Consider the following 54,200-nt stretch of genomic DNA (forward strand, 5'->3'; position numbering starts at 1 on the left):
GCGGGCAGGCGGCGGGCGGCGGTGCGGAACGTTCCGTGGGGCTGGGCGGGGGTGCCCTCGGAGCGGGGGAAGAACTCGTACCAGGAGCCGAACAGGGCCCGTTCCCGCTCCACCAGCAGCGGCAGTGGTTCGCAGGAGGTGACCAGTTCCCGCAGGGGGTGACGGGTCAGGACCTCGTTCACCTCCGGCGCCAACGCCGCCGCCAGCCGGGAGGACGCGGGCCTGGCGGTGTCCCGCAGCGCGTCCACGGCGGCGCGGAGGGTGGCCCGTCCGCTCCCGCCCTCGGGGATGTCGTCGGCGGCGCGTTCGTACAGCCGCGCGCCCTCCTCCAGGACCAGCTCGGTGTCCATACCGGCCGGGATCTTGATGCGGGCATGATGGCGCCAGGTGGTGACCGGGTCGCCCCAGCCCTCAACGGCGTAGGACCAGACGCCCTCGCTCGGTACGGAGACGGTGGCGCCCCAGCGGTCCGTGCCGGGGGCGAGTTCGCGCATCGGGGTCCAGCCGGCCGGGCGGCCGTCCGGGGCCGTCAGCACGACATTGGCGGCGACCGCGTCATGGCCCTCCCGGATGACGACGGCCGAGATCTCGAAGGCCTCGCCCACGACCGCCTTCGCCGGGCGGCGGCCGTGGTGGACGGTCGGCCGTACGTCGATGACCGGTATGCGCCCGATGGTGGGGGCGCCCGGCGTCCGGGGGGTCTTGGGGGGTGGCGTGGCCGGCGCGGGCGGACCCGTGCGCGCCGGGCGTGCGGGGCGTGCGACGGTGCTCTGTGGTGTGGCGCTGGTGGTACTGGTCGTCGGGGGTGGTGACGAATCGTGCGTGGCGGGCATGACCGCTCCTGTCCGCGTCAACGTGGGTGGGCGGATAAGGGTGTGGGGAGATGGGGCCAGCGGGACTACCGGTGGAGCCTTCCCACACAGTGCGGGTGGGCATTCCGGCACTTTGTTAACTACTCACGCGTATGTCTACACACAAGACCGGCCTCGTCCGAAAGGGGCGAGGCCGGTCACTGTAGTCGCTCTCGGTAAAGAGACCTTCACCTCCGGTGTTACGGACTCCTACGACTGGTCGACTTGGAGAAGCCTGTTCGGGGAGCCCGCCTTCCTGTCCTTCACTTTGCCCGAAACCGCTCGCTCAACCAGGGCCCTGCCCACCTCGGCCGGTGACGCCCTCGGACGGTCGGCCAGATACAGGGCCGCAGCGCCCGCCGCGTGCGGGGCGGCCATGGACGTACCGGAGTGGGTGGCCGTGCCGGTGTCGCTCCGGTGGGACGCGGACGGCACGGACACACCGGGGGCGAACAGGTCCAGGCTCGGGCCCCAGTTCGAGAACGCGGCGCGGACGTCCTTCCTGTCGGTGGCGCCGACGGTGATCGCCTGTTTCACACGGGCGGGTGAGGAGAGGCTCGCGGCGAGCCCGTCGTTGCCCGCCGCGACCGTGTAGGTCACCCCGGACGCGATGGAGTTGCGTACGGCGGCGTCGAGCTGGGCGTTGCTCCGGCCGCCGAGGCTCATGTTGGCCACGGCCGGCTTCACGGCGTGCCCGGTGACCCAGTCGATGCCCGCGATGACCTGGGCCGTCGTCCCCGCGCCCGCGTCGTCGAGCACCCGTACGGCCACGATCCGGGCCTTCTTGGCGACGCCGTGGACGGTGCCGGCGACGGTGCCCGCGACATGGGTGCCGTGGCCGTTGCCGTCCTGCGCGGTCCGGTCGTTCTGGACGAAGTCCCAGCCGCTCACGGCCCGGCCGCCGAAGTCCTTGTGCGTGACCCGTACGCCGGTGTCGATCACGTACACGGTGACGCCCTTGCCCGCCGACCGCGGCCAGGTGTAGCTCCTGTCGAGGGGCAGGTCCGGCTGGTCGACGCGGTCCAGGCCCCACGCGGACGGGTTCGGCTGCCGGTGCCCGCTCGGGGCCCGGTCGTAGGTCACCTTGGTGTCCTGGACGACCGAGGCGACACGGGAGTCCGCCGCGAGACGCCTGGCCTCCGTCTCGTCGGCGATCACGGCGTAGCCGTTCAGGGCGGTGCCGTACATATGGCGTATTTCCGCCCCGTACTTCGCCGCTATGCCCTTTCCGGCCGTCGACGGGGCGCGGGTGCCCGCCCTCAGGGTCACGATCCAACTGCCGTCGACGGAACCGGGATCACCGACTCCCTGGACGAGCCCCTCCGGGGCGGCCTGCGCGGGCAGGGTGACGGCCGAGAGCACCGCGGCGGTCAGGACCGCCGTGAGCCCTCCCGCCCAGCGCACACGCCTGATTCTCGCCTCTCCCGGATGACCCATGTGTGAGAACCCCCTCCTCGAACCGGGTACCGCCACGGGGCAGCCTCTCGTGCGGGGTGAAGTGCCACAAGGCCGCACAGAGGGGTGGAACCGGCCATATCGGCTGTGGGGTCCGGGGGTGGTGCGGCCGGGTTGCCGCTGCCTCGGGGTCCGGCTGCGGCGAATTCAGGACTGAACGCCCGGGAATGGACTGCCCGGCGGGGCGGCCGGGGTACGGATGCGCCGTAATCGCATACCGGGGGACGCCCCGTGGTTACCGGGCCCCCGCGCCGCTACCGTCGGGGGTGACGAACGGCGCACAGCGGAGTGCGTCCCCCCGGCCCGTACGTCCTGGCGCGAAGGTGGAACCCTCTGTGAAGGCCATCCGCAGATTCACCGTCCGACCCGTCCTCCCCCAAGTCCTGCACCCGCTCAGCGAACTGGCGCGCAATCTGCGCTGGTCCTGGCACGCGGAGACCCGTGACCTCTTCCAGTCGGTCGACCCCGAGCGCTGGGCCTCCTCCGGCGGCGACCCCGTGCGCCTGCTCGGCTCCGTCCCCACCCGGCGCCTCGCCGAACTCGCCGAGGACCGGCGCTTCCTGCGCCGGCTGACCGCCGCCGCCGACGACCTGCGTGACTACGTCACCGGGGACCGCTGGTACCAGGCGCAGTCGCAGGGCCAGGGGCAGGGCCAGGCGTCCGAACTCCCGGCCGCCATCGCCTACTTCTCGCCCGAGTTCGGCATCACGGCCGCGCTGCCGCAGTACTCCGGCGGCCTCGGCATCCTCGCCGGCGACCATCTGAAGGCGGCCAGCGACCTCGGTGTCCCGCTGATCGGCGTCGGCCTGCTCTACCGGCACGGCTACTTCCGGCAGTCCCTGTCCCGCGACGGCTGGCAGCAGGAGCACTACCCGGTGCTCGACCCGCACGAACTGCCCCTGGTGCCGCTCCAGGAGGCCGACGGCTCGGCGGCCCAGGTCGGCCTGGCACTGCCCGGCGGACGCCGGCTGCACGCCCGGATCTGGCAGGCCCAGGTGGGCCGGGTGCCGCTGCTGCTGCTCGACTCGGACGTCGAGGAGAACGACCCCGGCGAACGCGGCGTGACCGACCGGCTGTACGGCGGTGGCAGCGAACACCGGCTCCTCCAGGAGATGCTGCTCGGCATAGGAGGTGTCCGGGCCGTACGTACGTACTGCCGCCTCACCGGCCACCCCGGCCCCGAGGTCTTCCACACCAACGAGGGCCACGCGGGCTTCCTCGGCCTGGAACGCATCGCCGAACTCCACGACGAGGGACTGGACTTCGACGCCGGTCTGGAGGCGGTCCGCTCCGGCACGGTCTTCACCACCCACACCCCCGTCCCCGCCGGCATCGACCGCTTCGACCGTGAGCTTCTCGCCCGCCACTTCGGCCCCGACGCCGAGCTGCCGCGCATCGACGTCGGCCGCATCCTGGGGCTCGGCATGGAGACGTACACGGGCGGCGACCCGAACGTCTTCAACATGGCGGTGATGGGGCTGCGGCTCGCCCAGCGCGCCAACGGCGTCTCCCTGCTGCACGGGCAGGTCAGCCGGCAGATGTTCTCCGGACTGTGGCCGGGCTTCGACCCGGACGAGGTGCCCATCACCTCCGTCACCAACGGCGTGCACGCCCCCACCTGGGTGGCCCCGGAGGTGTTCCGCCTCGGCGCCCGGCAGATCGGCGCCGAGCGCACCGAGGACGCCATGAGCGTCGGCGGCTCGGAGCGCTGGGACGCCGTCGGCGACATCCCCGACCAGGACATCTGGGAACTGCGCCGCGACCTGCGCGAACAACTGGTCGTCGAGGTGCGCGAGCGCCTGAACGCCTCCTGGCGGCAGCGCGGCGCGGGCACCGCCGAACTCGGCTGGATCGACGGCGTCCTGGACCCGGACGTCCTGACCATCGGCTTCGCCCGCCGCGTCCCCTCCTACAAACGCCTCACCCTGATGCTGCGCGACCAGGACCGCCTGATGGATCTGCTGCTCCACCCGGAGCGGCCGGTGCAGATCGTGATCGCGGGCAAGGCGCACCCGGCGGACGACGGCGGAAAGCGCCTCATCCAGGAACTGGTGCGGTTCGCCGACGACCCGCGCGTGCGCCACCGGATCGTGTTCCTTCCCGACTACGGCATGGCGATGGCGCAGAAGCTGTACCCCGGCTGCGACGTCTGGCTGAACAACCCGCTGCGCCCGCTGGAGGCGTGCGGCACGTCCGGCATGAAGGCCGCGCTGAACGGCTGTCTCAATCTGTCCGTCCTGGACGGCTGGTGGGACGAATGGTTCCGGCCGGACTTCGGCTGGGCGATCCCCACGGCGGACGGCACGGCGACGGACGAGGACCAGGACCGCCGGGACGATGTGGAAGCGGCGGCCCTGTACGAGCTGCTGGAACAGCGGGTCGCCCCCCGCTTCTACGAGCGCGGGCAGGCCGGTCTGCCCGACCGCTGGATCGCGATGGTCCGCGAGACCCTGACGCATCTGGGTCCGAAGGTGCTGGCGGGCCGCATGGTCCGGGAGTACGTCGAGCGTCTGTACGCCCCGGCCGCCCGCGCGCACCGCTCGCTGGTCCCGGACGTGGCCCGCGAGCTGTCCGAGTGGAAGGCACGGGTGCGGGGGGCCTGGCACCGGGTGAGCGTGGACCATGTGGAGACCTCGGCGGCACCCGCCGGTACGGCCGCCGAGCTGGGCGCGACGCTGGGCCTGCGCGTCCGGGTGGGCCTCGGCGATCTGGTCCCGGACGACGTCGAGGTCCAGGCGGTCTCCGGCCGTGTCGACACCGACGACCGCATCACGGACGCGACGTACGTCCCGCTGAAGCCGGTGAGCGGACCCGACGAGGAGGGCCGCTGGGTCTACGAGGGCCCGCTGTCCCTCGACCGCACCGGCTCCTTCGGCTACACGGTCCGCATCCTCCCGTCCCACCGCCTGCTGGCCTCCACCGCCGAACTGGGCCTGGTGACGGTGCCTTCGGAGGAGCTGGGGGAGGGGGCGGGGGTGTTGCTGCGGTAGGGGTGGCTTTGTGGCTGCGCCCCGTACAGGTATGGCCTGTGCGGGGCGTCCGCGTATCTGCGGATCTGGCCAGCCGCTTGACCGGAACGGTGCCCTGACCCCCGTGCGTCCGATCACGACGCGTAACGGCTCGCCGAGCGCTATTGCTGCTACTTGGCCTGTTCTTGTCGTGCAGTCATCTCGCTGTGTGGAGGTGGCGCCTGAAGGTTGCCGAACACGGGACTTATGGATCCTGGTGGCGCTGACTGCGGCCTCACAGGAACCTGCAATGTCGGCAGCAAACCTGAGCACATCAAGAACAACCCCGACGGAGTCTTGCGTGGCAGCGGTGGGACGACCAAGAAGAGCAGTGGCACCGCGAGAACTAGCAGTACCGGACAGACAATGGTCAGCGGTAGCGGTGAGGTCCTCTCATGCGCCTACGGCCGCTGTTGGAGTAGCAATGTCGGGCCCACCGACGCAGAAGAGAGTTTCGGCAATTATGTCGGCAGCCTCCTGAGTAATGGTGACTTCTGGTCTGGCCTTCTTGAAACCGTGGGAGGTTCTCTCTGGGGTGGCGCGGGACTTGCGGTTACGGCATCCGGAGTAGTGGAGTGCGGCACCGGAGTCCTTTGCCCCGTAGGTGCAGGACAGGTAGTGGTGGGCGGCACCATGACCGTCAGCGGCGCTGCGATGGCGACGTCCGGCTCCGACAAACTCGGAAAAGCCTTCCGGGAAGCAGACAGTTCGAGTTCCAGATCCCTGGAAAAAGACGAGGCTGGAGATCTCGGGGCGAACTGGAGGCCCAATGATCCCTCCAGGATCACGGGTAGTAACGGATGTGAAGAATGTGCCGTTGAAATTCAATCCAAGATCGGCGGGGATCGGATGAGGATTACCGACTCTCTTGGTGCCCCCGTTTTGGGGAAATATCGAGGGCGGGACACGAATTGGGCACATCATGATGTGGTTCTTCGGGAGGGTAGAGTGTACGACGCCTGGACTGGCCGTCAAGGCGAACCCCTGGAAGAGTATATGTCTCGATGGCAGTACCGCGAGTACCTGAAAATGTCCCCCAGTCCGTACAAGCCGTGAGGGATGAGATGAAGCTTGAGCTGCTCTTGTCGGATATTCAACGTCGCCCTGATTCTTATGGTATGAAAGGTGGCTACAGGGAATATGTGGCTTTCCTGAATGGGGCTAATTCGGCATTGGATGGAATGCTGCTGACCGGCTTTTCTGCTCATCTGGCAGCTAAGCTGGGTGCTGGTCAAAATCTATACTGGGCGCTACTTGTTGCGCAGGGTGCGCTGGCCCCGCGTGCGATCAACGATCTTGATGAAATTCGACAGTGGGAAGAGGGGGGGGTTATTGATTTACTGTTCAGGGAATTGAGTGAGTTCGTGGGTCAGCGAACCTAGCGGCATCATGAACGAGACATGACCCCCATCGCGGCCGCCACTTCAAGCCCTAGCTGTATTGACCCGCAGGGTTGTTTACACGGCTGATCGGTGGCTGGCCTGCGAGTGCGGTGTGCCAGCGGTGGTGGTTGTAGGTGTGCAGGAAGTCTGCCAGGGCCTGGGTGCGTTCGGTGTTGCTGGTGTAGGGCTGCAGGTAGGCCCATTCGTTGGCCTCTGTGCAGTGCGTTCCTTAAGGGTTGTCCCGTAAATGATCTTTGGCGTGCTGGGTGACCTGCTGGTTTCTGTGTCACCCGGCAAGGACGAGGTTGTGCAGGCGGGCGATGCCGAGCATGGCGTGGTGGACACCGTCGCCCTTCAGGCGGCAGTCGCGCAGGATCTTCCAGCCCTTCATGCGGGCGAAGACGTACTCGACGCGGGCGCGGACTTTGCGGTGGGAAGTGTTGTGTTCCTCCTTCCAGGCGGGGAGTTCGGCCTGGCCTTTCTCGCGGCGGTGCGGGATGACCAGGCCGGTGCCCCGGTAGCCGCCGTCCGCGATGACGGTGGTGCGGCCCACGGCGTCTTTCGCGCCGGAGAGGTCCCATGCCTTGCAGTCGTTCCGGTTGCCGGGCAGCGGCCGGCCGACCGCGACGACGAGCCGGGTGTCGGCTTCGATGACGACCTGGTGGTTGGTGGAGTACCGATAGTTCTTCGACTGCTCGGCGATGGTGTGGTCGCGGGTCGGGACCAGGGTTCCGTCCACGATCAGCACGGTGTCCTTGCGGAACTGCTTGCGCTGCTGGAGCCCGAGCGACGGCCCGAGGTGGTCGATGATGCGCTCCGCGGCGACTTCGACACCCCGAACAGCGGAGCCAGTTGGCGCAAGGTCAGGTTCGTCCGCCAGTAGGCGGCGACCAAAAGCACGCGGTCCTCCAGTGGCAGGCTCCAGGGTCGGCCCTTGCGCACCGGGTCCGCACCCTCACGCCGCAGAGCGGTGACCAGCTTGCCGAACTGGCGCGGACTCAGCCCGGTGAACGGGGCTATCCAGACACCTCACGGCGCCAAGCCGTCAAGTCGGGGCAGCGGGCACGAGCTCACTGTTCGATTTCGAGGGCCCTGCCGGTGGTCATCAGAGAGCGTCCCTGGTGTGGCCTCGTGCGAAGTCCCATGGGGCGGGTGCGTTGGCGGCCGCGTACTCGTCTGCGATGCCGAAGACGCTCCCGCATCCTGGGCATTCCGACTGGCCGAACAGGTGCGTCAGACCCCAGGCGAGCCGTTGCTGGCCATCCCGTACGGCCGACTCGTGCAACATCCTCCCGGTGCCGGTCAGCTCGTGCGGGACGGCTGGCCGGAGCGGGACCTGGTGGACATCCCCCAGATTCCAGTCTCGGATCGAGGAGTAGCAGCCGTAGTCGCCGACCGCGATCGTCACCGGTGCGTCGCAGTGCGGACAAGCGACAGTGACGAAGGAATCGGTGAAGTCGTCCAGGGCCTCGAACCACAAGGTCTGGCCGTCGAACGCCAGCATGGCCCGTAGCCGGCTCAGGTAGATCTTCCCGTCTAGGCCAGACCGCAGCCGGGCGGCGGCCAGGGCGCGAAGCTCGGCCAAGGTCTCCGCACAGCGGGCGACTTCTTCGTCGGCGCCGTGAGGTTGAAGGAGGCCACCCGCTATGGCTCCGGCCAGATCGAGCGCCCAGTCCCCGGCGCCCTCGGTCTTCGCGATGTCCGCCAGCTGCGGCAGTGCGGCGATGCTCGCCGGGGTGATCGTCCCCTGGTGGCACAAGCGCCCCCAAAGCCAGTCAATGGCCTCCTGGTCACGACCGATGGCTCGGTCCAGCAGTCCGGGTATCGCGTGTGCCGGGCCGTAAGCGTCGTGAAGTGTGGACCAGTCGATCATCCGGTGATTCAAGCACGCTGCGGAGCGACCTCCGGGGGCGGTGAGTCGTGAGCGGGATCACCTACGCCACCGCCAATGCTGGGGCCTGCGGCGGGCGGGAATGCGGTGCGTTCATCGAACAGATGACGGTTCTTGAGGCAGTGGTGGAGCTGGCCCAGCATCCGGTTGAACAGATTGCGCTGGCCAGCGGCGTGCCAGTCTCCGTGGTCGTCACGTCGCCGCCGGTAGTGGGCTTTGGCACCGGGCGAGGCAGTGATCGCTGAGAACGCCCAGAGGTAGCCGGCGTGGTTGAGTCGGTCGTTCTTCACCCATCGTCTGGTGATGCTGGACTTCTTGCCGGAGGCCCGGGTGACGGGTGAGGCGCCCGCGTGAGCCTTCAGGCCGCGGGCATCCGCGAAGCGGGAGCGGTCGTCTCCGATTTCGGCCAGCACCCGGGCGGCAAGCTGGATACCGAGGCCGGGAAAGCTGAGAATAATTTCGGAGTCCGGGTGCTGCGGAAACGCCTCCTCGACGGCCCGGGCGAGGTCGGCGGCGGCGGTGCAGGCGGCCGTGAGCCGAGGAGGGCGAGCGTCTGCTTGCCGAGCGCGTCCTCGACAAGCTCGGGCTGACGGGCCCAGTCGGTGCGGAATGCCTCGCGCAGCCGCTCGACGTCCGACTCGATGCCGCGCTTGCGGCCCGCACGCTTGAGAGCCGCCGTAATCTGGGTGCGAGTCAGGCTCGCGGCTTTGGCCGGTGTCGGCGCGAGCTTCATCAGCTCGCGGGCCTCCGGTCGGCACAAGCCGTTGTCCCACTTGGCGAAGGCCTCCAGAGCGGCGGGGTAGTACTCGCGCAGCAGGGAGCGGAACTGGTTGGCGACCTGCTGCCGGTTCCAGACCGCGTCCTGCTGAGCGCGGGCCAGTACGGCGATGGCGCGGGCCAGGTCGCTGTCGTTCGGCAGCGGCCGGTGGGCATGCATATCCGTGCGCAGGATGTTCGCCAGGACCAGGGCGTCGCCGGGGTCGGACTTCTTGCGGGAGACCGCGTGCCGGTCGCGGTAGCGGGCGGCAGCCATCGGGTTGATCGCGAACACCTTCCGCTTGCCTGCCCGCAGCACCGCGACCAGCAGACCGCGGGAGGTCTCGATCGCGACCGGAATCGGGGTCTCCTCCGTGTCGTCGTACTCGGCCAGCAGGTCCATCAGGCTCCTGTAGCCGGCCGCGTCGTCGGTGATGTGTGTCGCTTCGCAAGTAGCTGGCCGGTGTCGTCGACGTCGTGTGTCCTCTCGGCCCAGTCGATGCCGCAGTAGATCAACCTTTCCTCCCCAGAGGTGCGGTGTTTGCGCTGGTTGCGAGCGCATGCGGGCCACGCAGCGACCTAATTCCAGGACTCGACCATCCGGTCGGTCCGCCACCTCACTAGTCGTTCGTGGCACCAGCGCACCCCACGGGCCCCGGTCTTCTCGGGAGCTCTGACGGCTCTGGAGTATCAGGAGGTCACCGTGCGGCGGGCTCGCACCACCAACACCAACGAGTGATCAAACGGACAGTGTTGACGGTGGTGGCGACCTCGAAGACACCGAGCGCCGCCGCTCTGGATAAAGGGATCGAGTGCCCGGACGGCTCCAGGCGTACGGTCGGTGCCCGCGAGGCTGCCACCACCTGCACTGTGGAAGGCCGGGATGACAGGGCATCGGCCCCCGGCGCTCGAACGGACTGGTGGCAACCCCCGGCTCCCACAGCCCGTCACCACGGGAATTAGGAGGGCTCCGACGCCGTGATCACACCAGACCAGCACGCCTCACCCGCTATCACGCACCAACTCGTAAGTCAGGGACGCAAACTTGAATGCAGAGAAGTCCGAAAATTGCGATGCCTCGCGATTCGGCTTCACAGGCCGTACAGCGTCTGCAGATCCACCAACAGCACATCGTCGCGCCGCTTCGCAACCTCTGTCACATCTGCGTGGAACCCGTACAGCGAGAACAGCGCCAGAGTCACCCCGCTCGTGTCGTGGCCCTGCTCGGACAGCAGGTCCCGGATGCGTTCCAGCCGCTGTAGGTCACCCATCCCGCGCCGGGCCATCGTCGCCTTGGCCTCGCCCAGGAGTGCGATGCGGGCGCGCGGCGAGTGTGGGCGTTCGCCCAGGGCCAGGGCGATGACGTCGATCTCGTGTTTGGTGCGGGCCGCAGGGTCGGGGACCTCTGTCGTGCCGACGGGGCCGGGGAGGCCTCCCGGGAGAACGGTGTGGGCGTAGCGGCGGGTCCAGGTGCGGGCGAGGTCTTCGAAGTGGGGGCCCAAGATCTTGGAGTTGAAGGTGGGGAGGGACGTCTGCCAGATCTCTGCGGCATTGCCCTCATCCACGGCCGCCGCCTGGGGAAGCGTGATGAGTTGGTTGAAGCGGATCAGGGGGTCCGTGAGGGTGATGACGGGGTGGCGGGCTCGGAGAAGGTCCTGTTGGCGGTGGATGTAGCCCGTTGACTCCAGGACGTCCAGTGGGTGCGTCACGGCGTTGCGCTGGCGGCCGAGGGCGGCTCCGATCTTGCTCGGTGTGCTCGCGCCCTGTGCGATGGCGGAGAGGATGTCGTAGTACAGGGTGTGCTGGGTGATGCGGGGGTCTTCCCGCAGGAGGTACTCGGTCTCTGTGGGGGAGTAGACCGCCCGGCCCGGATCGAGCAGGGTCCGCGTCACCCATTCGTCGAAGCCGGAGTTGGGATCCGGGCGCCCGGCGAGGGCACGGTATCCGGCGGCGCCGCCCAGGACCGCGTGTACGCGGAGAGCGACGAGGGGATCGTCGATCTGCCAGTACTGCTTGCTCATGCGGAAGTCGAAGGCGCCGAGGCGTAGATCGATGACAGCGCGGCCGCGCAGGGGCTTCGTACCCGACAGCAGCTCGTGCATGACGCTCATGGCGGACCCGCACAGGATGATCCGCGCGCCGACACCCTCGTGCCACTGGTGCTCGTCATAGAGGTACTGAATCAGGCCCGGGAGTTCGGGGGAGTGCTGAAGGAGATACGGGAGTTCGTCGATGATCACGAGGGGGGTCGCAGAGCTGCGGGCCGCGACGTCCAGAGCGTTGGTCAGAACCTCTCGCCAGTCGGGCAGGTTCAGCGTGCCCGGGCGCAGGCCGGCATGTGCGGCGATCGCCTCACTGAATCGCCGTAGAGCAGGGAGGCGGCCCTCCTCCCTGACCGCGGTGACGTACAGGCCGCCGTATTTCTCGCACAGGGCTCGTAGGAGGAACGACTTGCCGTGGCGCCGACGCCCGGACACGATCCCCAGCCGCATCTCGGGTGACGGGTCGCTGAGGAAATCGGTGAGCAGTGCCCATTCCCGATCGCGGTCGACCAGCCTGCCGGGCTTGGCCGGAAGGGCTGGGTGCTGAGCGTCGCGTTCTCCCACGAGGAGACTCCTGCCTGTAGACGCGAGGATCCTGTCTAAGTCTAGTTAGACAGGATCCGTTGCAGTCTGCTGCAGCGTTGCTTCACCCCTTCGGGTCCTCCACCAGCCTGCGCAGCACCACCCCGCACCGCCGCGCGTACGCGTGCTGCAACCCCCGCGTCGCCGCCCCGCCCGCCCGTGCGTACCACTTGGCGCCGCGGCTGAAGGCCGAGACCGTCAGCCAGACGGTGCCGTCCCCCGTGCGGTCGACGATGAACGCCTCCTCGCCGGATTCCGGGTGGCCCGGCAGCGTGCCGTAGGCCCAGCCCTTGCGGCGGGGCTCGTCCAGTGTGTAGACGACGCGGCAGGGGGCCTTGATGACGCCGCCGAGGGTGACCGTCACGTCGACGCCGGGGGCCGCCTCGGGGGCGGAGGTGTGGATGCCGACGCCCAGCGCGCGGTGCATCTCCCAGGTGCGGACGGCGTGCGCGGCCCGCTCGAACACGTCCGTGCCCTCGCCTATGCGGGAGCGGACGTGGAGGGGGTTGAAGTCGGGCGGGCAGTGGCCCTCGCGGGTCGCGCCGACCGCTTCGTAGGTGAAGGGGCCCTCGGGGAGCGGGCCGTTGGTTGGGGGCATGGCGCAAAGACTAGGGCGGTACCCGGCGTCGCCTTCTCGCCGGGTACCGCCCCAGTCACCTATCCCTGCACCACCACGTCAGGTCAGGCGTTGACGTTGACCGCCGCCCAGGCCGCGTTCACCGCCGCGTACTCGGCGCTGGAGGCGCCGTAGAGGGAGGACGCCGCGTTCAGGGTCGCCGTGCGGGCGCCCTTGTAGTTGGTCGTCGAGGTCATGTACGTGCTCAGCGCCTTGTACCAGATCTGGATGGCCTTGGCGCGGCCGATGCCGGTGATCGTGGCACCGTTGGAGGTGGGCGAGTTGTACGAGACGCCGTTGATGGTCTTGGCGCCGCTGCCCTCGCTCAGCAGGTAGAAGAAGTGGTTCGCGGGGCCCGACGAGTAGTGGACGTCCAGGCTGCCGAGGGACGAGGACCAGTAGTTGGCCGAGGCGCCGTCCTTGCTCGGCTGGTCCATGTAGCGCAGCGGGGTGCCGTCGCCGTTGATGTCGATCTTCTCGCCGATGAGGTAGTCACCGGGGTCGCTGGCGTTGGCCGCGTAGAACTCGACCGCCGTGCCGAAGATGTCGGAGGTGGCCTCGTTCAGGCCGCCGGACTCGCCCGAGTAGTTCAGGCGGGCCGTGTTGGCGGTCAGGCCGTGGCTCATCTCGTGCCCGGCCACGTCCAGCGACGTGAGCGGCTTGGTGTTGCTCGTGCCGTCGCCGTACGTCATGCAGAAGCAGCTGTCGTCCCAGAAGGCGTTGACGTACGCGTTGCCGTAGTGGACACGGGAGTACGCGGCGACGCCGTTGTTCTTGATGCCGTTGCGGCCGAGGACGTTCTTGTAGAAGTCCCAGGTGACCTGGGCGCCGTAGTGGGCGTCCACGGCGGCGTTCTGGTCGGTCGAGGAGCTGGAGATGCTGCCGGTTCCCCAGGCGTCGTCGGCGTCGGTGAAGAGCGTGCCGGTCGACGACGAGGTGGCGCGGGCCTTGTTGTACGTCTTGTGGCCGCCGCGGCCGGCGTCCGTCAGGTTGTACGTCGAGCCCGACAGGGTCGTGCCGAGGGTGACCGAGCCGTTGTACTTGCTCTTGCCGGAGCCGGTCTGGACGGCCTCCCATTCGTACAGCTTCTTGCCGGTCTCCGCGTCGGTGACCACGTGGAGCTGCTGCGGGGTGCCGTCGTGCTGGAAGCCGCCGACGACCGTCTCGTAGGCGAGCGCGGGCTTGCCGCTCGCCGCCCAGACGACCTTGCGCGGGGCCTTGTCGGCCTCGGTCTTGGTGGAGCCCTCGGCCTTGGCGGCCTTCAGCGCCTGCTTCTCGGCGGTGGCCTTGGTGACGTCCGCGGTGAGGTCGGCGACCTTGACGGTGGCCTTGGTCGCTCTGGTGACGCTCTTGATCGCGCCGGCCTTGGACTCGTGGACGACCAGGTCGCCGCCGAGGACCGGGAGGCCGCCGAAGGTGCGCTCGTAGCGCGTGTGGACCGTGCCGTCGGCGTCCTTGACGACGTCACGGACGACCAGTTCCTCCTTGGCGCCGAGACCTATCTCGTCGGCGGTCTCGGTGGTGGCCGCGTCCGCCTTCTTGATCAGGGCCGTGCGCGCGGCGGGGGTGAGCGCGACCTGGGCACCGGCCGGCTTGGCCTTGTCCGCGACGGGCGCGGGCTGGGCGGTGGCGCCGGTGGTCAGGGCGGTGGTCAGCAGCGCACCGGCGGCGACGGCGGTCGCGATGGCCAGCGTGGTCCGCTGATGACGCGCGTAGAACGGAGTCACTCATGCTCCTTGGTGGGGGAGGCCGGACGACCTGGGGAGTCGTCCGGGTATCTGGGTTACGAGTGCGGCGGGTGGGTGAAGCGTGACACCACGGACGCGTACATGTCAGGAGGGCTAGGTGATGTTGGCCGAAAATCAACAGTCTGGAAATATTGCGGCCATGTAAAACCGCTCCGACCACGGCAAAGGCACGGCCAAGGCGCGGCAAAGCGGCCCTCGGAGAACGGCAAAGAAGGCGCCGCCCCCGGGGAGTTGGAACCCGTGGGGCGGCGCCCTCTCACGTCAGGCTCACAGCGGGCCCCCGTATACGAAGGGCAGTGCCGTGTCCTACGGGAACGTCAGCTTCCAGCTGTTGATGTAGCCGGTGTCCCGGGCCGCGTTGTCCTGGACCCGCAACTGCCACACACCGTTGGCGACTTCGGACGACGCGTTCACGGTGTAGGTGGTGTTGATGTTGTCCGTGCTGCCGCCGGTGCCGTACGCCTTCAGCGTGTAGGCCGTGCCGTCGGGGGCGACCAGCTGGACCTGGAGGTCACCGATGTAGGTGTGGACGATGTCCACGGCGACCGCGAGGTTCGAGGGCGCGTTGCCGGTCCGGCCGGAGACGGTGATCGGCGAGGTGACCGCCGCGCCGTTGTCCGGAATCGATACGTCGGTCGTGCTCTCGAACGACGTACCGCCGCCCCCGCCACCGCCGGGACGCGAGCCCACGTTGATGCCGGCCCACGCGTTCTGCACCGCCGTGTACTCGGCGGACGTGGTGCCGTACAGCTCGCCGGCGACCGCGAGCGTGCCGGTGCGGGCCGCCGCGTAGTTGGTCGTCGACGTGAACTTCGTGGTCAGCGCCTTGAACCAGATCTGCTCCGCCTTGGCGCGGCCGATGCCCGTCACGGGGAGACCGTCCGAGGTGGGCGAGTCGTAGTTGACGCCGTTGATGGTCTTGGCGCCGCTGCCCTCGGAGAGGAGGTAGAAGAAGTGGTTCGCGGGGCCCGACGAGTAGTGCACGTCGATCGAGCCGATGCCCGAGTACCAGGCGTCCTTGGACGAGCCGTCCTTGCTCGGCTTGTCCATGTAACGCAACGGCGTGCCGTTGCCGTTGATGTTGATCTCCTCGCCGATGAGGTAGTCACCGACGTCGGAGGAGTTCGCCGCGTAGAACTCCACCGTGGAGCCGAAGATGTCCGAGGTGGCCTCGTTCAGACCGCCGGACTCGCCGGAGTAGTTCAGCCCGGCCGTGTTGGACGTGAGGCCGTGGGTCATCTCGTGCGCGGCCACGTCGATCGACGTCAGCGGGTTGGCGTTGCCCGAGCCGTCGCCGTACGTCATGCAGAAGCAGGCGTCCTGCCAGAACGCGTTGACGTAGTTGTTGCCGTAGTGCACACGCGAGTAGGCGCCGACGCCGTCACCGCGGATGCCGCTGCGGCCGTGCACGTTCTTGTAGTAGTCCCAGGTCAGTGCCGCGCCGTAGTGGGCGTCGGCGCCGGCCGACTCCAGGTTCGACGGAGCGCCGTTGCCCCAGACGTCGTCGGGGCCGGAGAACAGGGTCCCGGTGCCGGAGGTGCCGCGGTTGAGGTTGTACGTCTTGTGGCCGCCGCGCGCGCCGTCGGTGAGGTTGAACGTCGAACCCGACTGCGTGGTGCCGAGGGTGACCGAGCCGCTGTACACCGTGTTGCCGGTGCCGGTCTCGACCGCCTCCCACTCGTACAGCTTCGCGCCGCTGGTGGCGTCGGTGACGACGTGCAGCTCCTGCGGGGTGCCGTCGTGCTGGAAGCCGCCGACGACCGTCTCGTAGGCGAGGACGGGCTTGCCGCTCGCGGCCCAGACGACCTTGCGGGGCGCGCGGTTGACCTCGGGGCTCTTGGCCTTCTCCGCCTTCGCGGCACCGAGTGCCTGCTTCTCGGCCCTGGCCTTGGTCACGGTGGGCGTCAGCGACGACACCGCGATCTTCGCCTTGGTGGCCTTGACGATGCCCTGGGTGGCGCCCGCCTTCGAGGTCTTGACCACGAGGTCGCCGCCGAGGACCGGGAGGCCGCCGTACGTCCGCTCGTACCGCGTGTGCACGGTGCCGTCGCGGTCCTTGACCACGTCACGGACGACGAGCTTCTCCTTGGCGCCGAGGTTCAGCTTCTCGGCCGTGGCCGCCTTCGTCGCGTTGGCCTCGCGTATCAGCTCGGCCCGCTGGGCGGGGGTGAGCTTCATGGAGAGCGCGCCCGGGTTGGCCTTGCCCGCCGCCGACGGTGCCTTCTCCGGGGCGGCGGAGGCGGCGCCCGACTGGACGGCCGCGGCCAGCAGAGCGGTGACGGCGACGAGCGCGCCGGCGGCCGCGCGCCGACGGGCGCTGTGGCCGAAAGTGTTACCGGTGTGGGAGGTGCGTCTGTGGGACTGGCGTCTCAACACTGACTCCTTCTGCATGGCCGCGGCCGGCGCGGCCAGGGGAGACCGGGCGGCTGGTGGCCGCCCGGGCAGAACAAGGTGAGAACTGGTGAACGCTTAAACCACATGCGTGGGGGGTGCCGCGCGGCACGGCGGACCTGCTTGTGAGGTTGCTGTGTCGCGGTTGTGGGCAGAGTGGCAGGAGACCGAGGGTCCTGTCAGGAGCGCGTCAAGAAGTTGGCCGGAAATCGTCCGTTGCCCGGTTGGTCATGTTCGCTATACGAACTGTTCGCCATGCGTCATCCGAGACGCTCCAGCGCCTCGGTGGCCGTGAACTCTTTCAGCCGCTCGGCGAGGGGCGCGTGTGCGTCGCAGAACCAGACCGCGTTCTCCGGGTGCCCGACCCAGCCCTCGTCGTACGCGGGGGCGGCCCGGGTCGCGCGGAAGTACACCAGGGTGAACTGCGCGAACGGAGCGGTGCCGTGCGGGTCGGGAGGGCAGACGGCACACATCGGCGGCATCACGGGACGGGAACTCCAAGTCGTCATAGGGGTGTTCGGCATTCTCGTACGGGTCCCGCGGCCTGTCAGGACTCCCCCTCCCCGTGCCAGCGCCGCCACAGCGCCGCGTACGCGCCCTTCGCCGCCACCAGCTCCTCGTGCGTGCCGAGTTCGGTGAGCCGACCGTTCTCCATGACGGCCACGCGGTCCGCGTCGTGGGCGGTGTGGAGACGGTGGGCGATGGCGATGACGGTGCGGCCGTGCAGGACGGCGGCGAGCGCGCGTTCGGTGTGGCGGGCCGCGGTGGGGTCCAGGAGGGCGGTGGCCTCGTCGAGGATGAGCGTGTGGGGGTCGGCGAGGACCACGCGGGCGAGCGCCAGCTGCTGCGCCTGGGGGCCGTCCGTACGACGGCCGCCCTCGCCGAGGCGGGTACCGAGGCCGTCGGGGAGCGCGCGCACCCAGACGTCCGCTCCCACGGCCGACAGCGCGGCCCACAACTGCGCGTCCGTGGCTGCCGGTTCGGCGATCAGGAGGTTGTCGCGGACCGTGCCCAGGAAGACATGGTGCTCCTGGGTGACCAGGACGACCTGGCGGCGCAGGCGTTCGGGACCGAGGTCCACGACGGGCACCCCGCCGACCGTCACCGTGCCCTTGGTCGGCGCGTCGATGCCCGCCAGCAGGCGGCTCAGGGTCGTCTTGCCGGCGCCGGACGGGCCGACCACCGCGAGCCGTTCGCCGGGGCGGACCGTCAGGTCGACGCCCCGCAGCACCTCACCGCCCCGGTCGTAGGCGTAGCGCACGCCCGTCACGTCGATGCGGTCGTCCGCCGGTTCCGGGGTGTCCGCGCGAGCGGCGCGCGGGGCACCGGCCAGCCCCTCCACCCGGGCGAACGAGGCCCCGCTGCTCTGCAGCAGCTCCACCCGCATCAGGATCTCGTCGAGCGGACCGCTCAGCTGCTGCAGGTACAGGGCCGCCGACACCACGGCGCCCAGACTGACCGAACCCCGCGCGAGCAGCACCCCGCCGAGGAGAAGGACGAGCACCTGCGGCACGAAGTACGAGACCTCCACACCGGGGAAGAAGACCGTGCGCAGAAACAGCGTGTGGAACCGGCGCCGCCGGGACACCTCCAGCGCGTCCCGGCTCGCGGTGATCCGGCGGCGCTCCAGCCGCAGCGCCTCGACCGTACGGGCCCCGGACGCGGTCGACGCGACGATCTCCGCGACCTCGGACTGGGCCGCGCCCTCCGCGAGATACCCCGTGCGCGCCCGGCGCAGATACCAGCGCAGCACCACCGCGATCCCGCCCAGCCCGGACAACGCGCACAGTCCGAGCAGCGGATCCAGCGCGAACACCGCGCCGATCAGGAACAACGCCTGCACCGAGCTGATCAGCAGCTCGGGCCCCACGTCCCGCAACGTCCTGCCGACCGCGTCCACGTCCGCCGTGCCGCGCGCCGTCAGATCACCGGTCCCCGCCCGCTCCACGACCGACGCCGGCAGCGCCAGCGTCCGGTCCACGAACTCCTCGCGCACCCGCGCCAGCGTCCGTTCCCCGAACCGGTGCCCCACGTACCGGGCCCAGCGGGCCAGCAGCAACTGCAGGCCCGCGCACAGCAGGATCGCCGCCGCCAGCCGGTCCACCGCCGCGACACCGCCCCCGCCGCGCACCTCGTCGATGATCCGGCCCACCAGCCACGGCCCGGCCAGCCCCAGCGCGGCCGCCGCCCCGTTCAGCCCCAGCACGGCGAGGAACGCCCGACCGTCCGCCCGCACCAGCCGTACGGTGGCCCGCCGCACGGCGGCCCGGTCGGCGATCGGCAGCCGGCCCGAGGTGGGGGACGCTGTTTCCGTGGTCACCGTACGACCTCCTCGACAGCGCTCTCGTCGGCGTCCCCTTCTTCTCCCGCGTCCCGCGCCACCAGCGCCCGGTATCCCGGCTCGCCCGCGAGGAGTTCGCGGTGGGTGCCGCGGGCGGCGACCTTGCCGTCGACCAGGTGCAGGACGGTGTCCGCGTGGTCGAGGACGAGGGGCGAGGTGGTGGTGACCAGGGTCGTACGGCCCGCACGGGCGCCCCGCAGCCGCTGGGCGACCCGCGCCTCGGTGTGGGCGTCGAGCGCCGACGTCGGCTCGACGGCCAGCAGGATCTCGGGATCGGCCACCAACGCCCGCGCCAGCCGCACCCGCTGGCGCTGACCGCCGGAGAGGTTGCGGCCCCGCGCGTCGACCGCGGCGTCCAGACCGTCCGCCAGACCCTGCACGATGTCCTCGGCCACGGCCGCGCGCAGCGCCCGCGCCGCCGTCGCGTCGTCGAGGTCGCCGTGCCCGCCGAGCAGCTCGCGCAGCCGGCCCGCGAACAGGTCCGCCTCGTGGTCGGCCACCAGGATCCGCGCGCGGACCTGCGCCAGCGGGATCGCGTCGAGCGGCGTGCCGCCCCAGGTCACCGCCGTTGGCCCGTACCGGCCGAGCCGGTCCACCACGGCCGCCGCGTCGGCCGGGCGGTCGGCGGCCAGCGCGACGAGCCGCCCCGGCGGCACCCGTACCCCCGACACGGGGTCGTGCAGCGCCGAGGGCTCGGCGGGCGCGTCCGTGGTGCCGTGGTCCGGCAGCGGCTCCAGGGCCAGGAACCGGATGACGCGCCGCGCGGCCACCACCCCGCGGCTCACCTCGTACCCCCAGGAGACGAAGTACGACACCGGCCGCACCAGCACGGTCACATACCCGTAGACCGCCACCAACTCGCCGACCGTGATGGCTCCCTGGGCGGCGAGCCGGGCCGCGAGCCAGGTCACCACCGCGAGGAAGACGGTCGGCAGCCCCACCCCGAGCGCCTGCATCCAGCTGGTCACCGCGCCCACCCGGTAGCCCTGCGCCCGCAGCCGCTGCGAGTCCCGGTGGAACGCGTCGGCGACCAGCCCCTTGCCGCCGAGCCCGCCCAGGACGCGCAGCCCGCCCGCGAGGTCCGCGATCCGCGCGGTCAGCACGCCCTGCCGCTCCCGGTACTCCGTCTCGGTGCCCTGCAGCCGCCGCATCATCGGGCCCACGATCACGGCGATCAGCGGCATCCCCAGCAGCACCACCCCGGCGATCGGCAGGGAGACCGACACCAGCAGCCCCGCGACCACCAGATACGCGGCGAAGGCACCGGCCCCCGGCCCGATGACCGTCAGCGAGGAGGAGATCGTCTGGACGTCTCCCACGCCGATCGTCACGACCTCCCCGGCGCCGACCCGGCGCGGCAGCGCCGCACCCAGCCGGACCGCGTGCGCCATCACGACCTTCACCGTGCGGAAGTGGGCGTCCATCCGGACCCGGGTCATCGTGCGGTGGCGCATGATGCTCAGCCAGGCGTTGAAGGCGCCCACGCCGAACAGCGCGGCCGTCCAGCCCGCCAGGGCCGCATGATCACCGGGCTCCAGCCCCTCGTCGATCGCGCGGGAGAGCAGATACGGCGTGGCCGCGAGCAGCACCATCCACACGCAGGAGATGAGCGAGCCGAGTGCGGACCGGCCGGCCTGCTGCCGGACCAGCCACCACAGATACCGGGCGCCGCTTCGGCAGTCGGGCGTGCCGGGGTCCTCGTACGCGTTGATCATCGGCCCCCGATTCCGTGTGTGGGTCTGCTGGCTGGGTGAGCTGTCCCGGCTCCGCTACGCGAGGCTGTCGCGCCACGCCCGGTGCAGGTCCGCGAACCTGCCCGTACCCGCGATCAGGTCCGCCGGGGTGCCGTCCTCCACGATCCGGCCGTGCTCCATCACCAGGACGCGGTCGGCGATCTCGACCGTGGACAGACGGTGGGCGATCACCACGGCCGTACGGCCGCGCAGGACCGTGGACATGGCCCGCTGGACCGCCCGCTCGCCCGGGACGTCGAGCGAGCTGGTCGCCTCGTCCAGGATGAGGACGGCCGGATCGGCCAGCAACGCCCGTGCGAACGCCACGAGTTGGCGCTGGCCGGCGGAGATGCGGCCACCGCGCTTGCGTACGTCGGTGTCGTAGCCGTCGGGCAGGGCGGCGATGAAGTCATGGGCGCCGATGGCCTTGGCCGCCCGCTCGATGTCCTCGCGGCCGGCGTCGGGGCGGCCGAGGGAGATGTTCTCGGCGACCGTGCCGGAGAACAGGAACGACTCCTGCGTCACCATGATCACCCCGCGCCGCAGCTCGGGCACCGAGAGGTCACGCAGGTCGACGCCGTCGAGGAGGACCCGCCCGGACGAGGGGTCGTAGAACCGGGCGACCAGCTTGGCGAGGGTCGACTTGCCGGCGCCGGTGGACCCGACCACCGCCACCGTGCTGCCCGCCGCGAGCGTGAGGTCGAAGCGGGGCAGGATCTCGCCGCCGGTGCGGTAGGCGAACCGCACGTCGTCGAACACGACCTCGCGGCCCGGCAGTTCGCGGGCCGCGGCCGGCAGCTCCTTCGGCTCGGCGGGCTCGGGCACCGACGGGGCCTGGGCCAGCAGACCGGCGATCTTCTCCAGCGAGGCCGCCGCCGACTGGTACGAGTTGAGGAACATGCCGAGCCGGTCGATCGGGTCGTACAGCCGCCGCAGATACAGCACGGCCGCCGCCAGCACACCCAGCGCCAGCGTCTGCGAGGCCACCCGGTAGGCGCCCCACAGCACGATCGCCGCGACCGTGATGTTGGCGACGACACGGGAGCAGACCACATAGCGGGCCATCTCCAGGATCGCGTCGCCGTTCCTGCGCTCGTGGATCCCGTTCAGGGCGGCGAACTCCGAGTCGTTCGCCGCCTCGCGGCGGAACGCCCGCACCGGCCGGATGCCGTTCATCGTCTCGGCGAATTTCACGATCACCGCGGCGATCGCGGTGGACCGGGCCGTGTACACGCTCGCCGCGCGCCGCCGGTACATCCGCACGAACCCGTACAGCGGCACGAACGACGCCAGCGCCGCCGCGCCCAGCCCCAGGTCCAGCCAGAGCAGCATCGCCGAGATGTAGACGAAGGCGAGGATCACGCCGATGAGTTCCTGCAGGCCCTCGTCGAGCAGTTCGCGCAGCGACTCCACGTCCGTGGTGGAGCGGGAGATGAGCCGGCCCGAGGTGTACCGCTCGTGAAAGTCGATGCTCAGGGCCTGCGCGTGGCGGAAGATCCGGCCGCGCAGATCCAGCAGTACGTCCTGGTTGACCCGCGCGGACGCCCCGATGAACGCGAACTGCAACCCGCCGGCCGCCAGCGCGCACGCCAGATACCCGGCCGCCACCGCGATCAGCGGCCCGTGCCGGCCGTCCCTGAGCGCCGGTACGGCACTGTCGATGGCGTATGCCACCAGCAGCGGGCCCGCCTGCACCGCCGCCTGCTGGAGCAGGAGCAGCACGCTCGCCATGACCACGCGCGTCCGCATCGGCGCGAGCAGGGAGCGCAGCAGGGCGAGGGTGGCGCCCGGGGGAGTGGGCAGGTCGTCGTGGTCGAACGGGTCGTCGGCGGACGCCTCGCGGGGGCCGGCGAGCCGGTCGCCGCCGGACGGCTTCCCCAGGGGCTTCTCCAGGGAGGTGGCCTTGACGGCGGTGCCCTCCGGCTCCTGCGTGCCCTCCGGCTCCTCGTTCGGCTCCTTGTCCGGCGCGGTGGTCATGGGCGCCGTCATCGCTCGTCCCCCTCGGTTCCGGACATCAGATGGGCGTACTCCGCGTTCGTGCGCAGCAGTTCCTGATGGGTGCCCACGGCGGCGACCCGGCCGCCGGAGAGCAGGGCCACGCGGTCGGCGAGCAGCACCGTCGAGGGGCGGTGCGCCACGATCAGCGCGGTCGTCTCCGCGAGTACGCGGCGCAGCGCGGCCTCCACAGCGGCCTCCGTGTGCACGTCGAGCGCCGACAGCGGGTCGTCCAGCACGAGGAAGCGAGGGCGGCCGACCACCGCCCGCGCCAGCGCGAGGCGCTGCCGCTGGCCGCCCGAGAGGCTGAGGCCCTGCTCGCCGACCTGGGTGGCGGTGCCCTGGGGGAGCGCGTGCGCGAACTCCGCCTGGGCGATGGCCAGGGCGCGGTCCAGCTCGGCCTCGCCCGCGTCCGGCGGGGCGCCCATCAGGACGTTCTCACCGACGGTCGCCGAGAAGAGGGTGGGCTCCTCGAAGGCGACGGCCACCTTCGCGCGCAGTTCCTCCCGCGGCATCCCGGTGATGTCCTCGCCGTCCAGCGTGATGCGACCGGAGGTGACCTCGTGGAGGCGCGGGACGAGCGCGGTGAGCGTGGTCTTGCCGGAGCCGGTGGCGCCGACCAGGGCCATCGACTCGCCGGGGCGGATGTGGAGGTCGACCCGGTCGAGGGTCGGGGCGGTGCCGGGCGCGGCGTCGGGATACCGGAAGGTGACGTGGTGGAACCGCAGCCCGCGGTCCAAGGACCCGGCGGACCCGCCCGCGGTGGTGTCGGGGCCGGGGGCGGCCGAGGTGAACGCCGTACCAGTGGTGGCTGCGGCGCCCGCGACGGCAGCCGTCCTGGTGGTGGCTGCGGGGCCCGCCTCGGCGGGCGTTGCCGCGACGGCAGCCGTCCCGGCACCCACAGCCGCGCCAACGACGGCAGCCGTCCCCGCGGTGACAGCGATGTCGGCCTCCGCGGAAGCCGGCATCGCGGCCTTGGCCTCGGCTTCGGTCTCGGTCTCGGCCGACGACTCCGGCTCCTCGTCCATCACCTCGAAATACCGCTCCGTCGCCGTCGCCGCCTCCTGGCTCATCGCCAGCAGGAAGCCGATCGAGTCGACGGGCCAGCGCAGCGCGAGGGCGGTCGACAGGAACGCCACCAGCGTGCCCGCCGACAGGACGCCGTCCGCGACCTGGACGACACCGAGGACGAGGGCCGCGCCGATCGCCAGCTCGGGGAGCGTGATGATGACGCCCCAGATCACCGACAGCAGGCGGGCCTTGCGCAGCTCGGTGCCGCGCAGGGTCCGGGACAGCTCCCGGAAGGCCAGGGCCTGGCTGCGATGGCGCCCGAACCCCTTGATGATGCGGATCCCGAGGACGCTCTCCTCGACGACCGTGGTCAGGTCGCCCACCTGGTCCTGGGCGAGGCGCGCGACCTTGGCGTACTTCCGCTCGAAGACCACGCAGGTGACCATCACGGGAATCGCCGGACCCAGGATGACCAGCCCGAGCGTCCAGTCCTGGACCAGCATGATGATGACGCCGACCACGATGGTCACCGCGTTGACCAGCAGGAACGTCAGCGGGAAGGCGAGGAACATCCGCAGCAGCATCAGATCCGTCGTGCCGCGCGAGAGCAGCTGCCCGGAGGCCCAGCGGTCGTGGAACGCGACCGGCAGACGCTGCAGATGACGGTAGAGATCCGCGCGCATCGACGCCTCGACCCCGGCCAGGGGCCGCGCCACCAGCCAGCGCCGCAACCCGAACAGCAGCGCCTCGGCCAGACCGAGCAGCAGCAGGTACAGGGCCCCGAGCCACACACCCGCCGGGTCCCGGTCCGCGACCGGCCCGTCGACCATCCACTTCAGCACCAGCGGGATGAACAGGCCCACGCAGGAGGCGACTATCGCGACGAGCGCGGCCACGGACAGCCGCGCCCGCACGGGCCGCACATACGGCCACAACCGCAGCAGCGTGCGTACGGCGGACCGCCCCTCGGCCTTCTCGGGCGCCCCGGCCCGCTCGGGGTCCTCGCGCTCGGTGGCCGTCTCGGGTTCCAGGGTCCGGTCGGGTTCCTCGGGGGTTGCACGTGTCGTGGCCATCAGCAGCGAGCCTACGGACCGCCACTGACAACGCCCACCGAGTTTTGGCCGGACCGCCCTCGGCCGTGAGTCCTACGACCCCTCGCCGCCACGGACGCGTACGGGGAGACCGGCGAGGTCGTACCGGCACATCGACCGATCGGCTGATGCCCGTTCGAGCGGGATGGCCGATGCGCGCACCCGCGCGCGGCCGGGATTCTCGACACATGCCACACACGTCGTCCACATCCGTCATCGAGGTCACCGGCCTGACCAAGGCCTACGGCGGCCGCAACGTCGTCGACGGTGTCTCCTTCAGCGTCGCGGAGGGCGAGATCTTCGGGATCCTCGGCCCCAACGGCGCCGGCAAGACCACCACCGTCGAATGCGTCGAGGGCCTCCGGGTGCCCGACGCGGGCCGGGTCCGGATCGCCGGCCTCGACCCCGTCGCCGAGCACGAGGCCACCCGCCGGGTGCTCGGCGCGCAGCTCCAGGAGAGCGAGCTGCAGGCCAAGCTCACCGTCCGTGAGGCGCTGGAGCTGTACGCCTCCTTCTACCCCGACCCGGCCAACTGGCGGCCCCTGGCCGAACGCCTCGGCCTGACCGCCCGGCTCACCACCCGGTTCGCCAAGCTCTCCGGCGGGCAGAAACAGCGGCTGTTCATCGCGCTCGCACTCATCGGCAACCCCCGGATCGTCGTCCTGGACGAGCTGACCACCGGCCTGGACCCGCGCGCCCGCCGGGACACCTGGGAGCTGATCGAGGACATCCGCGCGGGCGGGATGACGGTCCTCCTCGTCACCCACTTCATGGAGGAGGCGCAGCGGCTGTGCGACCGGATCGCGGTGATCGACCAGGGGCGGATCGCCGCCCTGGACACCCCGGCCGGTCTCGTCCGGCGCTCGGCGGGCGCCACGGTCATCAGCTTCACGCCCTCCGCCCCGCTGGACGACCGTGACCTGAACACGCTCCCCGGGCTCGCGGCGATCGAGCACAGGGACGGCCGGCTCACCCTCTCCGGCACCGACGAGACCGTGAACGCCGTGCTCACCCTCCTCGCCCGCACGCACATCACCGCCCACCAACTTCGCGTCGCCGACGCCACGTTGGACGACGCGTTCCTCGACCTGACGAAGACCGCCGCGAAGACCGCCGCGAAGACCGGCCCGAAGGTCGGCACGAAGCCCGGCACGCGTACCGGCGCGAAGGCCGACACGGGCGCCGGCGCCAAGGAGGCAGCCGTATGAGCACCACCCTCGTCAACACCGCCGTACTGGGGAGCGAGGCCCGCCTTATCCGCCGGGAACCCGGCAGTCTCTTCTGGATGCTGGGGTTCCCCACCCTCCTGCTGGTGATCCTCGGCTCGATCCCGTCCCTCCGCGAGGCCGACCCGGACTTCGGCGGACTGCGCCCGGTCGACGGCTACGTCCCCGTGACCGTGCTGCTCGGCCTGATCGTCGGCGGTCTGCAGGCCATGCCGCAGACCCTCACCGGCTACCGCGAACGCGGTGTGCTGCGCCGGATGTCCACGACCCCGGTCCGGCCCGCCGCCCTGCTGTCCGCCCAGATGGTCCTCTACGGGGGCGGAGCCCTGCTCTCGGCGCTGCTCGTCCTCACGGTCGGCCGTCTCGCCTTCGACGTACGGCTGCCCGAGCAGCCCTTCGGCTACGCGCTCGCCCTGCTCCTGGCCGTCCTCGCGGCCCTCGCGCTGGGCGCCGTGATCTCCGCGCTGTCCCGCACCGCAAGGATCTCGGCGGCGATCGGCTCCGCCGTGTTCTTCCCGGCGATGTTCTGCGCGGGCGTGTGGATGCCGGTGCAGACCATGCCCGACGTACTGGCCCGGTGCGTCGGCTACACCCCGTTCGGCGCCGCCGCGCAGGCCCTGAACGAGGCGGCGGCGGGCGACTGGCCCGGCTGGGACCACCTGGGCGTCCTCGCCCTGTGGACGACGCTGCTCACGTTCGCCGCCTCGCGCTGGTTCCGGTGGGAGTAGGCGCGCAGCCGTGCAGACTGGGGAGATGACCGCCGAGGACCAGCTCATCGAACGGCGATGGGACCAGTTCCACACCTGGGGGCCCTACGGGCTGCTCGGTGTCAGCACCGTCCTCGCCCTCGCCACCAGCGAGTTGATCGTCGATGCCACCGAGTGGTACGTCGCCGGGGCCCTGATCGCCGCCGCCGTCCTGCTGCAGGTGTGGTGGCATCTCACCCGCCCCCGCCGGACCGACCGCCGCTGCCGGACCCCGTCCCGGGCCGGGACGGTCTACTACGTCGTCCGCTGGGTCTTCGCCTTCGCCCTGACCTGGATCAACCCCTTCTTCGCCTTCTACGCCGCCACCGGCTACATGGACGCCGACGAGCTGATCCCGGGCAGGTGGCGCCGGCTCGGGCTGTTCGCCAGCGCGGTCACCGTGGCGGGCGCGCAGTCCAGTGGGCTGCCACCGAGGGGTGTGGCCCACTGGATCGTCTTCGCCGCCCTGCTGGCCGCCAACTCCGGCCTGCAGCTGGTGGTCGCCCATCTCACCGAACAGGAGGAACAGCGGGCCCGCGAGCGCACCGCGACCATCGCCGAACTCGAACGCACCAACACCGCCCTGCACCAGGCACTCGACGAGAACGCCGCCCTGCACGCCCAGCTCCTCGTCCAGGCACGGGAGGCCGGGGTCGCCGACGAACGCCGTCGGCTGGCCGCCGAGATCCACGACACCATCGCCCAGGGCCTTACCGGCATCATCGCCCAGCTCCAGGTCGTCGCGAACGCCCCCGACCCGGACACCGCCCGCACCCACCTCGCCCGCGCCGGCGACCTGGCCCGCCACAGCCTCGGCGAGGCCCGCCGGTCCGTGCACAACCTCGCCCCGGTCGCCCTGGAGCACGACGGCCTGCCCGAGGCCCTGAAGAAGACGGTCGCGGAGTGGGCCGAACGGACCGGTACACGCGCCGAGTTCACGGCCACCGGGCGGGTCGAGCCCCTCCACGAGGAGGTCTCGGCGACACTCCTGCGCATCGCCCAGGAAGCCCTGTCGAACACGGCCCGGCACGCCCACGCCGGCCGCGTCGGTGTCACCCTCACCTTCCTCGGCGAGGAGGTCATCCTCGACATCCGCGACGACGGCCGCGGCTTCGACCCGCTCTCCCTCCCCGCGCGCACCCGTACCGGCGGTTTCGGCCTCGACGGCATGCGGGTCCCCGCCGAACGCATCGCCGGCACCCTCACCGTCGAGTCCGAACCGGACCACGGCACGGCCCTGTCGGCTCGCGTACCGTTGGTCCGCCATGACTGAAGAGGCGTATCCGCATCCGCATCCGCATCCGCATCCGCATCCGCATCCGCATCCGCATCCGCATCCGCATCCGCATCAGCCCGTCTCCCTGCTGATCGTCGACGACCATCCCGTCGTACGGGACGGTCTGCGCGGCATGTTCGAGTCCGCGCCCGGTTTCCGCGTCCTCGGCGAGGCGGCGAACGGGGCGGAGGCGGTCGGCCTGACCGCCGCCCTGGACCCGGACGTCGTCCTGATGGACCTGCGGATGCCGGGCGGCGGGGGAGTGGACGCCATCCGGGAACTGACCCGCCGCGCCGCCCGTGCGAAGGTCCTCGTCCTCACCACCTACGACACCGACTCCGACACCCTCCCGGCCATCGAGGCGGGCGCGACGGGCTATCTCCTCAAAGACGCCCCGCGCGAGGAGCTGTTCACCGCGGTCCGCGCGGCGGCCGAGGGGCGCACCGTGCTCTCCCCGGCCGTCGCCTCCCGTCTGGTCACGGCCGTCCGCACCCCGCGCACCCCCGGCAACGAACCCCTCTCCGCCCGCGAGCGCGAAGTCCTGGCCCTGGTGGCCAGGGGCACCGCCAACCGTGAGATCGCCCGTGAACTCTTCATCAGCGAGGCGACGGTCAAGACCCATCTCACCCATCTCTACGCCAAGCTGGGGGCCAAGGACCGGGCCGCCGCGGTGGCCACCGCCTACGAACGGGGCATCCTCGGCTGACGCGGGGCACCGGACCGCTCACCCCAGCACCCGCAGCAGCAGCACACACCGCGCCGGGACGACCACCTCCGCCCCCGCCTCGTGCACCACCCCCACCGGCTCCCCCTGCTCCTCCCGCGAGGTGTCGACCACCACCTCGTACCGAGCCGCCCACGGCGTCCCCGGCAGGACGAAGTCCACCGGGGAGTCACCGGCGTGCAGGACGGCGAGGAAGCTGTCGTCGAGGATCGGGGCCCCCCGGGCGTCGCGGCCGGGGATGTCACGGCCGGAGAGGTACATACCGAGGGTCGCGGCCGGCGCGTACCAGTCCCGTTCGGTCATCTCCGTGCCGCGGGCCGTGAACCACGCCAGGTCCCGCAGCCCGTCCGCCGAGTGGGCGCGGCCGGAGAAGAACGCCCGCCGGCGCAGCACCGGATGCGCGTGCCGCAACGCGATCAGCCGGGCCGTCAGCTCGAAGAGGCCCTTCCAGGCCGGGTCCTCCAACAGACCCCAGTCGACCCAGCTGATCTCGTTGTCCTGGCAGTAGGCGTTGTTGTTGCCCCCCTGCGTGCGGCCCAGTTCGTCACCGGCGACCAGCATCGGCACGCCCGTGGACAGCAGCAGCGTCGTCAGCAGGTTGCGCAACTGCCGTCGCCTGAGCGCCCGTACGCCCTCGTCGTCCGTCTCGCCCTCGGTGCCGCAGTTCCAGGACCGGTTGTCGTCCGAGCCGTCCCGGTTCCCCTCCCCGTTCGCCTCGTTGTGCTTGCGCTCGTACGACACCAGGTCGCGCAGCGTGAAACCGTCGTGCGCGGTGATGAAGTTGACCGAGGCGTAGGGCCGGCGACCGCCCCACGCGTACAGGTCGCTCGACCCCGACAGGCGGTAGCCGAGATCCCGTACGTCCGGCAGCGCGCCCCGCCAGAAGTCCCGTACCGCGCCCCGGTAGCGGTCGTTCCACTCCGTCCACAGGGGCGGGAAGGCGCCGACCTGGTAGCCGCCCGAGCCCACGTCCCACGGCTCGGCGATCAGCTTCACCCGCCGCAGGACCGGGTCCTGGGCGATGACGGCGAGGAACGGGGAGAGCATGTCGACGTCGTGCATGGAGCGGGCGAGGGCCGCCGCCAGATCGAAACGGAAGCCGTCCACCCCCATCTCCGTCACCCAGTACCGCAGCGAGTCGGTGATCAGACGCAGGACGTGCGGCTGGACCACGTGCAGCGTGTTCCCGCAGCCCGTGTAGTCGGCGTAGCGCCGCGCGTCGCTCTGCAGGCGGTAGTAGCCCCGGTTGTCGATGCCGCGCAGCGACAGGCTCGGGCCGCGCTCGTCGGCCTCGGCCGTGTGGTTGTAGACCACGTCGAGGACGACCTCGATGCCGGCGGCGTGCAGGGCCCGCACCATCCGCCGGAACTCCCCGACCTGCTGCCCGGCCGTGCCCGACGAGGCGTACGCCGCGTGCGGGGCGAAGTAGCCCACCGAGTTGTAGCCCCAGTAGTTGCGCATGCCCCGGCGCAGCAGATGGTCCTCGTGGGCGAACTGGTGCACGGGCAGCAGCTCCACCGCCGTCACCCCCAGCTTCACCAGGTGCTCGATGGCGGCGGGGTGCGCGAGACCCGCGTACGTGCCGCGCAGCTCCTCGGGGATGTCCGGGTGGGTCATGGTGAAGCCGCGTACGTGCAGCTCGTAGATGACGGAGTCCGCCCACGGGGTCTTCGGACGGCGGTCGTCGACCCACTCGTCGTCGGGGGCGTCGTCGTGGACGACGACACCCTTCGGGACGTGCGGCGCCGAGTCCCGCTCGTCGCGCACGGTGTCGGCGACATGCTGCTCGGGCCAGTCCCGGACGTGCGCGTACACCTCCGGCGGCAGACCGAACTCGCCGTCCACCGCACGCGCGTACGGGTCGAGGAGGAGCTTCGCCGGATTCCAGCGGGCGCCGGTCCACGGGTCCCAGCGGCCGTGCACGCGGTAGCCGTACCGCTGTCCGGGCAGGACACCGGGCACGAAGCCGTGCCAGATCTCGTGGGTCAGCTCCGTCAGCCGCAGCCGGGTCTCCTCGCCCGCCGCGGAGAACAGACACAGCTCGACGGCCTCCGCCCCGCCTGCCCACAACGCGAAGTTGGTGCCCGCGACCCCGTCGGGGCCCACCCGGAACCGCGCGCCGAGCGGCGTCGACGCCCCCGGCCACACGGGCCTCGTCCCGGGCGAGGGCTCCTCGCGCCGACCTCCGTTCAGCACCACGGCCGGACGCGCGGCCGGCACGGCGCGCGTCCCCCGTACGTCCTCCCGCACTTCCTCCTGCTCGGCTGCGCTCGACACCTCAGGCCTCCCGCGGCTCGGTGGGCGACGGGAAGGGGAGCCGGCTGTCCCCGCACCGCTCCCCATCACGTCGTCCTCCCAAGTGTTCTGCCCAGAGCACGCCTCGCACTCACGTTTCCCGGGGGCGTGCGCCGTCGTTGGGCCGCACGTGAACCACGCACAGACGCACGCGCGCCGCGCCGCGGCCGCCCTGGCCGCCGCGCTCACCTGGGCGGCCCTGCTGGCCGGGGCCGCCGGATGCACCACCGGAACGCCGCTGACCAGCGGAAAGGCACCCGACGACACGATCCGGGTCACTCCGGAGGACGGCAGCAAGGGCGTGCGCCCGGAGCAACGCTTCGAAGTACGGGTGCCCAGCGGGCGCCTGGAGTCCGTCAAGGTGGTGAAGTCGCAGGACGCGCAGGAGTCACCCGTGCCGGGCCGTATGTCCGCCGACGGACTGACCTGGCGCCCCACCGGCTCACCGAGGCTCGCGCTGGCCGCCCGGTACACCGTCGACGCGGTCGCCCTCGACGGCCACGGCCGCCGCTCGGCCCGGCACGTCACCTTCACGACGTACGTCCCCGACGAGCGCTTCATCGCCTACGTCACTCCCGAGAACCGGGCCACCGTCGGCACCGGCATGATCGTCTCCCTGGAGTTCAACCGGGAGATCGAGGACCGCGCGGCCGTCGAACGCGCCGTCGACGTGACCGCCGAACCGCCCGTCGAGGTCCGCCCGCACTGGTTCGGCGCCGGGCGCCTCGACTTCCGTCCCGAGACGTACTGGAAGCCCGGCACCCGCGTCACCGTCGGCCTGCGGCTGCGGGACGTCGAGGGCGCGCCCGGCGTCTACGGCCAGCAGCACAGGACGTTCTCCTTCACCGTCGGCCGGCATCAGGTGAGCGTGGTCGACGCGGCGCGGCACACCATGCGCGTGGAACGCGGCGACGGCGTGCTCGCCACCCTCCCCATCACCGCCGGGGCGCCGAGGACGACGACGTACAACGGGAAGATGGTCGTCACCGAGATGCTGGAGGTGACCCGGATGAACGGCGCCACCGTCGGCTTCCGCAAGGCCGACGGCAAGGGCGAGTACGACATCCCGGACGTCCCGCACGCCATGCGCCTCACCACCTCGGGCACCTTCCTGCACGGCAACTACTGGGCGCCGGACGCCTTCGGCAGGGCCAACGTCAGCCACGGCTGTGTGGGCCTGCGCGATGTGAAGGGCGGCGATTCCGGCACGCCGGCGGGCTGGTTCTTCGACCGCAGCCTCGTCGGGGACGTCGTCGAGGTCGTCAACAGCACTGACAAAAAGGTCTCTCCGGACAATGGCCTCGGAGGATGGAACATGGGGTGGAAGGAATGGAAAGCGGGTGCCGCGGTGAAGTAGACGGACAAAGCACGGACATGGGCGGCATGGGGGTACGCGCGTGATCATTGAAGTTGGGACTGAACGGTGACATACACCGAGGCCAATTCATCCCGATCATCTGGTTAATGTACGAGCGTACGCGCGCTCTGCGCGTAGGGGTGCGGGCCTGATCAGGCCGTGCGAGGGGAGAACAGAGAGTTGAACGGGCGACCGATATCGGGGGCGTCGGTTGGCGCGCGGACGCGGCGGCGCAAGGGGGCCCTGGCGATGCTGCCGGTCCTGATGCTGCTCGCGGTCACCGCGTGCGGCGGGGGCGGGGGTTCGGACACCGGCTCCGACGGCGACAAGGGGAAGGGCTCCGACCGGACCACGTCCGACAAGGCGGCCACCAAGGCATCGGAGGCCGTGGTCTCCATCGCGCCGAAGAACGGCGCCGACTCCGTGGCCACCAGCGGCGCGCTCAAGGTGAACGCCACCAAGGGCAAGCTGTCCGAGGTCACGGTCGAGAACGACAAGGGCGACAAGATCGCCGGTGAGATATCCGGCGACGGCGCCAGCTGGACGCCGTCGACCCACCTCAACTCGGCCACCGAGTACAAGGTGCACGCCGTCGCCAAGGACTCCGAGGGGCGTGAGGCGGCCGAGGACTCGTCCTTCACCACACTGACCCCGAAGAACACCTTCGTCGGCATCTTCACCCCCGAGGACGGCTCGAAGGTCGGCGTCGGCATGCCGTTCTCGATCCGCTTCACGCGGGGCATCACGGCCCCCGAGGACGTCGAGAAGGCCATCACCATCAAGACCGAGCCGCCCGTCGACGTCGAGGGCCACTGGTTCGGCAACGACCGCCTCGACTTCCGCCCGGAGAAGTACTGGAAGGCCGGCACGAAGGTCACCGTCGACCTCAACCTCGACGGTGTCGAGGGCCGCGAGGGCGTCTACGGCGAGCAGAGCAAGAAGGTCTCCTTCACCATCGGCCGCAGCCAGGTCTCCGTGGTCGACGTCAAGAAGCTCACGATGAAGGTGAAGCGCGACGGCAAGGTCATCAAGACCATCCCGGTCACCACCGGTCAGCCGGGCATGGAGACCTGGAACGGCCAGATGGTCATCAGCGAGCGCCTGCGTGTGACCCGGATGAACGGCGAGACGGTCGGCTACGGCGGCGAGTACGACATCAAGGACGTGCCGGACGCGATGCGCCTGACCAACTCGGGCACCTTCATCCACGGCAACTACTGGGCCGGCGGCGTCTTCGGCAACAGCAACGCCAGCCACGGCTGCATCGGCCTGCGCGACACCCGCGGCGGCTACGACCGCAAGGCGCCGGGCGCCTGGTTCTTCGACCACTCCATGGTCGGTGACGTCGTGGTCGTGAAGAACTCCAACGACCGGATCGTGGACCCGGACAACGGCTACAACGGCTGGAACATGGACTGGGACAAGTGGAAGGCGTAGGCGCCCGCGCCTGAGAGCCCCGACCCCCTCCGCACGGCCCCGGTGTGATGCACGGCACCGGGGCCGTTGCCGTTAGGCGCCGTTAACCTGCCCTCATGACTGTGCATCTCGAAGTCGCCGAGGGCGTCGGCACCATCCGCCTCGACCGGCCGCCCATGAACGCCCTGGACGTCGCCACCCAGGACCGCCTCAAGGAACTCGCCGAGGAGGCCACGCGCCGCGACGACGTCCGCGCGGTGGTGATCTACGGCGGGGAGAAGGTCTTCGCGGCCGGCGCCGACATCAAGGAGATGCAGGACATGGACCACGCGGCGATGGTCGCGAGGTCCCGTGACCTGCAGGACTCCTTCAGCGCCGTGGCCCGCATCCCCAAGCCGGTCGTCGCGGCCGTCACCGGCTACGCGCTGGGCGGCGGTTGTGAGCTGGCGCTGTGCGCGGACTACCGGATCGCCGGGGAGAACGCCAAGCTCGGCCAGCCGGAGATCCTGCTCGGCGTGATCCCGGGCGCGGGCGGCACCCAGCGGCTCGCCCGGCTCATCGGTCCCTCCAAGGCCAAGGACCTCATCTTCACCGGCCGGATGGTCAAGGCGGACGAGGCCCTCACGCTCGGCCTGGTCGACCGGGTCGTCCCGGCCGACGAGGTGTACACCGCCGCGCACGAGTGGGCCGCCCGGCTGGCGAAGGGGCCGGCCATCGCGCTGCGGGCCGCCAAGGAGTCGATCGACGCGGGTCTGGAGACCGACCTGGAGACCGGACTCGCCATCGAGCGGAACTGGTTCGCGGGGCTGTTCGCCACGGAGGACCGGGAGCGCGGGATGCGGAGCTTCGTGGAGGAGGGGCCGGGCAAGGCGAAGTTCGTCTGAGCGCGGGGGCCGGGGTGGGGCGAAGGGCCGGAGGACGTGCCGGGGACGTGTCGGAATCCGGCCCCACAAGTTCCGCCGACGGGCTCGCGGTTGACGCGATGTATGGCCCGCGTCCCCCGAAGGAGCGGTCTGTCCGAGCCTTAAGGCAGCCTTAAGAGAGCCTTGCCCAAGGCTCGTGTCGTTGACCGAAGTTCAGACCGTTCACGCAGGTCGGACGGGCTCTCGTAGGCGACTTGCTGCCTCTGGCATATGTCATCCGAAAGTCCCGGAATGGTTGGTTCCGGGGGTTGTATTCCTGCGGAACGGCCCCGGAAGGGGCGCGGGGCGGCCATGATGGGGGCATGGCGGGGCTGGAGGGTATCGAACAGCCGCGGCGGCACGGGAGTGCGACCGCGGCGCGTTGGTCACCTGCGATCGAGGACGAACGGGCGCAGAAGGCACTGGAGTTGTTCGGCAACCCGACCGAGGCGGAGGTACCTCTGCCGTCCCGTCCCGAGTCCGCGGCCACGGCCCGCAGGCTCGCCCAGGTCGTCGTTCTGCGCCAGTGGCGGCTCTCGCCGAAGATGACCGAGGACGCGGTCCTGCTCGTCTCCGAACTCGTCGGCAACGCCGTACGGCACACCGGCGCCCGTGTCTTCGGGCTCCGCATGCGCCGCCGGCCGGGCTGGATCCGTATCGAGGTCCGCGATCCCTCGCGCGGACTGCCCTGTCTGATGCCGGTACAGGAGACGGACCTCAGCGGGCGGGGCCTGTTCCTGGTGGACAAGCTCTCGGACCGCTGGGGGGTCGATCTGCTGCCGCGCGGGAAGACGACGTGGTTCGAGATGCGCGTCGCCGACCGGTGACGACGCGGACGGTCACGGCGACCGACGGCACCCGCCACGCGCATCTCCGCCGATCGGGCCAATCGCCGGAATTCCCGCCGGACCTCCCTATAAAGGTCGCGTGACCACGCCCCGCACCTCCCTCATGCAGCGCAACCTCGTGCAGCGCGCCCTTCTCGCGGCCGCCGTTCTCGCCGCCGTGGCCGCGTGCGGCGCCGGGACCGGGCCCACCGAGCAGGATCAGCGGATCCGGGCCGACCGGGCCGCCGCCGAAGCCGAGGCGGCCGAGCGGAAGAAGAGACAGCGGACGGTGGTCCGGGGTCTGCGCGGCATGCCGCCCGTGCTGGACCCCAAGGACGTCTACGCCGCCGACCGCCCGAACCGGCTGTCCCCGGTGGTCAAGGACTTCCCGTCCCGGGTCTACGTCCCCAACAGCGAGTCCGACACCGTCACCGTGATCGACCCGGAGACGTACGAGATCATCGAGACGATCCCGGTGGGCCGCCAGCCCCAGCACGTGGTGCCCTCCTGGGACCTGAAGACCCTGTGGGTCAACAACAACCGGGGCCACACCCTCACCCCCATCGACCCGGCGACGGGGAAGGCGGGCGAGCCGGTCGAGGTGCACGACCCCTACAACCTGTACTTCACGCCCGACGGGAAGTACGCCGTCGTCATGGCCTCCCTCGACCGCGAACTCGTCTTCCGCGACCCGCACACCATGAAGCGGGTCAGGACCGAGCCGGTCAGCTGTTACGGCGTCAACCACGCCGACTTCTCCCTCGACGGCACGTACTTCATCGTCTCGTGCGAGTTCAGCGGCGAGCTGCTGAAGGTCGACACCGCGCGGATGAAGGTCATCGGGCAGCAGAAGTTGCCGTTCGAGGGGGCCATGCCGCAGGACGTGAAGATCTCCCCGGACGGCAGGCGCTTCTACATCGCCGACATGATGGCCCACGGCATGTGGGTCCTGGACGGCGACTCCTTCGACGAACCGAAGCTCCTGCCCACGGGCAAGGGCACCCACGGCCTGTACGTCGGCCGCGACTCCCGCGAGATGTACGTCTCCAACCGGGGCGAGGGAACGGTCTCCGTCTTCGACTTCACCGAGGACAGGCTCACCAAGAAGTGGCACCTCCCCGACGGCGGCAGCCCCGACATGGGCGGCGTCTCCGCCGACGGCAAGGTCCTGTGGCTCTCCGGCCGCTACGACTCCGAGGTGTACGCCCTCGACACCCGCACCGGGGAGCAGCTCGCCCGCATCCCCGTCGGCAGCGGCCCGCACGGCCTCGCGGTGTACCCGCAGCCCGGCCGCTACTCGCTCGGCCACACGGGCATCTTCCGGTGACGGCCCGGCATCCCCTGGCGACACCTGACAACCGGGCGGGCTGACACGCCTCCGTACGAGTGAGGGTCCACGGCCTGGCGCCGCGCGGCCGAGATCGTGCTGAGCATGATCACCACCAGTCTGCGGCGCCGGGCCGCCGCCGTCGTCCTGTCCCTCTCCGCCGTCCTCGCGACCTCCGCCGCGACCGCTCCGGCACAGACCCCCGCCGCGACCCCGGCCAGGGCCGCCGCCCCCGCCTGCCCCCGGTTCGCCGACCCGGTCCACGCCGCCGCCGACCGCCGCGTGGACGTCGACCGCATCACCCCCGAGCCGGTCTGGCGCACCACCTGCGCCACCCTGTACCGCAGCGACAGCCGGGGCCCGGCGACCGTCTTCGCGCAGGGCTTCCTTCCGAGGGACGTCATCGACGGGCAGTACGACATCGAGCGATACGTCCTGGTCAACCAGCCCTCGCCGTACGTCTCCACGACCTACGACCACGACCTGTACAAGACCTGGTACAAGTCCGGCTACAACTACTACATCGACGCCCCCGGCGGCGTGGACGTCAACCGGACCATCGGAGACCAGCACAAGTGGGCCGACCAGGTGGAGGTCGCCTTCCCCGGCGGCATCCGGACGGAGTTCGTCATCGGTGTCTGTCCGGTCGACAAGAAGACCAGAACGGAGAAGATGAGCGAGTGCGAGAGCAACCCGCACTACGTGCCCTGGCACTGACCCCGCCCCCTCTCCCCGCCCGCCGGGCCTGTGGTCCTAGCGGGCGCTGAGCAGCAGCTCCGAGCCCACCGGCACGTAACCGGCCGACTGGAACGCCCGCACACTGCGGGCGTTCCCCGGCGCGATCTGCGCCCACAGCGGCTCGGCGACGAGATGCCGCGCCGCCATCACCAGCGACCGGCCGAGCCCTTGATGCCGTACGCCCTCGTCCACCTCCACCGACACCTCCAGCCGGCCGGCGATCCCGCGACCCGTCGTCAGGACACCGCCGTCCGTCGCGAAGACCCGTACGCCGTCCCGGCGCCGCCGGGCGTACGCGACACGGGGGTGTCCGGCGTCCTCGATCTCCTTCAGCGGCAGCGGCGGCTCGCCCGGCAGGGGCGCGGCGACCAGCATCATGTCGATGGTCTCGGTCGTGCGGCCCGTGCGTTCCATGAGGGCCGCCAGGAACCGTGGGTTCAGGCTCGCGGACATCGGGTCGCACTCCGTGGCCGCCAGCCTCTCGTGCACCCACCGGGGGTCCTCGTCCGTGAAGACCACGCAGTGCCCCGTGAAGCACAGGACACCCGCGTCCCGGGGGGAGACCTGCGCGACGACGGTCGTTCGCCCGTCCGCCGGAGGGAAGTCCCCCTTGGCCACCCCGTCCAGCACGTCCCGCAAGCTCTCCGCCACCGGACTCCTCCGCCCCGCTCCTTGAGTCTCCACCCACTGGAGGGCCCACACTCGCAGACATGATCGAAAACGGCACCGGCCTTTTCACCATCGGGCAGCTCGCCCGCGGCTCCGGCCTGTCCGTCCGGACGATCCGCTACTGGTCGGACGAGGGCGTCCTCACCCCGGCCGCCCGCAGCACGGGAGGCTACCGGCTGTACGACGCGGCCTCCGTGGCCCGGCTCGAACTCATCCGCACCCTGCGGGAGCTGGGCCTCGGCCTCGACCACGTACGGCGGGTGCTCGCGGGCGAGACGACCGTCGCGGAGGTGGCGGCCACGCACGTGGCCGCGCTGGACGCGCAGATCAGGGCCCTGAAGGTGACCCGGGCGGTGCTGTCGACCGTGGCGCGACGCGGCTCGACCGCGCGGGAGGCGGCACTGATGAACAGACTGGCCCGGCTGTCCGCCGCCGAACGGGGGCGGATCATCGACGACTTCATGGAGGAGGCCTTCGGAGGGCTCGACACCGCCGACCCCGACATCCGTACGCGGCTCAGGTTCAGCCTCGCGGATCTGCCGGAGGACCCGACGCCCGGACAGGTGGACGCCTGGGTGGAGCTGGCCGAGATGCTCCAGGACCCGGGGTTCCGGGCGCGGATGCGGGAAACGGTCGAGTTCAACGCGGCGGACCGGGGGACCGAGGTGCCGTCGGGCACCTCCCTGTGGTTCATGAGCCGCCTGGTGCAGCTCGCCGGGGAGGCGCTGCGCGGCGGTGTCGACCCCGCCTCGCCCGCCGCCGAGGAGGTGCTGGCCGGGCTGCTCGGCGACACCGACCGGGCCGTACTGCTGCAGCGGGTCACCTCGGTGGCCCACGCCGATCTGGCCCGGTTCCGGGAGCTGGCCTCGCTGGTTCGGGGCGTCGAGCCGCTGTCGGCACACCAAGAGGAGTTCGCGTGGGTGGTCGCCGCACTCCGGGCTCGCCCGGCCGGTTAATCTGACCTGCGTCAGTAGGACCGTAGGCAGGACTGCCCGCGACGGGCAGGGCACCAAGAAGGGGCGGATCGGTGGCGGACATCGAGGCAGCGCGCAAGGAGTTCCAGCGGATCGACGCGGACGGGGACGGGTTCATCACCGCCGCCGAGTTCAAGACCGCCCTGGCCCAGGAGGGCGACTGGAACGTCACCGAGTCCGTGGCGGAGGTCATCATCCGCACCCGTGACCTCAACGGGGACAAGCTCCTGTCGTTCGACGAGTTCTGGGCCCACCTGAACAAGTGAGCCACAGGTGAATGGGGCGCCCCACCGCACTGAGCGGTGGGGCGCCCCATTTCGCGTCAGCTGTTGCTGCTGGAGCGGCCGAAGAACTCGATCTCCGCTATGGCGACCTGCTTCTTGTCGTCGGCGCCGTAGGAGGAGCGGACGGTGAAGCGGACGGTTTCGGCGTTGCCGACGCGGAACTTGCGGCTCTGGGCGCCGGCGGTCTGGTCGAGGGTGATGAACTTCGTGGACTTGGTGCCGTCGGCGGCGGTGACGGTCGCCTCGATGCGGTGCGGGCGGGCCGACTCCGCGCGCTGGTCCGCCTTCTTCGAGACACCCGGGATGATCACCACGTCCAGCAGCCGGACGGGCTGCTCGAAGCGGGCCTCGATCCACTCCCCCTCACCGGCTTGGGTGACACCCGGGCCCCACCACGTGTTGCTGTACGAGTCGAAGGCCAACTGCGGCTTGTGGCCGGGGAAGGAACGGGACGCCTTGTAGGTGTCCGGGACCACCGACGCGCGCTTGGCGAAGTGGTCGCGGGCCGCCTGGTAGCCGTCGTCCGCCTTGAAGGCGAGGGTGACGATCAGGGTGAGGACGACGGCGGCGACCACCCAGTTGAGGATCGCGCCGAAGCCGCGCCGCAGACGCGGGCGGTCGCCCGCCCACGGGGTCTGCGTGGCGCGACCGATCAGCATCCTGCGCCACCACGGCAGCCGTCCCGGTGTCTGCGCACGGCCGGCCATCGGCATCGCGCAGCGCGCGCAGAAGTGGCGGTCCGGGCGGGTGGGGGTCCCGCACCACGGGCAGGGCACGCCGCCCTCCATGCCGGACTCCGGCCCGGGGGTGCGGACTTGAGGTCGCTGCACGTCCGGGCGGCCCGGCAGCACGGGCGCGACGGCCGGCTCCGCGGGGGCACGGGGCTCGGGGTCGGCGACGGGGACGAGGAGCGACCTGGCCCGGTCGGCGTCAGAGGGGGAGGGGGCGGGCGCCGGGGGTGGTGAGGCCGGTGTCGGGAGGGGGGTGGTGGGGGCTTCGTCGTCGGGGTGCGGGGCCGGGTGGGGCGTGGCGGTCGCCGCCGGGGCGTGGGTGGTGGCCCGGGGCGCGGCCGGCGACGGGGGAGGGGTGGCGGCGGCGGGGGGCGCGTCCGTGCGGACCGCCGCCGTGCCGGTGTCGGGGGTGGCCGCGGTCGTCGCCGCCTGGGCCGGGTCGTGACCGGTGCGGGCCGTGCCCGTGCCGGCGCCCGGGAGAGCGAAGGCGTCCCAGCCGCGCTCGTCGTCGGCCGGTGCGCTCCCGGCGGGAACCGGGGCCGGGGCACTCGTACGTGCCGCGTCCGCGTCCGCGGGGGCGGCGGCCGGGCGGTCGTCGGCCTCGCTCCTGGCGCTGCCCGTGGTCGCTCGGGCCGGGGTTCCGGACCAGCCGAGCACCGCGCCGCAGGCGTCGCAGAAGGACTGGCCGGGCTCCCCGCGGGTTCCGCATTCGGCGCAGCTCTGGGCCTGGCCGGTGCCGGGGGTCGGGCTGGTCATCTCTCGGGGATCCTTTCGGCGGCGGTCACCTGGACCGTGTAGGGCATGTGGGCGGGGCGGGCGGCGGCGACGAGGCTGTCCAGCCGGTGTTCGTCCGCGGGGGTGGGGTCGGGCAGGCGCAGGGTCACGTGGAGGCGCGGGCGGATTTCCCCGGGGACCGGGCCGAGGGGACGGGCGTCCCAGGCGGCGGCGCCGCTCTCGGTGATCTCCGGGCTCACGCCGAACACCAGGCGTACGGCCTCGGACAGGCCGCGCCGGGTGCCGCGTACGCGGTGCAGATACGCGGCGGCGGCGACCGCGGCGCGCAGCCGCGCTTCCGGTTCCGTGCCGTCGGTCTCGGCGCCCACCCAGCCTGCGAGCCACTGGGTGAAGTCCACGGGGGCGAGGGACGGTCTGAAGTAGGAGTCCAGGCAGTCGAGGACGGACAGGATCGGGGCGATGACGTCGTCCAGACCGCCGACGAAGCGCTGGGCGAGGTCGTCGTCGGCGAAGACGGCGGGGAGCATCGCGCCGATGGGGTGCGAGGTGCCGAGACCGTCGATGGAGCCCCTCACCGGCGCTCGCCTCCCGCGTCCGGGAGCCCGGGGCTCATGGCTTGTCCCCGATCACGCGGACCCGGTGGTCGAAGGAGAACACCAGTGACGGGGGCGAGAGGTCGATGCGGTTGGTGGGGTCGCCCCGTTTGCCGGTGAGGGGGTCGGCGGGGTGCAGCTGGACGTCGTCGACGAGTTCGACGCCGGGCACCCGCTGGAGGACGGCGAAGACCTCGCCGGACTGGACCGGGCGGCCGAAGGGCCAGCCGCGGCCGTCGGCGCCGCCGGTCAGCGGATCGAGGTGGCGGTAGAGCGCGTCATGGGCCTGACGGCGCACCCGGTCGGTGTCGGTGCCCCGGAAGGCGTGCAGTGTCGCGACGACGGTGACGCCCTGGTAGAAGGGCGGGCCGACCGCCAACCGCGTGCCGATCAGGCGCCGTTCGTCCAGGTGGCGGGTGATGCGGCGCAACAGCGCGTCGCCGGGGACCAGTTGCTCGAAGCGCAGTCGGCCCCCCGGGTCGGGAACCGCCTGCGGGACCACCAGCACCCGTACCGCGTACGCCCCGTGCTCGCCCTCCTCGCCCTCCAGGCAGGTGATGCGGGCGGTCTCGGGGGCCGCGCGGCGGGCGAGTTCCTCGTAGTCCCGCAGAGTCACCGCGCGCTCCTGGGCGCGCAGCGTGATCGGCGCCCGGACCTTCGCCTCCTCCACGGTCTCCGCGTCCACGCCGCCGCGCGCCGCCTCCCGGTTGACGACCTCGGAGACGTAGGGGACGGAGGTGCGCAGCACCCGGATGGCGCCCCGGGCCACGTTCCCGGCCCGGCCGCCGCCGGTGCGATAGCGCACCGCGCGGATCACGGCGCCCTTGGGGGCCACGGCCCCGTACGCGCGCAGGGTGCCGTCGGGCTCCCGTACGGCCGGGCCGAAGGCGATCTCGCCGGTGGCGGAGTCCAGGGTGATGTGGCGGTCGTAGGAGGTGGACGCGGCGAAGGTCGGGACGACGTCCCAGTCGGTCCAGCCGTCGTGCTCGGCGGTCTGCAGCAGCACGGGCGGGGTGTCGCCCACCACCGGGTGGTGGGCGAGGCGCAGCCGCTGACCGGGCAGGCCGGTGGACTCGCCGAGGGCCTCGTCGTAGACGGTCTCGGCGTGGACGGCGGTCGTGGTGCCGCCGATGGTGAAGGCCTCGGCGGCGCGGACGGTCGGCGAGGTGGTGTAGAAGGGCTGGCCGGGCAGGGGCTCGGTGACCCGGCAGCGCAGCCAGCCGGCCTCCTGCCCGCCGGTGCGGGACAGGGTGTGCCCGCCGGGCATGTGCAGGACCACCTCGCCCGGCCGGTTCAGGCCGCCCGTGCCGTCACGGTCGACCTCGCACTCCGTCCAGCCGTCCTCGGTCCACGCCTCCCAGACCAGCGGCGGCTGCCGCGGGTCCACGCCGACGCCGTCGACCACGCTGTCCAGCTCCAGCACGATCGCGCAGTACGGGACGGCGGCGGTGAGCCCGAACAGCACACCGTCGCCGGGCCGCGGGGACTCGGCGAAGCACATCAGGTCCTTGCCCTCGGCGAGGTCGGCCGTCCGGTCGGCGACCGGCTCACCGGGCCGCTGGGTCACCAGGTGGCGCAACGCGCAGGGCACGACGGACAGTTCGCGCTCCGTGGCGAAGACGACCGCCTCCTCGCTCTCGGTGCGCAGCGTGGCGACCTCGGTGCCCACCGGCAGCGGCACCGGCTCCTCCTGCGGCGCCGACAGCCAGAAGGTCACGTCCGTACGGGCGGCCGAGGGCGGGAAGAGGGTGATGCCCACCAGGTCCAGGAACGCCAGATGGTTCTTCTCCGGCACCCGGTTGAGCCGGTAGACGATCTGGTCGGCCATGTGGGCGACCGTCTCCACCAGGGTGACACCGGGGTCGGAGACGTTGTGGTCGGTCCACTCCGGCGCCCGCTGCTGGATGTAGCGCTTGGCGTCGTCCACGAACTGCTGGAAACGCCGGTCGTCGAGGTTCGGGGAGGGCAGGGCCATCAGCGGTCGCTTTCGGGACGGTCGGGGCGGTCGGGACGGTCGGAGCCGTCGGGGGCCAGGTCCGGCTCGTCGTGGGAGGGGATGACGTAGAACGGGAAGACCAGGCTGCGCGGGTTGTTGGTGCCGCGGATCGCGTAGCGGACGTCGATGAAGAGGACGCCCTGGTCGGCGCCCGCCGTCACCTCGACGTCGGTCACCTCGATCCGCGGCTCCCAGCGGTCGAGGCTCGTGTACACCTCGTGCTGGATACGGCCGGCCGTGGCCTCGTTGACCGGCGCGAACACCAGGTCGTGGATGGCGCAGCCGAACTCGGGGCGCATCGGCCGCTCGCCCGGCGCGGTGGCCAGGACGAGCCGGATGGCCTCCTCGACCTCGCGCTCCCCGCTGACCAGGGCGATGCCCCCGGTGGGCCCGATGCGCAGCGGGAACGCCCAGCCGGATCCGACGAACTGCTCGGCCATCAGCGGGCCACCCCTCTTTCTGGGACGTACGACTTCTCGGCCGACGTGTGGACGTGTGGGCAGGTGGGGCGTGTGAACGTGCGGGGCGTGTGCACGGTGGGCGTGCGGGCGGGGGGCGTCACGGGATCGGATACGGCTTCTTGTTGACGAGCACGATGCCCGTGATGTCGACATTGGCCGCCCGCAGCGCCGCCTGGCCGACCGCGTTGATCTGCACGGTCCCGGCCGCGCTGATCGTCGCGGCCCCGGCCGCGCTCATGGTGAGGGCACCCACGGCGTTCACGTTGACCGCGCCGCCGAGCGACCGGAGGCCGACGACGCCCTGGCCCTGGAGGTTGAGGGGGCCGCCGCTGCGGATGGTCACGGACCGGCGCGCGCTCAGCGTCAGATCGGTCCCGGCCTTGACCGACACCGAGGTGCCGCCGGTGATGGAGACGGCACCCTTGCTGTCCACGGTGATCTCGGTCTTCGTCCGGTCGAGGTTGATGATCAGCCGGTCGTTGCCGGTGGCGAGGCGTACGCCCTGCTTGCGCAGGCCGGTCTGCTGGCTGAGCAGGTCGACCCGGTTGCCCTCCCGGTCGGACAGGGTGTGGCGGATCGCCTTCTTCTTGACCGGGTCGTGCAGGTGCACGTCCTTCACGGGGGTCGGCTTGTCGACGCCGTTGTAGAGGCCGCCGATGACGAACGGGTGGTCGAGCGCGCCCCGGTCGAAGGCGACCAGCACCTCGTCGCCGACGTCCAGCGGGAAGATCCCGCCGCCGGCCTTGCCGCCCAGCTGCACGGTCCGCGTCCAGTCACTGACGTACGCGTCGTCCAGCCACGGGAACTGCAGCTTCACCCTGCCCTGCTTCAGCGGGTCCTGGACGTCGGTGACGAGGGCGTTGGCGACACTGGGCAGCCGCGGGGCCGCCGTACCGCCGCCCGAGGTCAGCCCGAACAGCGAGCGCCACTGCCGGCCGCTGACGGTCACCCACGTCTCGTAGTGGCTGCCGTCGCCGAAGGTGTGCCGTACGGACGTGCAGGTGTACTTGCCCTCGAACGGGGCGCCCACGTCGGAGAGCGTGATCGGCACACCGGGGCGCAGCAGCGGGTTGCCGCGCACCATGACCTCCAGCTCGGCGAAGGCGGAGGTGATGTCGTCGGCGAGGGAGCCGGCGGCGTGCGTGACCTCGCTCTGCAGGTCGTACGGCGTGTCCGTCTCGACCAGCTTGGCGGCCTTGAAGGGGGTCGCCGCCTTCTGCGGGGTGGTGCCGATGGCGATACCGGGGTTGGCGTCCGCCTTCGTCGTCGCGGTGAGCTTCTTCTTCGTCGTGACGTTCCAGCCGCGGGCCTCGACCTTGCCGACCTGGTCGGCGGCGGTGACGGCGGCCCGGCAGCGCAGGATGTCGACGCCGGCCTTCAGCTCGTAGGGGTTCTTCCGGCCGGGGGCGCTCGACGCGGGCGCGCCGGACGCCGGCTTCGGCTTGACGAACTGGAACTTCCCCCTGGCGTCCAGCGACATCACCATCTCGTTCTCGTCGGCGAGCCGCGCGAGGAAGTCCCAGTCCGTCACGTTGGACTGGCTGATGAAGTCGTAGACGGTCTTGGTGGACTGCACCTGACCGACCGGGACACCGTTCATCGCGGCCAGCTTGCGGGCGATGTCGGCGGCCGTCTGGTTGCGGTACGCCGCCACCCTGCGCACCCGCATCAGCCGGTGGCCGGCGTCGTAACCGCGCACGACGGTGAAGGTGCCGGTGCCGTCGTAGTCGGTCTCCATCCCGGTGACCTCGCCGGTGAACACCGGGCTGCCCGCGCCCTGTCCGCCGGCCACGGGCGAGATGACGACCAGGGAGCCGAATCTGACGTTCAGTTTGCCCAGCAGCAGCCCGTGCGGGTCCCGGAAGGTGAGCCGGAACGCGCCGGGCACTCCGGCCCCGAGGTCGACCCAGCCGCCGACCAGCAGGTCGGCGTAGTCGGTCGGCAGCTCGCTGCCGTCGATGGTCACCCGGATGATGTTGGAGAAGGACGGGTTTCCCGCCTCGGACCCGCCCATCAGTGGCCCACCTCTCCGGCCGCCGGGAGGACGAGTTCGGTGCCGGTGGGCAGATGGGTGGGGTCGTCGATGCCGTTGGCCTCCGCGATCGCCCGCCACGCGGACGCGTTGCCGTACTCCCGCCACGCCAGCGACTGCAACGAGTCGCCCGCCACGACCCGGTGCACACTGCGCGCGGTGAGCGCGCCCGACGTCGGGTTCTGCCCCTCGGTCCGGCTGGGGATCTCGTGCAGCGTCATCCGGCAGGCGGCCCGGATCGGCACACCGGTCGTCCCGAACAGGGAGTACGTGACGTCCACGGAGCTGACGTACGCCGTGAAACGCGCGGTCGAGAACGACCCCCACTGGAACACCACCCACGGAGGCGACGGCTGCTTCGCGGCGAGGCTCTTGGCCGTCACCTCGCAGCACGACAGCAGCGACTCGACCTTCTTCAGCACCGTGGTGCCGCTCGGCTTGTCGGAGGAGTCGAGGAAGATCTCGACGTTCATCTCGCGGGGGTCGGGCCCCATGAACTCCGGCAGCGCGCCGTCGCGCACCGCCGCGCTCGTCGTCCGCTTCCACTGGGCGCCCTGGCGCAGCGTCAGCTCGGAGGGGTTGAACTCGAAGTTGAACGTCTTCTTCAGCCCGCCCGGGGTGGTGCTCGTCCCCACCGGCGGCTCGTGAATGGCCAGGGTGGCCCGCACGAGACTCTTGCCCGCGCCGCCGCCCTTGCTGCCCTTCGCCATGGTCTGTCCCCCCTCAGTCCGTGAAACCGTGGTGCGCGATCTCCAGCACCTCGGTCGCCACGCTCGGGTTGGACGGGTCCAGGGACGGCCCCTGCCAGCTCACCGGCAGGACGTCGATGAGCCCCCAGTGCGCCACCTCCGAGCCGTCCGCGCGCAGCGCCGCGATCTGGGCCGTCGGCCGCTTCACGCCCGTCGCGACGGACGAGATCCACGCGGCGACCTTCGCCGTGTCCGGCGTCAGCGGCCTCGTCAGCCGGATGTTCGAGAACGTCACCCGCGACGGGAACTGCCAGACGAACCCGTTGTTCCCGCCCTCCTGGCGGTGCTCGATCTCCACGGTCGAGGACAGCCCTTCACACCCGTTGAAGTAACCGAGGCTCTCGCCGTCGATCGTCAGCGTGAAGAAGATGGTGGAGCCCGGGTCGAGATCGCGGGACATCTGGGGAAGGGCCTTTCTGGTCGTGCGGGGCGGTCGGGGGCGGTCAGTGGCGGGGGTCGCGGAGTCTTCCGATGCGTTCGCGGTCGAGGCGGAGCTCGGTGCGGACGAGGCGGGTGACGCGGCCGATGAGCTTGTGGGTCAGTTCGTCGAGCTGGAAGTCGGTGAGGGAGCGGGGGTCGAACGGGGGGGTGGGGGAGTCGTTCTCCGCCGTGGGGGCGGGGGATGCGGTGGGGGTGGTGGTTGCCGGCGTCGAGGTGGCGGGGGTGGGGCGGAGGGGGGCTTCCGGTGCTCGCTGGATCGAGGTGGGTGCGGGTGCGGCCGCCGGCGCGGGCGGCGGTGTGGGTGCGAGTGAGCGGGGGGTGACGGGCGGGGTGGCGGGGGCCTTGGGGGCGACGGTGAGGGGGCGCGCGGTGGGGGGCGGGGCGGTGGGCTTGGAGGGTTTGGCGGGGTGGTTGGCCTTGAGGCGTTGGACGGCGGGGCCGGTGCCCGGGGTGGTGGGACGGCGCAGGGGTACGGCGGGCCGGGGGGTCTGACGCTGGGTCGCGGGGGGCGCCGTGGGCGTGGGCAGGGCTGAGGTGAGGGCGCGGGTGGGGGTGAGGGGGCGTGCGGGGAGGGGCGCGGTGGCGGATGAGGTCAGGGGTGTGGGGGCGGAAGACGGCAGGGGTGTGGGGGCGGAAGACGGCAGGGGGGCAGGGGTTCTGGAGCCGGGCGACGGGGTGGCGCTCGGTCGCCCGAGGGGTTGCCGGGTGGGGGTGATGGGCGGCTGCGGGGTGGGGGTGGCTGGTCGCGCCGTTCCCCGCGCCCCTTCAGGGCGCTGTTCCCGGCCAGGGGGTTTCAGGGGGACGGCCGGCTGCTGTGTCGTCGTCGCCCGCTGCAGGGGGAGGGGCGAGGCGGGGCCCGCGCCACCGGAGGGCGTGCGGGGGGAGAGGGGTCGCGCGTCCTGGGGCGGGGTGGAGAGCGGGGCGCCCAGGAGGGGGCGCTGACGGAGGGTGGGTGCCGGTACCGACGGTGTGAGGGGGGTCGGTGCGGGGGGCGTGGAGGCGGGGCCGACCGTCGGGACGGGGCCGACCGTCGGGACGGGGCCGGAGACAGGGGCGCCGAGACCTATGCGCTTCGCCGCGCCGGGGGTGCGGGGGCTGGTCGGGGCGGGGGCGGAACGAGAGGGGCCTCCGGCTGCGGCGGGTGTGGCCGCTGTGCTGGTGGTGGTCGGCGCGGCGAGGGCTCCCGCGGGCGCGGCTGCCGTACGGCCGGGGCCGGTCGTCGCCCGCTGGACGTCTACGGCTCCCAAGGCGGGAGCGGGCGGGGTAGGGCGGCCCGAACTGCCCGCTGCCGAGCTGGAGCCGGTGGTGGTGGTCGTGCCGGAGGGGGAGGTACGGGCTGTGCTCGGCGTGGCGCCGCTCGTGCCGGATGCCTTGGCCGGGGTGTGGCCGCGTTCGGCCACGGGCTGTTGGGCATGGCCGGGAGCAGTGGCAGAGCTCGTGCTTGCGTGCGGGGCGGTCGGTGGGGTGGCGGTCACGTCGGGGTGGGCGGGCGTACCGCTGGACGCCGTCGCCGCGCGCTGGACGGTGCCGGCGGTGGGTCCTGGGACGGCAGAGGCGCCTTGCGGGCTGGTGCCCGTACCGGCTGAGGGTGTTGCCGTCGTGACGGGGGCCGTGCTGCGGGTGTCCGCTGCCGTACGACCCGGGTGGGCCGCCGCCCGTTGGACGGTGCCTTCGGTGTGTCCGGGTGCGGCGGGGGCGCCCGCGCCGGTCGCTGCCGCCGGGGTTGCGCTACTGCCGGGGTGCGCTGCCGTACGGTCGGGGTGGGTCGCCGTCGGCCGGACGGTGACCTCGGACTGTCCGGGGGTGGCGGGGAGGCCCTGGGGGTTGGTTGGCGTGGGGCCGGGGTTCGCTGCCGTACGGCCCGGGTGGGCGGGCGCCCGTTGGACGGTGCCTTCGGTGCGTCCGGGGGCGGTGGGGGTGCGTTGCGGGCTCGTGTGCGCGCTGCCCGAATCGGTCGCCGTCGGCTGGACGGTGACCTCGTCGTGTCCGGGGGTGGCGGGGAGGCCCTGGGGGTTGGTTGGCGTGGGGCCGGGGTTCGCTGCCGTACGGCCCGGGTGGGCGGGCGCCCGTTGGACGGTGCCTTCGGTGCGTCCGGGGGCGGTGGGGGTGCGTTGCGGGCTCGTGCGCGCGCTGCCCGAGCCGGTCGCCGTCGGCTGGGCGGTGACCTCGGACCGTCCCGTGACCCGGGGCGATCCGGAGGACGCGGGGGAACCCTGGGGGGAGTCCACTGCCGTACGGCCCGCAGGGGACGCATCTGTCGCCGCCCGCCGGATGTCGGACCCCGCGCGACCGATGCCGGCCGCCGCGTCGGCGGAGCCGACGGTCGTGTCGGCGACGCTGCCCCCGGGGGTGTCGCCGCCAACAGCCGCCGCCGGCAGGACCGTTGCCCCCGGAGGGGCACCGGAGGCGTCGACCTGACCCACACCCGAGGCGGCCGACCCCGACGTGCCGGACCCGGACGCGCCGGACCCCGACGCCGTACGCCTCGACGTCGTACCCCTCGGTGCGGCGTCGCCCGGCACCGACCGTTGCAACGAGACACCGCCGGAGGCGGCCCTGGGCCCGGACGAGGCAGCACCAGGGCTCCTGTGGTCGGACGGGGCCACATGGACGACGGGGTGGCCGGACGGCTCGGCACCGACGACCGGGCGGCCGGCCGGCGCCCCACCGGCCACCTCGTGCCCGGACGGGACGGCCCCGCCGGCCGTGTGCCCGGACGTCGCGCCGTCGGTAATCGCCGCGTGGCCGCCCTTGGTACCGCCCGATGCCGTCGGCCCACCAGAGGCTCGGCCCGGGGCGCTGTCCGGCGCCGCAGGCCCACGCGAAGCGTCGCCCGACGGCCCGCTCGGTACCACCGGCCCGGACGACACACCGCCCACTGCCGCAGGCCCGGTTGAGGCACCCGCAGAGCCCCTGCCCCCCATGTCCCCGGCGGCCTGCGGCCGTACCGTCGGCAGCACGCGGCGCTGAACGGCAGGCGAGGCGGTGGGGACCTTGGTCAAGGGGGCCCGGCGGGAGGTGCGGGGCGGTACGGGAGTCACCCGGGGGCCGACCGGGCGGGACGGCGTGACCTGGTACGGCGCGCGCTGCACCGGCCGTACGTCGCCGGGAGCGTCGGGCTGGGGTGCGGGCTCGTCGAGCGCCACCGGGAGGGTGCGTACGGGCAGTTCGAGGCCGGCCACCGGTGCGGCCGAGGTGGTGAGGACGTCCCTGACCAGCCCGCCCGGCGCTCCGGGCAGGACGGCGTGGGACAGGGCCCCGGTGAAGGAAGGGTTCTGCCAGGTGCTCAACCGCCCACTGAACCCGGCGTCCGCGACAGCGGCCCGCCCTCCGAGGGCACGCTGGATCGGGGCGAGGCCCTCCCAGCCCCGCCCCGCGGCCGAGCCACCGCCCGCACCGGCGGCCGGAGCCGGACTCCCCTCCGAACCCGAACCCGAACCCGCGCCCGCGTCCGCACCCGAATGCGACAGCGCACCCGACTCCGAGCCCACACTCCCGGCCGCGGACGTCACCGCACCGACCGCACCGACCGAGCCGCCCTCACGTCCTGCCCCCGCCGCCCCCGCGACACCCCGTAGCCGATCCCAGAACCCCACGTGTCAGCCCTCCGACCCGCCCCGTGTCACGAGGGACGCGATCTGTTCGGTGTAGCGGCGGCGGTCGTGGTGTTCGAGGTCGAGGATCTCCTCGAAGCCCCAGTGGAAGTGGTAGGCGACGTACGCGATCTCCTCGTGCAGCCGGTCGGTCGCGTACGTCACGATTCCCCCAGGCGGCTCCCGCCGAGTTCGACCTCGAACGGCTCGGAGCAGTGGGGGCACTCCACGGCCGCGCGGGTGTGGCCCTCCGCGTTGACCTGCCGGTAGAAGTCCTGGAGGAACGCGAGGTCGGACGCGAACATGTTCTCCACGATCCCGTCGTGGACCATCGGGAGGTTGCCCAGCCGGGTGATGACCCGGCCGAGCAGCACGACCGACAGATACGCCGGGTTCTCCTGGACGCGGACGTCCCGCAGCGGGATCAGCTCGTCCCGGGCGGTGGCGAGACGCATCACGCCCTCCCGGTGGACGTTGCCCGCCTCGTCGACGTACCCGCGCGGCAGCTCGAACGGGAACTCCGTCCGCAGCCGCTGCGCCACCGGCGCGACCGCCGGGGCGGCGGCGGGAGGGACGGCGGTGGTGGGAAAGGGGGACGCGACCGAATCCGCGTCGTCCCCGGCCCCCGCCACGGCACCCACCGCACCCACCGCACCCACCGCACCCGGACCCCCACCGGGAACGTCCACGATCGAGCCGGCGCCCGCGCCCGCCCTGCCAGCCGTGCGCCGCATTACTCGATGACCAGTTCTTCGAAGACGATGGTCACCGTCTCGGTGAGCGCGGAGGCCTCGCCGGCCTTCAGGGTGCTGGCGTCGATCTTGCTGCACCAGGCGTTGCGCATGTTGTACCGCTTCACCGGATTGTTCTGGTAATCCATCATGATGATCGACGCGTTCTTGCGCGCCGAGCTCATCTGGCCGTTGATGGAGTCGTTGATCCACGTGTTGAACGCGGCCGACTGGGTCATACCGCGGACCACGGTGCACTGGCCGTTCTTCTGCACACCCGGCAGCAGGTTGACCTCGGGCCGGCCCTGCGCGGAGTTCTGCTGGTACGTGATGACGTCCTGTTCGAGGGTGAGGCCGCTGACCTCCGCGAGGTACTCGACCATCACCCCGTCGATCTGCAGGCCGAAATTGTGTGAGGTAAGGGCGTCACCCGGCGCGAGACTCATCTGTTCTGTGTCCTTCTAGGGGGTGCGGGCAGGGGCTGGGGCTGGGGCTTGAGAACTGGCTGTACGCGAACGCTGGTGGGCGCGGGCCGACGAGGGCCTACTCCTCCAGCTCCCCGCTGCCGCTGGAGAACTGCGCCAGCCGGAAGATCACGAACTCGGCGGGCTTGACCGGCGCGATGCCGATCTCGCAGATGACCCGGCCGAGGTCGACCGACTCCGGCGGGTTGGTCTCCTCGTCGCACTTGACGTAGTACGCGTCCTCGGGCCGCTGGCCGAAGAGGGCGCCGCTGCGCCACTCGTTGACCAGGAACGCGGAGACGTTGCGCCGGATCCGGGCCCACAGCGCGTGGTCGTTCGGCTCGAACACCACCCACTGGGTGCCGATCAGGATCGACTCCTCCAGGTAGTTGAAGTACCGGCGGATGTTGAGGTAGCGCCAGGCCGGGTCGGACGACATGGTGCGGGCGCCCCAGACGCGGATGCCGCGGCCGGGGAAGGCACGGATGCAGTTGACGCCGATGGGGTTGAGCAGGTCCTGCTCGCCGCGGGTGATCTGGAGTTCGAGATCCACCGCGCCGCGTACGACCTCGTTGGCGGGCGCCTTGTGCACACCGCGCTCGAAGTCGTTGCGGGCCCAGACACCGGCGACGTGGCCGCTCGGCGGGATGACGCGGGACTGGCCGCTGGCCGGGTCGAAGACCTTGATCCAGGGGTAGTAGAGGGCCGCGTACTTGGAGTCGTACCCGGCGGTCTCCTGGCGCCAGACCCGGATCTGCCGGGCGTTGAGGCCGGGCGGCGGGTCGATGACGGCGACCCGGTCGCCCATCAGCTCGCAGTGGGCGATCAGACCGAGCTGGACCGCCTTGACGGCCTCCAGGTCGATCGCGCCGCGCTGGTAGGCGGCCATCAGGTCGGGCACGGCGACCATGGAGATCTCGTCCACGGCCTCCAGTCCGCCGAAGCCGGTGCGGTCGGCGGAGTCGCCGAGGTACTGGGCCGGGCCGGGGTGGCCGTCGTCCGCCGCGACCGGCGCGACGGGCGCGGGCGCGGCGGGGGCCGCCAGTGCCACGGTCTGGTTGTCGGGGCGCGCGAGCTGCGCGGCCGGTGCCGTCTCCTGGACCGTGATGAGCTTGGAGCGCTCCTTGACCTGCGTGACGACGTAGTTGCGGCCGCCCTTCTTGGCGGTCACGTCGAAGGTCTCGACCGGCTTGTCGCCGTCCTTGACGATCAGCCGGAACCGTTCGGCCGGACCCTCGCCCTCGGGGTCGGCGACCTCGACGCTCAGGGAACCGCCCGCGATGGCGGTCACACTGAATGTGCCCAGCTGCTTCGGCTCGCCCGGCGGCAGCGCGGCCGGCGCGGCGGTACCCGTCACCGCGGCCGGACCGCCCGCGGACGCGCCGCCCTGGTCGGTGCCGCCGACCCGGACGACGTACGCGGCGCTGCCGCCGTTGTTGAAGAACCCGTACACCGAGTGCGCGAGGTAGTAGCCGTCGGTGAACTCGCCGAAGGCGGCGACGTACTGGGACCAGTTGGTCACCAGCGTCGGCTCGTTCAGCGGACCGGTCGGGGCCAGGCCGACGAAGGCGGCCACCGAGGTGCCCACACCCTCGATGGGACGCGAGCCGCTGGCCACCTCCTCGACGTAGACGCCCGGCGACAGGTAGGACGGCATGCTCTGCTCTCCTTGGGGTACGAGACAGGTCGCCTCTCACCCTCACGCGCGAAGCGCGTCCGTCGAAACGTCCTCGGGGACCTGATCGGGGGCATGTCCGTTGCCCCGAGGGGCAGTCGGGCCGATCGGCGCGGACACATCCGGGCCGCCCCCGGGCACCGGCCCGGCGGCAGCGCCCCCCGTGAGCGCCCCCGAGCCCGCGCGCCCTGCCCTTTCGGGCACCGCGACCGTGCACCTTCTCCTCCTGCCCCGGCTCCCGCGCTCCCGGTAGCGTCCTGACGTGAGCCTGTGGACTTCCCTCGAACCCGCCTCCGCGACTGTGGACCCCGGGAGCAGTACGACGGTGCGGCTGCGTCTGCGCAT

At 71.5% G+C, this 54,200-nt stretch carries 41 protein-coding genes and 3 pseudogenes; 15 read left to right on the forward strand and 29 right to left on the reverse strand.

Annotated features, from left to right (window positions below; translation table 11 throughout):
* Together ACWCRJ_RS38410 and ACWCRJ_RS38415 are read right to left on the reverse strand one after the other, a co-directional pair.
* Positions 1 to 833 (reverse strand): maltotransferase domain-containing protein (locus ACWCRJ_RS38410; protein ID WP_450943643.1); only part of this gene is annotated, 833 nt, incomplete at its 3' end.
* A 228-nt stretch (positions 834 to 1,061) separates the two neighbouring features.
* On the reverse strand, positions 1,062 to 2,288 hold the full coding sequence (locus ACWCRJ_RS38415) for a S8 family peptidase (protein ID WP_450943644.1): 1,227 nt from the start codon (positions 2,286 to 2,288) through the stop codon (positions 1,062 to 1,064).
* A gap of 353 nt (positions 2,289 to 2,641) precedes the next feature.
* On the opposite strand from ACWCRJ_RS38415, the gene glgP reads away from it, so the two are divergent.
* From glgP to ACWCRJ_RS38430, 3 genes are all read left to right on the forward strand, one after another.
* Positions 2,642 to 5,296: an alpha-glucan family phosphorylase gene (gene glgP, locus ACWCRJ_RS38420; RefSeq protein WP_450943645.1), complete on the forward strand. Its 2,655-nt coding sequence runs from the start codon at positions 2,642 to 2,644 to the stop codon at positions 5,294 to 5,296.
* A gap of 384 nt (positions 5,297 to 5,680) precedes the next feature.
* On the forward strand, positions 5,681 to 6,370 hold the full coding sequence (locus ACWCRJ_RS38425; RefSeq protein ID WP_450943646.1) for a hypothetical protein: 690 nt from the start codon (positions 5,681 to 5,683) through the stop codon (positions 6,368 to 6,370).
* Positions 6,371 to 6,378: 8 nt separating this feature from the next.
* Positions 6,379 to 6,696, forward strand: a complete 318-nt coding sequence (locus tag ACWCRJ_RS38430) for a hypothetical protein (protein WP_450943647.1) — start codon at positions 6,379 to 6,381, stop codon at positions 6,694 to 6,696.
* A 49-nt stretch (positions 6,697 to 6,745) separates the two neighbouring features.
* Here the strand turns inward: ACWCRJ_RS38430 and ACWCRJ_RS38435 are convergent.
* The 13 genes and pseudogenes from ACWCRJ_RS38435 to ACWCRJ_RS38495 form a co-directional block, all read right to left on the reverse strand.
* A pseudogene (locus ACWCRJ_RS38435) lies at positions 6,746 to 6,913 on the reverse strand (IS481 family transposase); the annotation flags it as partial.
* 69 nt (positions 6,914 to 6,982) lie between these two features.
* Positions 6,983 to 7,716: pseudogene (locus ACWCRJ_RS38440) on the reverse strand (transposase).
* A gap of 85 nt (positions 7,717 to 7,801) precedes the next feature.
* Positions 7,802 to 8,569, reverse strand: a complete 768-nt coding sequence (locus tag ACWCRJ_RS38445) for a hypothetical protein (RefSeq protein ID WP_450943648.1) — start codon at positions 8,567 to 8,569, stop codon at positions 7,802 to 7,804.
* Between the two features lie 8 nt (positions 8,570 to 8,577).
* A pseudogene (locus ACWCRJ_RS38450) lies at positions 8,578 to 9,859 on the reverse strand (IS110 family transposase).
* Positions 9,860 to 10,434: 575 nt separating this feature from the next.
* Positions 10,435 to 11,835, reverse strand: a complete 1,401-nt coding sequence (locus tag ACWCRJ_RS38455) for an AAA family ATPase (RefSeq protein ID WP_450943682.1) — start codon at positions 11,833 to 11,835, stop codon at positions 10,435 to 10,437.
* A 196-nt stretch (positions 11,836 to 12,031) separates the two neighbouring features.
* Positions 12,032 to 12,565 (reverse strand): DUF1990 family protein, encoded by a 534-nt coding sequence (locus ACWCRJ_RS38460; RefSeq protein ID WP_450943649.1) that lies wholly within the window; start codon positions 12,563 to 12,565, stop codon positions 12,032 to 12,034.
* A gap of 83 nt (positions 12,566 to 12,648) precedes the next feature.
* A complete protein-coding gene (locus tag ACWCRJ_RS38465) occupies positions 12,649 to 14,310 on the reverse strand; it encodes a M4 family metallopeptidase (protein ID WP_450943650.1) in 1,662 nt (553 codons plus the stop codon).
* 327 nt (positions 14,311 to 14,637) lie between these two features.
* Positions 14,638 to 16,722, reverse strand: a complete 2,085-nt coding sequence (locus ACWCRJ_RS38470) for a M4 family metallopeptidase (RefSeq protein WP_450943651.1) — start codon at positions 16,720 to 16,722, stop codon at positions 14,638 to 14,640.
* A gap of 260 nt (positions 16,723 to 16,982) precedes the next feature.
* Entirely contained in the window at positions 16,983 to 17,204 is a 222-nt protein-coding gene (locus ACWCRJ_RS38475) for a hypothetical protein (RefSeq protein ID WP_450943652.1), read from the reverse strand.
* Between the two features lie 65 nt (positions 17,205 to 17,269).
* Positions 17,270 to 19,042: an ABC transporter ATP-binding protein gene (locus ACWCRJ_RS38480; RefSeq protein ID WP_450943653.1), complete on the reverse strand. Its 1,773-nt coding sequence runs from the start codon at positions 19,040 to 19,042 to the stop codon at positions 17,270 to 17,272.
* Positions 19,039 to 20,778: an ABC transporter transmembrane domain-containing protein gene (locus ACWCRJ_RS38485; protein WP_450943654.1), complete on the reverse strand. Its 1,740-nt coding sequence runs from the start codon at positions 20,776 to 20,778 to the stop codon at positions 19,039 to 19,041. The genes ACWCRJ_RS38480 and ACWCRJ_RS38485 overlap by 4 nt, the downstream gene beginning before the upstream one ends.
* Before the next feature lie 54 nt (positions 20,779 to 20,832).
* Entirely contained in the window at positions 20,833 to 22,785 is a 1,953-nt protein-coding gene (locus ACWCRJ_RS38490; RefSeq protein ID WP_450943655.1) for an ABC transporter ATP-binding protein, read from the reverse strand.
* On the reverse strand, positions 22,782 to 24,875 hold the full coding sequence (locus ACWCRJ_RS38495) for an ABC transporter ATP-binding protein (RefSeq protein WP_450943656.1): 2,094 nt from the start codon (positions 24,873 to 24,875) through the stop codon (positions 22,782 to 22,784). The genes ACWCRJ_RS38490 and ACWCRJ_RS38495 overlap by 4 nt, the downstream gene beginning before the upstream one ends.
* A gap of 206 nt (positions 24,876 to 25,081) precedes the next feature.
* Here ACWCRJ_RS38495 and ACWCRJ_RS38500 point away from each other — a divergent pair, with 206 nt between their 5' ends.
* From ACWCRJ_RS38500 to ACWCRJ_RS38515, 4 genes are read left to right on the forward strand one after another with little or no spacing between them, the layout of a single operon-like run.
* Positions 25,082 to 26,101 (forward strand): ABC transporter ATP-binding protein, encoded by a 1,020-nt coding sequence (locus ACWCRJ_RS38500; protein ID WP_450943657.1) that lies wholly within the window; start codon positions 25,082 to 25,084, stop codon positions 26,099 to 26,101.
* Positions 26,098 to 26,847: an ABC transporter permease gene (locus ACWCRJ_RS38505; protein ID WP_450943658.1), complete on the forward strand. Its 750-nt coding sequence runs from the start codon at positions 26,098 to 26,100 to the stop codon at positions 26,845 to 26,847. Before ACWCRJ_RS38500 ends, ACWCRJ_RS38505 begins: the two co-directional genes overlap by 4 nt.
* Positions 26,848 to 26,872: 25 nt before the next feature.
* A complete protein-coding gene (locus ACWCRJ_RS38510; protein WP_450943659.1) occupies positions 26,873 to 28,138 on the forward strand; it encodes a sensor histidine kinase in 1,266 nt (421 codons plus the stop codon).
* Entirely contained in the window at positions 28,131 to 28,847 is a 717-nt protein-coding gene (locus tag ACWCRJ_RS38515; RefSeq protein ID WP_450943660.1) for a response regulator, read from the forward strand. The genes ACWCRJ_RS38510 and ACWCRJ_RS38515 overlap by 8 nt, the downstream gene beginning before the upstream one ends.
* 18 nt (positions 28,848 to 28,865) lie before the next feature.
* On the opposite strand, the gene glgX is transcribed toward ACWCRJ_RS38515, so the two are convergent.
* Positions 28,866 to 31,142, reverse strand: coding sequence for a glycogen debranching protein GlgX (gene glgX / locus ACWCRJ_RS38520; RefSeq protein WP_450943661.1), 2,277 nt, complete (start codon positions 31,140 to 31,142; stop codon positions 28,866 to 28,868).
* A gap of 148 nt (positions 31,143 to 31,290) precedes the next feature.
* On the opposite strand from glgX, the gene ACWCRJ_RS38525 reads away from it, so the two are divergent.
* The 6 genes from ACWCRJ_RS38525 (at position 31,291) to ACWCRJ_RS38550 (ending at position 37,706) form a co-directional block, all read left to right on the forward strand.
* The gene (locus ACWCRJ_RS38525) at positions 31,291 to 32,517 is read left to right on the forward strand and encodes an Ig-like domain-containing protein (RefSeq protein ID WP_450943662.1); all 1,227 of its coding nucleotides are present in this window, start codon (positions 31,291 to 31,293) and stop codon (positions 32,515 to 32,517) included.
* A 180-nt stretch (positions 32,518 to 32,697) separates the two neighbouring features.
* Positions 32,698 to 33,954 carry a L,D-transpeptidase gene (locus tag ACWCRJ_RS38530; protein ID WP_450943663.1) on the forward strand — a complete coding sequence of 419 codons (1,257 nt, stop codon included), beginning with the start codon at positions 32,698 to 32,700 and terminating at the stop codon, positions 33,952 to 33,954.
* 95 nt (positions 33,955 to 34,049) lie between these two features.
* The gene (locus tag ACWCRJ_RS38535; protein WP_050398013.1) at positions 34,050 to 34,817 is read left to right on the forward strand and encodes an enoyl-CoA hydratase/isomerase family protein; all 768 of its coding nucleotides are present in this window, start codon (positions 34,050 to 34,052) and stop codon (positions 34,815 to 34,817) included.
* 341 nt (positions 34,818 to 35,158) lie between these two features.
* Positions 35,159 to 35,662: an ATP-binding protein gene (locus ACWCRJ_RS38540; protein WP_050398014.1), complete on the forward strand. Its 504-nt coding sequence runs from the start codon at positions 35,159 to 35,161 to the stop codon at positions 35,660 to 35,662.
* A gap of 124 nt (positions 35,663 to 35,786) precedes the next feature.
* Positions 35,787 to 36,989: a YVTN family beta-propeller repeat protein gene (locus ACWCRJ_RS38545; protein WP_450943683.1), complete on the forward strand. Its 1,203-nt coding sequence runs from the start codon at positions 35,787 to 35,789 to the stop codon at positions 36,987 to 36,989.
* A 105-nt stretch (positions 36,990 to 37,094) separates the two neighbouring features.
* Positions 37,095 to 37,706: an ADP-ribosyltransferase gene (locus ACWCRJ_RS38550; RefSeq protein WP_450943664.1), complete on the forward strand. Its 612-nt coding sequence runs from the start codon at positions 37,095 to 37,097 to the stop codon at positions 37,704 to 37,706.
* Between the two features lie 36 nt (positions 37,707 to 37,742).
* On the opposite strand, the gene ACWCRJ_RS38555 is transcribed toward ACWCRJ_RS38550, so the two are convergent.
* Positions 37,743 to 38,378: a GNAT family N-acetyltransferase gene (locus ACWCRJ_RS38555; RefSeq protein WP_450943665.1), complete on the reverse strand. Its 636-nt coding sequence runs from the start codon at positions 38,376 to 38,378 to the stop codon at positions 37,743 to 37,745.
* A gap of 59 nt (positions 38,379 to 38,437) precedes the next feature.
* Between ACWCRJ_RS38555 and ACWCRJ_RS38560 the strand changes: the two genes are divergently transcribed.
* Both ACWCRJ_RS38560 and ACWCRJ_RS38565 read left to right on the forward strand, forming a co-directional pair.
* Positions 38,438 to 39,352, forward strand: coding sequence for a helix-turn-helix domain-containing protein (locus ACWCRJ_RS38560; protein WP_450943666.1), 915 nt, complete (start codon positions 38,438 to 38,440; stop codon positions 39,350 to 39,352).
* 71 nt (positions 39,353 to 39,423) lie between these two features.
* Positions 39,424 to 39,636: an EF-hand domain-containing protein gene (locus ACWCRJ_RS38565; RefSeq protein WP_045563253.1), complete on the forward strand. Its 213-nt coding sequence runs from the start codon at positions 39,424 to 39,426 to the stop codon at positions 39,634 to 39,636.
* 56 nt (positions 39,637 to 39,692) lie between these two features.
* On the opposite strand, the gene ACWCRJ_RS38570 is transcribed toward ACWCRJ_RS38565, so the two are convergent.
* The 12 genes from ACWCRJ_RS38570 to ACWCRJ_RS38625 all read right to left on the reverse strand — a co-directional run bounded on the left by ACWCRJ_RS38570 (position 39,693) and on the right by ACWCRJ_RS38625 (position 53,837).
* A complete protein-coding gene (locus tag ACWCRJ_RS38570; protein ID WP_450943667.1) occupies positions 39,693 to 41,141 on the reverse strand; it encodes an NADase-type glycan-binding domain-containing protein in 1,449 nt (482 codons plus the stop codon).
* Positions 41,138 to 41,695: a phage tail protein gene (locus ACWCRJ_RS38575; RefSeq protein WP_450943668.1), complete on the reverse strand. Its 558-nt coding sequence runs from the start codon at positions 41,693 to 41,695 to the stop codon at positions 41,138 to 41,140. The genes ACWCRJ_RS38570 and ACWCRJ_RS38575 overlap by 4 nt, the downstream gene beginning before the upstream one ends.
* Positions 41,696 to 41,729: 34 nt before the next feature.
* Positions 41,730 to 43,688: a putative baseplate assembly protein gene (locus tag ACWCRJ_RS38580; protein WP_450943669.1), complete on the reverse strand. Its 1,959-nt coding sequence runs from the start codon at positions 43,686 to 43,688 to the stop codon at positions 41,730 to 41,732.
* Complete coding sequence (locus ACWCRJ_RS38585; protein WP_450943670.1) at positions 43,688 to 44,149, reverse strand: GPW/gp25 family protein; 462 nt, start codon at positions 44,147 to 44,149, stop codon at positions 43,688 to 43,690. Before ACWCRJ_RS38585 ends, ACWCRJ_RS38580 begins: the two co-directional genes overlap by 1 nt.
* A 118-nt stretch (positions 44,150 to 44,267) precedes the next feature.
* Positions 44,268 to 46,184, reverse strand: a complete 1,917-nt coding sequence (locus ACWCRJ_RS38590; protein WP_450943671.1) for a VgrG-related protein — start codon at positions 46,182 to 46,184, stop codon at positions 44,268 to 44,270.
* Positions 46,184 to 46,912, reverse strand: coding sequence for a CIS tube protein (locus tag ACWCRJ_RS38595; protein ID WP_450943672.1), 729 nt, complete (start codon positions 46,910 to 46,912; stop codon positions 46,184 to 46,186). Before ACWCRJ_RS38595 ends, ACWCRJ_RS38590 begins: the two co-directional genes overlap by 1 nt.
* A gap of 13 nt (positions 46,913 to 46,925) precedes the next feature.
* Positions 46,926 to 47,351: a phage tail protein gene (locus tag ACWCRJ_RS38600; protein ID WP_046916645.1), complete on the reverse strand. Its 426-nt coding sequence runs from the start codon at positions 47,349 to 47,351 to the stop codon at positions 46,926 to 46,928.
* 43 nt (positions 47,352 to 47,394) lie between these two features.
* Positions 47,395 to 50,682 carry a hypothetical protein gene (locus ACWCRJ_RS38605; RefSeq protein ID WP_450943673.1) on the reverse strand — a complete coding sequence of 1,096 codons (3,288 nt, stop codon included), beginning with the start codon at positions 50,680 to 50,682 and terminating at the stop codon, positions 47,395 to 47,397.
* A 309-nt stretch (positions 50,683 to 50,991) separates the two neighbouring features.
* Complete coding sequence (locus tag ACWCRJ_RS38610) at positions 50,992 to 51,150, reverse strand: DUF6760 family protein (protein ID WP_005480066.1); 159 nt, start codon at positions 51,148 to 51,150, stop codon at positions 50,992 to 50,994.
* Entirely contained in the window at positions 51,147 to 51,719 is a 573-nt protein-coding gene (locus tag ACWCRJ_RS38615; protein ID WP_450943674.1) for a hypothetical protein, read from the reverse strand. Before ACWCRJ_RS38615 ends, ACWCRJ_RS38610 begins: the two co-directional genes overlap by 4 nt.
* Positions 51,719 to 52,162 (reverse strand): phage tail protein, encoded by a 444-nt coding sequence (locus ACWCRJ_RS38620; protein ID WP_005480063.1) that lies wholly within the window; start codon positions 52,160 to 52,162, stop codon positions 51,719 to 51,721. The genes ACWCRJ_RS38615 and ACWCRJ_RS38620 overlap by 1 nt, the downstream gene beginning before the upstream one ends.
* A 97-nt stretch (positions 52,163 to 52,259) precedes the next feature.
* Complete coding sequence (locus ACWCRJ_RS38625) at positions 52,260 to 53,837, reverse strand: phage tail sheath family protein (RefSeq protein WP_450943675.1); 1,578 nt, start codon at positions 53,835 to 53,837, stop codon at positions 52,260 to 52,262.
* Positions 53,838 to 54,200: the final 363 nt, after the last annotated feature.

Source organism: Streptomyces sp. NPDC002324, from assembly GCF_053593335.1.

Excerpts from the sequence above, each read along its gene's own strand:
- ACWCRJ_RS38415 (WP_450943644.1), bottom strand. The coding sequence starts at position 2,288 with ATGGGTCATCCGGGAGAGGCGAGAATCAGGCGTGTGCGCTGGGCGGGA.
- ACWCRJ_RS38425 (WP_450943646.1), top strand. The coding sequence starts at position 5,681 with ATGGTCAGCGGTAGCGGTGAGGTCCTCTCATGCGCCTACGGCCGCTGT.
- ACWCRJ_RS38430 (WP_450943647.1), top strand. The coding sequence starts at position 6,379 with ATGAAGCTTGAGCTGCTCTTGTCGGATATTCAACGTCGCCCTGATTCT.
- ACWCRJ_RS38445 (WP_450943648.1), bottom strand. The coding sequence starts at position 8,569 with ATGATCGACTGGTCCACACTTCACGACGCTTACGGCCCGGCACACGCG.
- ACWCRJ_RS38455 (WP_450943682.1), bottom strand. The coding sequence starts at position 11,835 with ATGCGGCTGGGGATCGTGTCCGGGCGTCGGCGCCACGGCAAGTCGTTC.
- ACWCRJ_RS38460 (WP_450943649.1), bottom strand. The coding sequence starts at position 12,565 with ATGCCCCCAACCAACGGCCCGCTCCCCGAGGGCCCCTTCACCTACGAA.
- ACWCRJ_RS38470 (WP_450943651.1), bottom strand. The coding sequence starts at position 16,722 with ATGCAGAAGGAGTCAGTGTTGAGACGCCAGTCCCACAGACGCACCTCC.
- ACWCRJ_RS38475 (WP_450943652.1), bottom strand. The coding sequence starts at position 17,204 with ATGCCGCCGATGTGTGCCGTCTGCCCTCCCGACCCGCACGGCACCGCT.
- ACWCRJ_RS38485 (WP_450943654.1), bottom strand. The coding sequence starts at position 20,778 with ATGATCAACGCGTACGAGGACCCCGGCACGCCCGACTGCCGAAGCGGC.
- ACWCRJ_RS38490 (WP_450943655.1), bottom strand. The coding sequence starts at position 22,785 with ATGACGGCGCCCATGACCACCGCGCCGGACAAGGAGCCGAACGAGGAG.
- ACWCRJ_RS38495 (WP_450943656.1), bottom strand. The coding sequence starts at position 24,875 with ATGGCCACGACACGTGCAACCCCCGAGGAACCCGACCGGACCCTGGAA.
- ACWCRJ_RS38500 (WP_450943657.1), top strand. The coding sequence starts at position 25,082 with ATGCCACACACGTCGTCCACATCCGTCATCGAGGTCACCGGCCTGACC.
- ACWCRJ_RS38505 (WP_450943658.1), top strand. The coding sequence starts at position 26,098 with ATGAGCACCACCCTCGTCAACACCGCCGTACTGGGGAGCGAGGCCCGC.
- ACWCRJ_RS38510 (WP_450943659.1), top strand. The coding sequence starts at position 26,873 with ATGACCGCCGAGGACCAGCTCATCGAACGGCGATGGGACCAGTTCCAC.
- ACWCRJ_RS38515 (WP_450943660.1), top strand. The coding sequence starts at position 28,131 with ATGACTGAAGAGGCGTATCCGCATCCGCATCCGCATCCGCATCCGCAT.
- ACWCRJ_RS38535 (WP_050398013.1), top strand. The coding sequence starts at position 34,050 with ATGACTGTGCATCTCGAAGTCGCCGAGGGCGTCGGCACCATCCGCCTC.
- ACWCRJ_RS38540 (WP_050398014.1), top strand. The coding sequence starts at position 35,159 with ATGGCGGGGCTGGAGGGTATCGAACAGCCGCGGCGGCACGGGAGTGCG.
- ACWCRJ_RS38545 (WP_450943683.1), top strand. The coding sequence starts at position 35,787 with ATGCAGCGCAACCTCGTGCAGCGCGCCCTTCTCGCGGCCGCCGTTCTC.
- ACWCRJ_RS38550 (WP_450943664.1), top strand. The coding sequence starts at position 37,095 with ATGATCACCACCAGTCTGCGGCGCCGGGCCGCCGCCGTCGTCCTGTCC.
- ACWCRJ_RS38560 (WP_450943666.1), top strand. The coding sequence starts at position 38,438 with ATGATCGAAAACGGCACCGGCCTTTTCACCATCGGGCAGCTCGCCCGC.
- ACWCRJ_RS38570 (WP_450943667.1), bottom strand. The coding sequence starts at position 41,141 with ATGACCAGCCCGACCCCCGGCACCGGCCAGGCCCAGAGCTGCGCCGAA.
- ACWCRJ_RS38580 (WP_450943669.1), bottom strand. The coding sequence starts at position 43,688 with ATGGCCCTGCCCTCCCCGAACCTCGACGACCGGCGTTTCCAGCAGTTC.
- ACWCRJ_RS38585 (WP_450943670.1), bottom strand. The coding sequence starts at position 44,149 with ATGGCCGAGCAGTTCGTCGGATCCGGCTGGGCGTTCCCGCTGCGCATC.
- ACWCRJ_RS38590 (WP_450943671.1), bottom strand. The coding sequence starts at position 46,184 with ATGGGCGGGTCCGAGGCGGGAAACCCGTCCTTCTCCAACATCATCCGG.
- ACWCRJ_RS38595 (WP_450943672.1), bottom strand. The coding sequence starts at position 46,912 with ATGGCGAAGGGCAGCAAGGGCGGCGGCGCGGGCAAGAGTCTCGTGCGG.
- ACWCRJ_RS38600 (WP_046916645.1), bottom strand. The coding sequence starts at position 47,351 with ATGTCCCGCGATCTCGACCCGGGCTCCACCATCTTCTTCACGCTGACG.
- ACWCRJ_RS38615 (WP_450943674.1), bottom strand. The coding sequence starts at position 51,719 with ATGCGGCGCACGGCTGGCAGGGCGGGCGCGGGCGCCGGCTCGATCGTG.
- ACWCRJ_RS38620 (WP_005480063.1), bottom strand. The coding sequence starts at position 52,162 with ATGAGTCTCGCGCCGGGTGACGCCCTTACCTCACACAATTTCGGCCTG.
- ACWCRJ_RS38625 (WP_450943675.1), bottom strand. The coding sequence starts at position 53,837 with ATGCCGTCCTACCTGTCGCCGGGCGTCTACGTCGAGGAGGTGGCCAGC.